Annotated in this window: 61 protein-coding genes, 1 other RNA gene and 1 riboswitch (1 of these 63 running past the window's edge); of the genes, 37 read left to right on the top strand and 25 right to left on the bottom strand. The window is 65.2% G+C overall.

What is annotated here, in order from left to right; translation table 11 throughout:
* Positions 1–394: the 3' portion of an FKBP-type peptidyl-prolyl cis-trans isomerase gene (locus C2I35_RS04170; RefSeq protein WP_103761713.1), read on the top strand. The gene continues 38 nt to the left of window position 1, outside the view; the window shows 394 of its 432 coding nt (coding positions 39–432); its start codon lies off the left edge, out of view; the stop codon is at positions 392–394.
* Between the two features lie 191 nt (positions 395–585).
* Positions 586–1245: a hypothetical protein gene (locus tag C2I35_RS04165; protein WP_146049957.1), complete on the top strand. Its 660-nt coding sequence runs from the start codon at positions 586–588 to the stop codon at positions 1243–1245.
* 46 nt (positions 1246–1291) lie between these two features.
* Here the strand turns inward: C2I35_RS04165 and C2I35_RS04160 are convergent, their stop codons facing one another.
* Complete coding sequence (locus C2I35_RS04160; RefSeq protein ID WP_103761711.1) at positions 1292–2278, bottom strand: NADPH:quinone reductase; 987 nt, start codon at positions 2276–2278, stop codon at positions 1292–1294.
* A gap of 10 nt (positions 2279–2288) precedes the next feature.
* Positions 2289–2714 (bottom strand): iron response transcriptional regulator IrrA, encoded by a 426-nt coding sequence (irrA, locus tag C2I35_RS04155; protein ID WP_057795915.1) that lies wholly within the window; start codon positions 2712–2714, stop codon positions 2289–2291.
* A 155-nt stretch (positions 2715–2869) separates the two neighbouring features.
* On the opposite strand from irrA, the gene fabA reads away from it, so the two are divergent.
* On the top strand, positions 2870–3379 hold the full coding sequence (gene fabA, locus C2I35_RS04150; protein WP_103761710.1) for a bifunctional 3-hydroxydecanoyl-ACP dehydratase/trans-2-decenoyl-ACP isomerase: 510 nt from the start codon (positions 2870–2872) through the stop codon (positions 3377–3379).
* A gap of 25 nt (positions 3380–3404) precedes the next feature.
* Here fabA and C2I35_RS04145 read toward each other — a convergent pair whose 3' ends face one another.
* Both C2I35_RS04145 and C2I35_RS04140 read right to left on the bottom strand, forming a co-directional pair.
* Positions 3405–3626: a hypothetical protein gene (locus tag C2I35_RS04145; RefSeq protein ID WP_103761709.1), complete on the bottom strand. Its 222-nt coding sequence runs from the start codon at positions 3624–3626 to the stop codon at positions 3405–3407.
* 97 nt (positions 3627–3723) lie between these two features.
* Positions 3724–4608, bottom strand: coding sequence for a sulfotransferase (locus tag C2I35_RS04140; RefSeq protein ID WP_103761708.1), 885 nt, complete (start codon positions 4606–4608; stop codon positions 3724–3726).
* Between the two features lie 293 nt (positions 4609–4901).
* Here C2I35_RS04140 and C2I35_RS04135 point away from each other — a divergent pair, with 293 nt between their 5' ends.
* From C2I35_RS04135 to C2I35_RS04105, 7 genes are all read left to right on the top strand, one after another.
* Positions 4902–6308: a PAS domain-containing HWE histidine kinase family protein gene (locus C2I35_RS04135; RefSeq protein ID WP_146049956.1), complete on the top strand. Its 1407-nt coding sequence runs from the start codon at positions 4902–4904 to the stop codon at positions 6306–6308.
* A 77-nt stretch (positions 6309–6385) separates the two neighbouring features.
* Positions 6386–7615 carry a beta-ketoacyl-ACP synthase I gene (gene fabB, locus C2I35_RS04130; protein ID WP_103761706.1) on the top strand — a complete coding sequence of 410 codons (1230 nt, stop codon included), beginning with the start codon at positions 6386–6388 and terminating at the stop codon, positions 7613–7615.
* A gap of 8 nt (positions 7616–7623) precedes the next feature.
* Positions 7624–8415, top strand: coding sequence for an enoyl-ACP reductase FabI (locus C2I35_RS04125; protein WP_103761705.1), 792 nt, complete (start codon positions 7624–7626; stop codon positions 8413–8415).
* A 101-nt stretch (positions 8416–8516) separates the two neighbouring features.
* Positions 8517–8816, top strand: a complete 300-nt coding sequence (locus tag C2I35_RS04120; RefSeq protein ID WP_146049955.1) for a hypothetical protein — start codon at positions 8517–8519, stop codon at positions 8814–8816.
* 171 nt (positions 8817–8987) lie between these two features.
* Positions 8988–9419 (top strand): PACE efflux transporter, encoded by a 432-nt coding sequence (locus tag C2I35_RS04115; RefSeq protein WP_103761913.1) that lies wholly within the window; start codon positions 8988–8990, stop codon positions 9417–9419.
* A gap of 191 nt (positions 9420–9610) precedes the next feature.
* A complete protein-coding gene (locus C2I35_RS04110; protein ID WP_103761912.1) occupies positions 9611–10114 on the top strand; it encodes a Twin-arginine translocation pathway signal in 504 nt (167 codons plus the stop codon).
* 7 nt (positions 10115–10121) lie between these two features.
* On the top strand, positions 10122–10727 hold the full coding sequence (locus tag C2I35_RS04105; protein WP_103761703.1) for a ferric reductase-like transmembrane domain-containing protein: 606 nt from the start codon (positions 10122–10124) through the stop codon (positions 10725–10727).
* Between the two features lie 7 nt (positions 10728–10734).
* Here the strand turns inward: C2I35_RS04105 and C2I35_RS04100 are convergent, their stop codons facing one another.
* Positions 10735–11604: a hypothetical protein gene (locus C2I35_RS04100; RefSeq protein ID WP_103761911.1), complete on the bottom strand. Its 870-nt coding sequence runs from the start codon at positions 11602–11604 to the stop codon at positions 10735–10737.
* A gap of 114 nt (positions 11605–11718) precedes the next feature.
* Between C2I35_RS04100 and miaB the strand changes: the two genes are divergently transcribed.
* The 10 genes from miaB to trmB all read left to right on the top strand — a co-directional run bounded on the left by miaB (position 11719) and on the right by trmB (position 21398).
* The gene (gene miaB / locus C2I35_RS04095) at positions 11719–13050 is read left to right on the top strand and encodes a tRNA (N6-isopentenyl adenosine(37)-C2)-methylthiotransferase MiaB (protein ID WP_103761910.1); all 1332 of its coding nucleotides are present in this window, start codon (positions 11719–11721) and stop codon (positions 13048–13050) included.
* A 303-nt stretch (positions 13051–13353) separates the two neighbouring features.
* Positions 13354–13857: an OmpA family protein gene (locus C2I35_RS04090; protein ID WP_245890403.1), complete on the top strand. Its 504-nt coding sequence runs from the start codon at positions 13354–13356 to the stop codon at positions 13855–13857.
* Between the two features lie 11 nt (positions 13858–13868).
* The gene (locus C2I35_RS04085; RefSeq protein WP_103761909.1) at positions 13869–14171 is read left to right on the top strand and encodes a hypothetical protein; all 303 of its coding nucleotides are present in this window, start codon (positions 13869–13871) and stop codon (positions 14169–14171) included.
* A 144-nt stretch (positions 14172–14315) separates the two neighbouring features.
* Positions 14316–15344, top strand: a complete 1029-nt coding sequence (locus tag C2I35_RS04080) for a PhoH family protein (RefSeq protein WP_103761701.1) — start codon at positions 14316–14318, stop codon at positions 15342–15344.
* A 90-nt stretch (positions 15345–15434) separates the two neighbouring features.
* Positions 15435–15929 (top strand): rRNA maturation RNase YbeY, encoded by a 495-nt coding sequence (gene ybeY / locus C2I35_RS04075; RefSeq protein WP_103761908.1) that lies wholly within the window; start codon positions 15435–15437, stop codon positions 15927–15929.
* Between the two features lie 44 nt (positions 15930–15973).
* Positions 15974–16906, top strand: a complete 933-nt coding sequence (locus C2I35_RS04070; protein ID WP_103761700.1) for a hemolysin family protein — start codon at positions 15974–15976, stop codon at positions 16904–16906.
* Positions 16907–16909: 3 nt separating this feature from the next.
* A complete protein-coding gene (gene lnt, locus C2I35_RS04065; protein ID WP_103761699.1) occupies positions 16910–18442 on the top strand; it encodes an apolipoprotein N-acyltransferase in 1533 nt (510 codons plus the stop codon).
* A 39-nt stretch (positions 18443–18481) separates the two neighbouring features.
* A riboswitch (SAM-SAH riboswitch) is annotated at positions 18482–18532 on the top strand.
* Positions 18533–18537: 5 nt separating this feature from the next.
* The gene (gene metK / locus C2I35_RS04060) at positions 18538–19716 is read left to right on the top strand and encodes a methionine adenosyltransferase (RefSeq protein ID WP_103761698.1); all 1179 of its coding nucleotides are present in this window, start codon (positions 18538–18540) and stop codon (positions 19714–19716) included.
* 103 nt (positions 19717–19819) lie between these two features.
* On the top strand, positions 19820–20683 hold the full coding sequence (locus C2I35_RS04055; protein WP_103761697.1) for a bile acid:sodium symporter family protein: 864 nt from the start codon (positions 19820–19822) through the stop codon (positions 20681–20683).
* 1 nt (position 20684) lies between these two features.
* A complete protein-coding gene (gene trmB, locus C2I35_RS04050) occupies positions 20685–21398 on the top strand; it encodes a tRNA (guanine(46)-N(7))-methyltransferase TrmB (protein WP_103761696.1) in 714 nt (237 codons plus the stop codon).
* A gap of 76 nt (positions 21399–21474) precedes the next feature.
* Here the strand turns inward: trmB and C2I35_RS04045 are convergent, their stop codons facing one another.
* The 8 genes from C2I35_RS04045 to C2I35_RS04010 all read right to left on the bottom strand — a co-directional run bounded on the left by C2I35_RS04045 (position 21475) and on the right by C2I35_RS04010 (position 28119).
* Positions 21475–21840: a hypothetical protein gene (locus C2I35_RS04045; RefSeq protein ID WP_103761695.1), complete on the bottom strand. Its 366-nt coding sequence runs from the start codon at positions 21838–21840 to the stop codon at positions 21475–21477.
* Positions 21841–21900: 60 nt separating this feature from the next.
* On the bottom strand, positions 21901–23073 hold the full coding sequence (gene argE / locus C2I35_RS04040; protein ID WP_245890384.1) for an acetylornithine deacetylase: 1173 nt from the start codon (positions 23071–23073) through the stop codon (positions 21901–21903).
* A gap of 610 nt (positions 23074–23683) precedes the next feature.
* Positions 23684–24034: RNase P RNA component class A (gene rnpB / locus C2I35_RS04035), an RNA gene on the bottom strand.
* Between the two features lie 12 nt (positions 24035–24046).
* Complete coding sequence (locus tag C2I35_RS04030; RefSeq protein ID WP_245890383.1) at positions 24047–24733, bottom strand: N-acetylmuramoyl-L-alanine amidase; 687 nt, start codon at positions 24731–24733, stop codon at positions 24047–24049.
* Between the two features lie 16 nt (positions 24734–24749).
* Positions 24750–25619: a hypothetical protein gene (locus tag C2I35_RS04025; RefSeq protein WP_103761693.1), complete on the bottom strand. Its 870-nt coding sequence runs from the start codon at positions 25617–25619 to the stop codon at positions 24750–24752.
* Between the two features lie 34 nt (positions 25620–25653).
* Positions 25654–27138, bottom strand: coding sequence for an Asp-tRNA(Asn)/Glu-tRNA(Gln) amidotransferase subunit GatA (gene gatA, locus C2I35_RS04020; protein WP_103761692.1), 1485 nt, complete (start codon positions 27136–27138; stop codon positions 25654–25656).
* Entirely contained in the window at positions 27138–27425 is a 288-nt protein-coding gene (gatC, locus tag C2I35_RS04015) for an Asp-tRNA(Asn)/Glu-tRNA(Gln) amidotransferase subunit GatC (protein WP_103761691.1), read from the bottom strand. The genes gatA and gatC overlap by 1 nt, the downstream gene beginning before the upstream one ends.
* Before the next feature lie 34 nt (positions 27426–27459).
* Positions 27460–28119, bottom strand: coding sequence for a ceramidase domain-containing protein (locus C2I35_RS04010; protein WP_103761690.1), 660 nt, complete (start codon positions 28117–28119; stop codon positions 27460–27462).
* Positions 28120–28177: 58 nt separating this feature from the next.
* On the opposite strand from C2I35_RS04010, the gene C2I35_RS04005 reads away from it, so the two are divergent.
* On the top strand, positions 28178–28870 hold the full coding sequence (locus tag C2I35_RS04005; protein ID WP_103761689.1) for a metal-dependent hydrolase: 693 nt from the start codon (positions 28178–28180) through the stop codon (positions 28868–28870).
* A gap of 133 nt (positions 28871–29003) precedes the next feature.
* On the opposite strand, the gene C2I35_RS04000 is transcribed toward C2I35_RS04005, so the two are convergent.
* A complete protein-coding gene (locus tag C2I35_RS04000; RefSeq protein WP_103761688.1) occupies positions 29004–29459 on the bottom strand; it encodes a nucleoside deaminase in 456 nt (151 codons plus the stop codon).
* A 61-nt stretch (positions 29460–29520) separates the two neighbouring features.
* Between C2I35_RS04000 and C2I35_RS03995 the strand changes: the two genes are divergently transcribed.
* On the top strand, positions 29521–30324 hold the full coding sequence (locus tag C2I35_RS03995) for a pseudouridine synthase (protein ID WP_103761687.1): 804 nt from the start codon (positions 29521–29523) through the stop codon (positions 30322–30324).
* A 38-nt stretch (positions 30325–30362) separates the two neighbouring features.
* On the opposite strand, the gene C2I35_RS03990 is transcribed toward C2I35_RS03995, so the two are convergent.
* Positions 30363–31373, bottom strand: a complete 1011-nt coding sequence (locus C2I35_RS03990; RefSeq protein ID WP_103761686.1) for a GlxA family transcriptional regulator — start codon at positions 31371–31373, stop codon at positions 30363–30365.
* Positions 31374–31421: 48 nt separating this feature from the next.
* On the opposite strand from C2I35_RS03990, the gene dtd reads away from it, so the two are divergent.
* The 4 genes from dtd to C2I35_RS03970 all read left to right on the top strand — a co-directional run bounded on the left by dtd (position 31422) and on the right by C2I35_RS03970 (position 34423).
* A complete protein-coding gene (gene dtd / locus C2I35_RS03985) occupies positions 31422–31859 on the top strand; it encodes a D-aminoacyl-tRNA deacylase (protein ID WP_103761906.1) in 438 nt (145 codons plus the stop codon).
* A 59-nt stretch (positions 31860–31918) separates the two neighbouring features.
* On the top strand, positions 31919–32437 hold the full coding sequence (locus tag C2I35_RS03980) for a DUF2244 domain-containing protein (protein ID WP_103761685.1): 519 nt from the start codon (positions 31919–31921) through the stop codon (positions 32435–32437).
* 150 nt (positions 32438–32587) lie between these two features.
* Entirely contained in the window at positions 32588–33127 is a 540-nt protein-coding gene (locus C2I35_RS03975) for a cytochrome b (protein WP_245890382.1), read from the top strand.
* 105 nt (positions 33128–33232) lie between these two features.
* Positions 33233–34423, top strand: coding sequence for a sensor histidine kinase (locus C2I35_RS03970; protein WP_103761683.1), 1191 nt, complete (start codon positions 33233–33235; stop codon positions 34421–34423).
* Positions 34424–34445: 22 nt separating this feature from the next.
* Here the strand turns inward: C2I35_RS03970 and C2I35_RS03965 are convergent, their stop codons facing one another.
* The gene (locus tag C2I35_RS03965; RefSeq protein ID WP_103761682.1) at positions 34446–34907 is read right to left on the bottom strand and encodes a GatB/YqeY domain-containing protein; all 462 of its coding nucleotides are present in this window, start codon (positions 34905–34907) and stop codon (positions 34446–34448) included.
* Positions 34908–35102: 195 nt separating this feature from the next.
* Here C2I35_RS03965 and carA point away from each other — a divergent pair, with 195 nt between their 5' ends.
* Positions 35103–36251: a glutamine-hydrolyzing carbamoyl-phosphate synthase small subunit gene (gene carA, locus C2I35_RS03960; protein WP_103761681.1), complete on the top strand. Its 1149-nt coding sequence runs from the start codon at positions 35103–35105 to the stop codon at positions 36249–36251.
* Between the two features lie 88 nt (positions 36252–36339).
* Positions 36340–38256, top strand: a complete 1917-nt coding sequence (locus C2I35_RS03955; protein ID WP_103761680.1) for a glycosyltransferase — start codon at positions 36340–36342, stop codon at positions 38254–38256.
* On the opposite strand, the gene C2I35_RS03950 is transcribed toward C2I35_RS03955, so the two are convergent.
* The gene (locus C2I35_RS03950; RefSeq protein WP_103761679.1) at positions 38230–38880 is read right to left on the bottom strand and encodes a GntR family transcriptional regulator; all 651 of its coding nucleotides are present in this window, start codon (positions 38878–38880) and stop codon (positions 38230–38232) included. The genes C2I35_RS03955 and C2I35_RS03950 overlap by 27 nt on opposite strands.
* 105 nt (positions 38881–38985) lie before the next feature.
* Between C2I35_RS03950 and C2I35_RS03945 the strand changes: the two genes are divergently transcribed.
* The 3 genes from C2I35_RS03945 (at position 38986) to C2I35_RS03935 (ending at position 41653) form a co-directional block, all read left to right on the top strand.
* Positions 38986–39630 (top strand): pyrimidine 5'-nucleotidase, encoded by a 645-nt coding sequence (locus C2I35_RS03945; RefSeq protein ID WP_103761905.1) that lies wholly within the window; start codon positions 38986–38988, stop codon positions 39628–39630.
* Between the two features lie 143 nt (positions 39631–39773).
* Positions 39774–40976: a UbiH/UbiF family hydroxylase gene (locus C2I35_RS03940; RefSeq protein WP_103761904.1), complete on the top strand. Its 1203-nt coding sequence runs from the start codon at positions 39774–39776 to the stop codon at positions 40974–40976.
* A 2-nt stretch (positions 40977–40978) separates the two neighbouring features.
* Positions 40979–41653, top strand: a complete 675-nt coding sequence (locus C2I35_RS03935) for a M50 family metallopeptidase (RefSeq protein ID WP_103761678.1) — start codon at positions 40979–40981, stop codon at positions 41651–41653.
* A gap of 413 nt (positions 41654–42066) precedes the next feature.
* Here the strand turns inward: C2I35_RS03935 and C2I35_RS03930 are convergent, their stop codons facing one another.
* From C2I35_RS03930 to C2I35_RS03915, 4 genes are all read right to left on the bottom strand, one after another.
* A complete protein-coding gene (locus C2I35_RS03930) occupies positions 42067–43194 on the bottom strand; it encodes an aminotransferase class V-fold PLP-dependent enzyme (RefSeq protein ID WP_103761677.1) in 1128 nt (375 codons plus the stop codon).
* A 161-nt stretch (positions 43195–43355) separates the two neighbouring features.
* Positions 43356–43700, bottom strand: a complete 345-nt coding sequence (locus C2I35_RS03925; protein WP_103761676.1) for a hypothetical protein — start codon at positions 43698–43700, stop codon at positions 43356–43358.
* Between the two features lie 205 nt (positions 43701–43905).
* The gene (locus C2I35_RS03920; RefSeq protein WP_103761675.1) at positions 43906–44364 is read right to left on the bottom strand and encodes an Lrp/AsnC family transcriptional regulator; all 459 of its coding nucleotides are present in this window, start codon (positions 44362–44364) and stop codon (positions 43906–43908) included.
* On the bottom strand, positions 44361–44819 hold the full coding sequence (locus C2I35_RS03915; protein ID WP_103761674.1) for an Lrp/AsnC family transcriptional regulator: 459 nt from the start codon (positions 44817–44819) through the stop codon (positions 44361–44363). Before C2I35_RS03915 ends, C2I35_RS03920 begins: the two co-directional genes overlap by 4 nt.
* Positions 44820–44973: 154 nt before the next feature.
* On the opposite strand from C2I35_RS03915, the gene ilvC reads away from it, so the two are divergent.
* Positions 44974–45996: a ketol-acid reductoisomerase gene (gene ilvC / locus C2I35_RS03910; protein ID WP_103761673.1), complete on the top strand. Its 1023-nt coding sequence runs from the start codon at positions 44974–44976 to the stop codon at positions 45994–45996.
* A 60-nt stretch (positions 45997–46056) separates the two neighbouring features.
* On the opposite strand, the gene C2I35_RS22070 is transcribed toward ilvC, so the two are convergent.
* The gene (locus C2I35_RS22070; protein WP_170067107.1) at positions 46057–46221 is read right to left on the bottom strand and encodes a hypothetical protein; all 165 of its coding nucleotides are present in this window, start codon (positions 46219–46221) and stop codon (positions 46057–46059) included.
* A gap of 102 nt (positions 46222–46323) precedes the next feature.
* Between C2I35_RS22070 and C2I35_RS03905 the strand changes: the two genes are divergently transcribed.
* Entirely contained in the window at positions 46324–47247 is a 924-nt protein-coding gene (locus C2I35_RS03905) for a DMT family transporter (protein ID WP_103761672.1), read from the top strand.
* A gap of 36 nt (positions 47248–47283) precedes the next feature.
* On the opposite strand, the gene folP is transcribed toward C2I35_RS03905, so the two are convergent.
* Positions 47284–48294, bottom strand: a complete 1011-nt coding sequence (gene folP / locus C2I35_RS03900; protein ID WP_103761671.1) for a dihydropteroate synthase — start codon at positions 48292–48294, stop codon at positions 47284–47286.
* Positions 48295–48445: 151 nt separating this feature from the next.
* The gene (locus C2I35_RS03895) at positions 48446–49375 is read right to left on the bottom strand and encodes a dihydroneopterin aldolase (protein ID WP_103761670.1); all 930 of its coding nucleotides are present in this window, start codon (positions 49373–49375) and stop codon (positions 48446–48448) included.
* Between the two features lie 212 nt (positions 49376–49587).
* Here C2I35_RS03895 and C2I35_RS03890 point away from each other — a divergent pair, with 212 nt between their 5' ends.
* Complete coding sequence (locus tag C2I35_RS03890; RefSeq protein ID WP_245890381.1) at positions 49588–50898, top strand: glycine cleavage T C-terminal barrel domain-containing protein; 1311 nt, start codon at positions 49588–49590, stop codon at positions 50896–50898.
* A 280-nt stretch (positions 50899–51178) separates the two neighbouring features.
* Here C2I35_RS03890 and C2I35_RS03885 read toward each other — a convergent pair whose 3' ends face one another.
* The gene (locus C2I35_RS03885; protein WP_103761669.1) at positions 51179–51430 is read right to left on the bottom strand and encodes an HP1242/YdcH family protein; all 252 of its coding nucleotides are present in this window, start codon (positions 51428–51430) and stop codon (positions 51179–51181) included.
* A 134-nt stretch (positions 51431–51564) separates the two neighbouring features.
* Here C2I35_RS03885 and C2I35_RS03880 point away from each other — a divergent pair, with 134 nt between their 5' ends.
* From C2I35_RS03880 to C2I35_RS03870, 3 genes are all read left to right on the top strand, one after another.
* Positions 51565–52497 (top strand): hydrogen peroxide-inducible genes activator, encoded by a 933-nt coding sequence (locus tag C2I35_RS03880; protein WP_103761668.1) that lies wholly within the window; start codon positions 51565–51567, stop codon positions 52495–52497.
* Positions 52498–52869, top strand: a complete 372-nt coding sequence (locus C2I35_RS03875; protein WP_103761667.1) for a cupin domain-containing protein — start codon at positions 52498–52500, stop codon at positions 52867–52869. It begins immediately after the preceding gene.
* Positions 52870–52999: 130 nt separating this feature from the next.
* Entirely contained in the window at positions 53000–53782 is a 783-nt protein-coding gene (locus C2I35_RS03870; RefSeq protein WP_103761666.1) for an MBL fold metallo-hydrolase, read from the top strand.
* Positions 53783–53826: the final 44 nt, after the last annotated feature.

Raw genomic sequence — 53826 nt, 5'->3', positions numbered from 1 at the left:
TTACAAGGGCACGCTGGCCGACGGCACGACCTTCGACAGCAGCGAGGGACGTGACCCGCTGGAATTCGAGGTGGGCTCGGGCCAGATCATTCCGGGGCTTGAAAAGGCCATTCCGGGCATGGAAGTGGGCGACAAGAAGACAGTGGAAGTGCCCGCCGACGAGGCCTATGGCCCGCTGGACCCCGCCGCCAAGCAGGCGGTGCCGCGCGCCGACATTCCCGACGACATTCCGCTGGATATCGGCACGCAACTGCAGGTCCAGACGCCGCAGGGCCAGACCCTTCAGGTGATGGTGGCCGAAGTGACCGACGAGCAGGTGACGCTGGACGCCAACCACCCGCTGGCGGGCAAGGACCTGACCTTCGACGTGGAACTGGTCGAGATCGCCAGCTGACCCACGCCGCGAGGGCGGCGGCCTTGCCGCGCCCTGGCGTGCGCGTCTCGGGGTAAAGCGAGGCGTCCGATATTTTGAACGCGCGTGACGCATTGGCGTTGCGCGCGTTTTTTTTCGTGTCGCCCGCGGTCGGGAACACGCGCGCGGGAATTGCGTTGGCTCTTGTGCAAACGCCGGCAAGAGCAAGAGACGTGACGACAATGTTGGACTTTCTGAAAGAGAACGTGGAGATCGTTCAGATCGCGGCCAGCCTAACGACGACGGTCGTGTGGCTGGTCTATCTGCATATCTTCCTGAGCGGGTATATCCAGCAGCGCCGGTCCAGCATCCTGATCAACCGTGGCGGCGGACAGGACATGCAGGCCCGGTGCCTGGTGTCGAACATGGGCGCGCAGCCCGCTTACCTGCTGGACGTTCTGGCGTCTCTCGACACGGGCGAGGACGTCAATGTGTCCAGCGTTGTCGACCGCGAGGAATTGCGGAAAGAGGAAATGGAGCAGCCGGCGAACGTGACCGGGCAGGGGCCGATCCCGTCAGGCGGATATGTCGATATCGGAACCTTCAAGGATGTTGCCCGCCGGGCGGGGCACAGCGGGGACGAGACGGACCTGCAGGACCGCTGTCTGAAGCTGATGGCGGTCTGCGCGACCAACCAGGCCAACCATGTCGTGGCCGCGGTGCGCGAATTCGACATGGACGCCGAGGGTGAGCGGGTGCGGCTGAAACCGCACAAGCTCGAGGCGCGGCAGATCCGCTCGCGGCGGCGGAGGAAAAAGATCACGTCGATGCTCGAACGGCTGGAGACCGGTGCCAGCACCAGGAATCTCGGCGCGGAGTTCGCGAAGCTGTAGAGCTGTCTTGAGCTGTGTGGTCTGCTGCGATGGCAGGCAGGGCTGCTTAGACGGTTTCCAGCAGGACCGCGCCGCGGCGGCCGGGGCTGAGCACCATGTTGTGCGCCGTGACGCAATCGGCGAGTGGCAGGCAGGCGTGAATAGCGGGCTTCAGCGCGCCTTCGGTGAGGGCGGCGTGCAGGCGGGCGATTGCCGCGGCGCGTTCCGCCGGGGGCAGGATGTAGATCAGGGAAATGTCGATCTTGAGCGCCTTGAACAGCATCGCGCCGAAGGGCAGTTCCGGCGTCATGTCCTTGGCCGAGCCGTAGGTGGCGATTGTGCCCAGAGGCTTCATCACCTCGGCCAGCAGAACGGCGTTGGTGCCGAACTCGACCTCGACCGCGCGGTCGATGCCACCGGGGGCGATGTCCTTGATTTTCGCGGTCAGATCGTCGTCGCGGTAGTCGAGCACGTGATCGGCGCCGGTGTCGGCCACGTAATCGGCAGCGTCGGCGGAGGCAGTGGTGATGACGGTGGCACCGCCCCATTTGGCCAGCTGCACCGCCATGTGGCCGACGGCCCCCGCGCCGCCGGAGATGAGCAAAGTCTGCCCCGCCACTTCGCCGCCGCCAAAGACGGTCTGGCACGCGGTCAGGCCCGGGATGCCGAGCGTGGCACCGATCTCGTGGCTGACGCCCTCGGGCAGGGGCACGGCTTGATCTGCGGGCAGGGCGATCATCTCGGCCGCGGTGCCGTGGGCGCGTTGCCACTGGGCATTCCAGATCCAGACATGCTGATCCATGCGCGCGGGGTCGACGCCTTCGCCCACGGCGAAGATCGTGCCGGCGCCGTCGGAATGGGGGATGATGCGCGGGAAATCGGGCTTGGTCACGCCGGGGCGGGTGCCCGCACGGGACTTGGCGTCGGACGGGTTCACGCCAGAATGGGTCAACCGGACCAGAACCTCGCCCGGACCGGGCGTGGGGGTGTCGACCTCACCAATGATCAGGACGTCTTCGGGGGCTCCGAATGTTTCGTAATAAGCGGCGCGCATCCCGGGCGGTTCAGCCGGACTTGCGGCGCAGGCGGATCACCACGTCGACGCTTGCGATTTCGGCACCTTCGGGGGCGCCGGGCAGGCGGGCGATCTCAAGCTCATCGGCGGGCGCGTCGGAGAGGCGCTGTTCGTCCTCCCAGAAGAAATGCGGGTGATCGTGGGTGTTGGTGTCGAAATAGCTTTTGGACCCGTCGACGGTGACCTCTTGCAGCAGGCCCACGTCGCAGAAGGCGCGGAGCGTGTTGTAAACGGTGGCGAGCGACACGCTGTCACCGTTTTCGCAGACCGCGGCAAAGAGGCTTTCGGCGGTGACGTGGCGGTGCTGTCCGTCGCCCACGAGCAGCGTGGCCAGCGCAACGCGCTGACGGGTCGGGCGCAGGCCTGCGCCTGCGAGCCATTCGGTGCCTCGGGTTGTTGCCTCGGTGTCGGTCATGAACGCTCCTGTCTCAGGATCAATATAGGGGGCGTGGCGGGGGAATTTCAAACAAAATTCTGCACCATAGCGCATTGCGGCAGGGCTTGCGCGGGGGTTTTGCGGGGTGTTACAGGATCAGGTAACGGAACCAATAGAGAAAAGGGTGCGACCCTATGGCCGACTTCCCGAGCAGCTTCGACCGCGAAGACCTGCTGAAATGCGCACGTGGCGAGCTTTTCGGCCCCGGCAATGCGCAGCTGCCCGAGCCGCCGATGCTGATGATGGACCGGATCACCGATATTTCGGGCGATGGCGGGCCGCATGGCAAAGGGCATGTGGTGGCCGAGTTCGACATCAAGCCGGACCTGTGGTTCTTCGAGTGTCATTTTCCGGGCAACCCGATCATGCCGGGGTGCCTTGGCCTTGACGGGCTGTGGCAGCTGACGGGTTTCAACCTGGGCTGGCGCGGCTGGCAGGGGCGCGGCTATGCGCTGGGCGTGGGCGAGGTGAAGCTGACCGGCATGGTCCGCCCGGACCGCAAGATGCTGACCTATTACGTGGATTTCACCAAGGCCGTGCAGACGCGGCGCCTGACCATGGGCGTGGCCGATGGCCGGGTCGAGGCCGATGGCGAGGTGATCTACCAGGTCAAGGACATGAAGGTCGCGCTTAGCGAGACCTGAAGCGCGACCCATTGATCGCATCGCCCTAGAGCAGGAAGTCGAAACTGTCCGAGATGTCGGGCGGCACGAGGCTGTCCCATTCGGGTTCGGAGAAATCCTTCATCGGAACGGTTTCCTGATCCTTGGGTTCGAATGACTGCATGACGCTGCGGGCGATGATGTCGTCGGCCATGCGCTCGGCCAGTGACCGGGTGGCGGGGTCGAGCAGGGTGTCGTCGGTGAAGCTGGGTGCGAGATCTTCGGGCATTCTGGTATCCTCCGTTGGTGCGCCACGGATGATCGGCGCGTGTTGTACGGGGATGGGTCGGCGCGCGGCGCGCGATGGTTCAAAGTTTTTCCGGCCGTCAGTCTTGCCAGCCGGTGGGCACCTCTGCGCCGAAGCGGTCGCGGCAGAAGGCGTAGTGCGGCGCAAGCTGGGCCGCGAGCGCGTCACGGGCGGCGCGGGGCAGCGGGGCCTTGAGCGTGGTCTCGTTGCGGACCGTGCCGGCGTCCGCCGGGGCATGGGGCAGGCCGATGAATTCGCAGAGGCGGCGCTGGGCGGCCTCGGTGAAGAGGGTTTCGTAGAAGAGATAGAGCACGTCGCCTGCCGGGAAGGTGGCGTCGAGGGCGGTGACGATTCCGGTGTAGTCGGCCCGCGCGACAAGGGCGGGCATGTGGCGGACCCTGTCCCAGTCCTGCGTGGCGCGGGTGTCGGGCGCGATCTGTTCCAGGTGGCGCAGCTGCGACCAGAAGCGGGTGACCGGATCGCGCATGATGAAGAGCAGGCGCAGGCGGCAGGTCTGATGGGCGAAGACATCGCGGATATCGGCAAGGCCCGCCGGGCCGATGGCGGAATAGCCCGGCGTGATGTCGGCGACGCAACGGGTATCCGGGCCGCGCAGACCGGCGAAGTGGCGGAAATAGGCGCTGTCGTCGTGAACCATTTGCACCCGGTCGAGGCTGGCGCGGAACGCGGGGCTGCGTTTCAGGGTATCGGGTGTCGCGCCCGGCTGGTCGAGATGGAATTTCAGCCGTGCCAGCGCCAGCGCGTCGGGATCGCCCAGGGCGTGTTCGGGGTGGCGGGCGTCGAAGAAATGCACCTCTTTGAGCGGCGAGGGAGCGCAGCCGGGCAGGTCGCAAAGGTAGGCGTGCAGCCAGCTGGTGGCGCATTTCGCCGCCCCGATGCAGACCAGGAAGGTGGTGTCGTCGAGGCCCGGCTGGCGGGGCGGAGGCGCATTACGCAACGTCATTTCCAAATGTCCACCGCGCCGATGGGCGCGATCTGGCCGAAATGCTGCCACAACGGGCAGAATCGCTCAAGTTTTCGCGGCATAGGGGTGCGGCGCCGGGTTAAGTGACTGATTTGGCGGCATTTCGGCGATTTTTCGCTTACGTCACGTAAAGTTAACTACAATTAAACGAGTTTATTGCAGCGGGGCGAACGGGCTGGGATAAGGTCGCTTCGATTATACCAAGGTTGTGCCTGTGGGACATCGTCCCCACGTAGGGTCGCAACCGCAATAGAGTAACGAGGCAAGAGCGCGTGCAGACCAACAGTGATGCTTTCGGGCCGGTCGGCCGGATGGGCGTGACGGAATTCATAGACGCGCTGCCGGACGAGTTCGTGATCGTGGATGCCGACGGCGTGGTCATCGCGGCCAATTCCGCCTGGAAGCAGTTCGGTGCAGAGAATGACGGGGCGCCCTCGGGCTATGTCGGCAGCAACTATTTCGACATCTGTCGGGCGGCGGACGGCGAGTCGAGCATGGAAGCCCGGCTGATTGCGGACTCTTTGGAGATGACGCTGCGCTCGGGCGATCCGTTCGTGTGCGAATACCCCTGTGACAGCCCCACCGTGAAACGCTGGTTCGAGCTGACCGCAACGCGGCTTGTTTTCGAAGGGCAGCCCTTTCTGACGATCCAGCACCGCAACGTGACGCAGCGCCACCAGGAACGGGACGCGCTGAAACGCACGGCGGTGGACAGCAACGCGCTGGCCGCGCTGGTGGCGGGGACGTCGGACGCGATCCTGACCTATGACCTGGAGGGCAAGATCACGTCGTGGAACCCGGCGGCGGAGCGGCTTTACGGGTATTCGAGCGACGAGATCATCGGGAGATCGCTGGCGACCATGTACCCCGAGGACGAGAAAATGCCCGTCGCATGGTATCGTGACGAGATCATCGCGGGGCGACTGAGCCAGTTCGAGGCGGCGCGCATAGCCCGCGACGGCACGGCACGCGAGGTCTGGATCAGTTGTGCGCCCATCCGGGGCGTGGATGGCGACGTGGTGGCGATTTCCAACATCCACCGTGACATCAGCGAGTTGCGCAAAGCCGAGAAAGCCCGCGAGCTGATGTCGCGCGAGGTCATCCACCGGGCCAAGAACATGCTGACCATCGTGTCGGCGGTGCAGCGCCAGACAGCCCGGGGCGCGACGTCGGTCGAGGAATTCAACTCGAAGTTCGGAGACCGGATCACGGCGCTGTCGAAATCGACCGATCTGCTGGTCGGCGGGCAGTGGGACGATGCGGACCTGCGCGACCTGGTGATGGGTCATCTGCGTCCGTTCACCGTTGAAAACGATGCGCGTGTCCGCCTGTCGGGCCCGGAGGTGCGGTTGCTGCCGCAGGCGGTCCAGACGTTGGGGATCGCCCTGCACGAGCTGGCCACCAACGCGATGAAATACGGCGCGCTGGCGCATGACGCCGGTGAGGTGCAGTTGAACTGGAAGCTGGGGCAGGGGGCCGGTGGCCGCGTTCTGGACCTGAGCTGGCAGGAACGCAGCCTGGCGCATCCGCCCGAGGAAGACGCGCCGGGATTCGGCAGCACGGTGCTGACCTCGCTGGCGCCGTCGATGCTGGGCACGCAAGCGCTGTACCACCTGGACGCAGAGGGCGTTCACTGGACGATCTCGATCGATCCGGAGCATTTTTCCCTGGTGGGATAGCCTCCCGGACGCGGCATTGATCTTGCACCCGCCGCCTTGCATGCCCTACAACGCGAACAATCAGGTAGGGAGGCAACATGCGTCGTGTCGTCGTCACCGGGCTGGGGATCGTCTCCAGCATCGGCAACAATGCCGAGGAAGTCCTTTCCTCCTTGAAGGAGGGACGTTCGGGCATCACCGCCAACGAGCAGATGGCGGAACACGGGTTCCGCAGCCAGATCGCCGGGGACGTCAAGCTGGACGTCACCGAGCATGTGGACAAGCGCACCCTGCGCTTCATGGGGCCGGGTGCGGCCTATGCGCATATCGCCATGCAACAGGCCATCGCCGATGCCGGGCTGGACGAGGGCGAAATCGTCAACCCGCGCACCGGGCTGGTGGCAGGGTCCGGCGGGCCGTCCACCTCGGCCATGCTGGCGGCGCACCAGACGGTACTGGAAAAGGGCAGCCCCAAGCGGATCGGGCCATTCGCGGTGCCGAAATGCATGTCCTCGACGATCAGCGCCAACCTGTCGACGGCGTTCCGGATCAAGGGCATCAACTATTCCATCACCTCGGCCTGTTCCACGAGCTTGCACTGCATCGGCAATGCGGCGGAACAGATCATGATGGGCAAGCAGGACGTGATGTTCGCAGGCGGCGGCGAGGAACTGGACTGGACGCTGAGCTGCCTGTTCGACGCGATGGGCGCGATGTCGTCGAAGTATAACGACACCCCCGAAAAGGCGAGCCGGGCGTTCGACGCGGGCCGCGACGGATTCGTGATTTCCGGCGGCGGCGGGATCGTCGTGCTGGAGGACCTGGAGCATGCGAAGGCGCGGGGCGCCAAGATCTATGCCGAGGTGACGGGCTATGCCGCCACCAGCGACGGGCATGACATGGTTGCCCCCAGCGGCGAAGGCGGCGAACGGGCGATGCGCCTGGCGCTGCAGACGCTGCCCGAGGATCGCAAGGTTGGCTATATCAACGCGCATGGCACCTCGACCCCGGTCGGTGACGCGGGTGAGGTGGAGGCCGTGCGCCGGATATTCGGCGAGGGCAAGGTGCCTCCCATCAGCTCCACCAAGTCGATGACCGGGCACAGCCAGGGGGCCACGGGCGCGCAGGAGGCGATCTATTGCCTGCTGGCGCTGCACCACGATTTCATCATCCCGTCGATCAATGTCGAGACGCTGGACCCCGCGATCCTTGAGGGCGAGATCGCGACGGCCCGCGTGGACGATGCCGGGCTTGATACGGTGATGACCAACTCTTTCGGTTTCGGCGGCACGAATGGCTCGATGCTGCTGAGCCGGTTCGACGGATAGGACGCCGGATGACAAATTCTATGCAAGGACTGCGCGGCCTGATCATGGGGGTGGCGAATGACCGGTCCATCGCGTGGGGGATCGCCAAGGCGATGCACGAGGCGGGCGCGGAGCTGGCCTTTTCCTACCAGGGCGAGGCGTTTGCCAAGCGGGTCGAGCCGCTGGCCAACTCGGTGGGGTCCAACATCCTGATGGATGTGGATGTCACCAAGGACGAGTCGCTGGACGCGGCCTTTGCCAAGCTGGCCGAAACCTGGCCGACGATTGACTTCGTGGTGCATGCCATCGCCTATTCCGACAAGTCCGAGCTGTCTGGACGGTTCCTGAACACCAGCCGGACGAATTTCAAGCATTCGATGGATATCTCGGTCTATTCCTTCATCGAGATCGCCCGGCGCGCCTATCCGATGATGAAGGAGAACGGCGGCACGATGCTGACCCTGACCTACCAGGGGTCGAACAGGGTGGTGCCGAACTATAACGTGATGGGCGTGGCCAAGGCGGCGCTGGAGGCGACGACGCGCTACCTGGCCAACGATCTTGGCCCCGACAAGATCCGCGTCAACGCGATCAGCCCCGGGCCGATGAAGACGCTGGCGGGCGCGGCCATCGGCGGGGCGCGGCGGACCTTTCGGCACACCGAGGAAAATTCGCCGATGCGGGCCAATGCCACGCTGGAGGCGATCGGGGGCACGGCAGTGTACCTGGCCAGCCCGGCGGGCGCCTGCACCACCGGCGAGGTGATCAAGGTCGATGGCGGCTATCACGTGCTGGGGATGCCGCAGCCGGAGAACCTTTAGGGTAAAGCGCGAAACTGACTAAACCTTGAGATGTCCCGGTTTGGTCCGAGTATCGCCACAATATTGCCACGGGATTCGGGGACTTTGTACGCATGACTTTCATGCGCTCTCCCCAAGAGGTACGCCTCGAAAAACGCCAGGCCAAGGGCAAGACCGCCCGCAAGTGGGCGCGTGGCGTTCAGGTTTGTCTGATGGGGCTGTGCATGACGGCGATCTGGCAGGAGCGGGCGCTATACCCGGTGATGCATGACCGGATGCAGGGTGTCTATGCTTACGGTGTCGACTGGCTGGAAAGCACCGAGACCGGCAGCGGCTATCTGACGGCGATGAGCGACCTGGGTAGCGGCAACGCGAGCGAGCATAGCGCGATCACGCGGGCGTTGATGAACCTGCGGCAGTAACCGGGACCGCGATACGACGCGCGGGTGGTGCCTTTTCTGCCACATCTTCCACGATCCGAGCGGTGTCGCTTGAAAGCGGCGCGATGAAGCCGCATCTGACTGTGCAGAGGACGACCTCCCCAAACGGGTAGTTTGCATCCGGGACGGCCCGGTTAGATGTGGGAGGGTTCCATGAGATCCCCGTTTGACCGTCTGCGCCATGCGCTGAGCTTTGAAATCATCGCCCTGATCCTGATCGTTCCGCTGGGAGCTGTGGCCTTTGGCATGCCGATGCATGATATCGGGGTGGTCGGCCTTGTCAGCGCGACCATCGCCACGCTTTGGAACATGGTGTTCAATTTCGGCTTCGACCTGGTCTTGCGGCGCCGGACAGGCTCGACTCGCAAGACCGCGATGGTGCGCGTTGTCCATGCGGGCCTGTTCGAGCTTGGGCTCCTGGTGGTGCTGATGCCGTTCATCGCGTGGTATTTGCAGGTCTCGCTGTGGCACGCGCTGGTGATGGATCTGTCGTTCGCCCTGTTTTACATGGTCTATGCGCTGGGCTTTAACTGGCTGTACGACATGGTGTTTCCGCTGCCGGAATGGACCGGGCAGGCGGTATGACGCTGAGCGGCGATGCCGCGTCATCGATGGCGGCTGGGCCGAACGCCGCCGATCGGGACGAATTCGCGCGGTCACGGTGGCGTGAGGGCGGTTTGCCTGCGGCGGATCGGCGTTATCTTGAATAGGGTATGATGGCGCAGGTTGTGCCCGGTATGGCAGCCTGCGCCCCCGACCTGACAGGAGAGACCGATATGAGACCCCGACTGATCAATCGACGCAAGCTGATGGCGACCGGCAGCGCGGCCGCCGCCGTGGCTCTGGGATCGGGCCTGATCGTGCCGGCGCGAGCGGCGGGCGTGCAGCCGACGCCGACGATGCCGGGCGGCGCCAACAATTATCGCCCCGGTGCGCAGATCGTGGAGCGCATTGGCAATGGCGGCTTTTCCATGACCGGCACGGTGCGTCGTGCGGGGGATGGTGCGCCGCTTGAAGGCCGCCGCATCCAGATGTGGGCGCACACCACCGAGGGGCACGAGCGCGACCCGGAAAGCCATGGTGCGACCCTGACCGACCGGAACGGGCGGTTCGTCATGGACATGCCGCAGATCGTGCCTGCCTTTGGTCAGCCGCACGGCCATCTGGCCTATGATGCCGAGTATGACGATGGCGGCTTCGAGACGGTGTTCCTGCGCCCGGTGATGACGAGCCCGGGGCAGACTTCACTTGACGTGGAGTTCGTACTGGTCCCGGCGTAAAGTCCTGATGTTTCGCAAGCTTTCGATATGGGCGGCGGTCTGCGCCGCCCTTCTTGTGCCCGTCGTGGCGGCGGGGTTCAGCCCGCTGCTGCAATGGCGCCAACCGATCTACATCCTGGCCGGCTTTGCCGGGATCGTGGGCTTTGCCCTGATGCTGTTGCAACCCTTGCTGGCGGGCGGATACCTGCCCGGTGTGCCTGCGCTGAAGGGGCGGCGGGTGCATCGCTGGGTCGGCGCGGGGATCGTGGCGCTGGTGGTGCTGCATGTGGGCGGGCTGTGGCTGACCAGCCCGCCGGACGTGGTGGATGCGTTGCTGCTGCGCTCGCCCACGCCGTTCTCGGTCTGGGGCGTGCTGGTGATGTGGCTGATCTTTGCCACCGCCGCGCTGGCGGTGATGCGCAAGCGGCTGGGGGTGCGGCCGATGACATGGCGGCGGGCGCATACGGCGCTGGCGGTGCTGATCGTTGCGGGCACGGGCCTGCACGCGGTTCTTATTCAAGGCACGATGGAAACGGTGAGCAAGTACGCGCTATTTGCGCTGGCGCTGGGCGCCACGGTGAAAGTGATCCTGGATTTGCGGATCTGGGCGGCGCGGCGTCGGTCCACGCGCTAGGGTCACTTCAGAACCACTGGCCGGGTTCCATCAGGCCAAGATCCAGCAATTGCCGCGAATGCCATTCGAAGGGCGCGGAATTGTGCCACTTGAAGGTGTGGATGTCGAAGGTCGAGCCCGGGTTGCGTTTCAGCGCCTTGGCGGTGCGGAACGAGGCCACCGCCGCCGTCAGATTGTGGTGCCACGGGCAGGCATAGGTGTTGTATTCTTCGTCGTTGAAGGTGTGATCGGGACGCAGTTCCAGCCCCGGCTTGGCGCGGAACAGTGCGATGCGGTCGATCTTGCGACGTTCGGGGGGAATGTGCTCCTCGTAGCGCCAGCGCAGGCCGCCGAAGAAATCCAGTTGCCGTTCGCGCGGGTGGTTGTGGTTGTCGGGGTCGTTACGCGCCAGCGCGTAATAGCCCGAGCGGTCGAGATGGGCATCCTCCAGCGACACCGCCCCGGGGTGGCGGTCGAGATCGCCGGCATAGAGGTCCACCACGTAGTTCAACATCGCGTCGCGACGTTCCTCTGTGTGAAAGGCCAGCATTTCGCCCACGGTGCGCGTCTCGCAGAACGGGAAGAACAGGTATTCGGCGTTGAAGCAATAATAGAGCCAGAGGCCCGGTGCGGCCTCGATCACGCGGTTCACCGCCTCGACGAAGCTGTCGCCCGCCGCGATGTCATGGCCGATCCGCTCGACCCGGTCGGCCACGTCGGGGGCCAGGTCAAAGGCGTGGGGCATGAAAACCAGCACCGACGCAAACCCGGTGTCGAGGTGGTGGCGGATGGCGCTGTCGACCTCGACCTCGTCCTCGACGAAGATCATGGCGACGGGGCCCTTGGCGAGCGCGGTGCCGGGGCTGTCGAAAAAGGCGGAGAGGGTGGGGTACTGCATCGTCATCCTCTGGGGCTGCGCCGGTAAAATTCCGCAATTCGCGGCGCATTGCAAGTCGGGCGGCAGGTGGTGTAGGCAGGCGCCTTGAAACCGCTTGAGATGCAGGGTGTGGCCATGTCCGAAGCGAAGAAGCTATACATCAAGACCTACGGGTGCCAGATGAACGTCTATGACAGCGAGCGCATGGCCGAGGCCATGGGCGGCGCGGGGTATGTCGAGACGGACACGCCCGACGACGCGGACATGATTCTGCTCAACACCTGTCACATTCGCGAAAAGGCCGCGGAAAAGGTTTATTCGGAGCTGGGCCGGTTCAAGGGGCTGAAGGACGCCAAGCCGGACCTCAAGATCGGCGTGGCGGGCTGTGTCGCACAGGCCGAAGGCGAGGAAATCATGCGCCGTCAGCCGATGGTGGACCTGGTGGTGGGGCCGCAAAGCTATCACAACCTGCCAGCGCTGGAGGCCAAGGCACGGGGTGGGGACAAGGCGCTGGATACGCAGTTTCCGCTGGATGACAAGTTCGAGACGCTGCGCAAGCGCGGTGGCAAGGCCAAGCGGGGCCCGACCGCGTTCCTGACCGTGCAGGAGGGCTGCGACAAGTTCTGCGCCTTCTGCGTGGTGCCTTATACCCGTGGGGCCGAGGTAAGCCGCCCGGTCAGCCGCATCGTGGATGAGGCGAAGGAGCTGGTGGAACGCGGTGTGCGCGAGCTTACCTTGCTGGGTCAGAACGTGAATGCGTACCATGGCGAGGGGCCGGACGGGAATGACTGGTCGCTGGCGCAGCTGATCTGGGAGTTGGACAAGGTGGACGGGCTGGAGCGCATCCGGTTCACCACCAGCCATCCCAACGACATGAGCGACGACCTGATCGCGGCGCATGGGGAGTGCGCCAAGCTGATGCCGTACCTGCACTTGCCGGTGCAGTCCGGCAGCGACCGGATTCTGAAGCGGATGAACCGCAGCCATACCGCGGAAAGTTATATCCGGCTGATCGAGCGGATCCGCGCGGCACGGCCCGATATCCTGTTGTCGGGGGATTTCATCGTGGGCTTCCCCGAAGAGACAGAGGCGGATTTCGCGGACACGATGGCGTTGATCGAAGAGGTCCGCTATGGCTATGCCTATTCCTTCAAGTATTCCACACGGCCCGGCACGCCCGCGGCGGAGCGTGCGCAGCTGGACGAGGAGGTGAAGACCGAGCGTCTGCACCGCCTTCAGGCGCTGATCACCGAGCAGCAGCGCGCGATCCAGGACGCGATGGTGGGCCGCGAGGTGGGCGTGCTGTTCGAGAAGGCCGGGCGGCGCGACGGACAGATGGTGGGCAAGTCGGATTACCTGCACGCGGTGCATGTGAGCGACTCCACCGTGCAGTCGGGCGACTTGCGCCGGGTGGAAATCATCGAGAGCGGCGCCAATTCTCTGGGCGGGCGGGTGCTGCCTGCCTGAATTTCCGGCGGTCTGGCCGTAACGCCCTCTGGTGGCGGGGTAATTTGGCCTGTCGGGGTGTGGATAACCCATAGGTGGCCATTGTTTCCCGCAGTGCCACAATATCTGGCTATTTATACTTCACAACGCGCCGGAACTTGCTAAAGTCAAACAATAATTTGTTTTTTGTCGCGGAATCGCTGCCTGGTACCGTGACAAGCGGGGGAAATAATAAAAAGGACAGTGGCTGTGACGAACACGTTTTCGAAAACAGTGCGCACCCTGATGAGCGGCCTTGCTGCCGTGGCTCTGGGTGTCGTGGCGATGACCGAGCCCGGTCAGGCGCAAAGTGGCCAGCGGGTCGTGAAAGGTGAGCGTTACGTGCCGACGATCTGGGTCGATCCGGACGGGTGCGAACACTGGGTGATGGATGACGGCTGGGAAGGGTACATGACCCCGCACGTGAACCGCCAGGGCATCCCGGTCTGCCGCCGCGGCAACGTGTGCGGTGTGGTCAACACCGACCAGCTCTTTGCGACTGACAGCGCGAATATCAATTCGGCCGGTCGTGCGCGTCTGCAGGAGTTCTTCCGCAGCACGGGGGCGATTTCCTACATCATCACCGGGCATACCGACAGCCGTGCGTCGGACCAGTACAATATCGACCTGTCCTATCGCCGGGCCAACTCGGTGGCGCGAATCGCTGCCGGCACCGGCGCGCGGATCGCGGATGTACGCGGCTATGGCGAGCGTCTGCCCAAGGCATCGAACAACACCGCCGCCGGCATGCAGCAAAATCGCCGCGTCGAAATCATCTGCATTCGCTGAAGGGGACCATGATGAAACTTCTTAAACTGATCGCCGTCGTTCCCCTTGCGGGCCTCGTCAGCGCCTGCGACGTGCCGAAGACTGACAAGACCGTCGACCGTGGCTTTGATTCCAAGCACCTGAGCCAGCTTCAGGCCGGGATCTGGGTCGATCCGAACGGCTGTGATCACTGGATCATCGACGACGGAACCGAGGGCTACCTGTCGCAGCGGCTGGACAAGTACGGCAAGCCGGTCTGTTCGGGCACCGCACCGCCGACCGTGGCGACCGGGGGGTACAAGTCGGGTTCGCCCGTGCCGGACCCAAGCACCTGACATGCCGCTTTCGCCGAAATTCGTGCCGCAGCGATACCCGCTGCGGCATTTTTCGTTTCAAAGCCGTGACAATTGCGCCGTGGGCCTTGCCCTTGGGGGCGCATCTTGGCAGCATTGGCACAGGCCTTTGACAGGGAGATTTGATTGGTCACGAACGTGCTGACGTCGCAATCCGAAAGCAGCGACATTCTGGAAACGGTTGTCGAGTTCCCCGACAATTTCCTGTTGATCGACCTGTGCGGCGAATACGACCGCAACCTTGCCGAAATCGAGAAGAAGCTGGGCGTGCAGATCCTGCGCCGGGGCAACCAGCTTGCCGTGATTGGCGATCCGGAGCAGGCCAAGGAGGCGCGCGACGTGCTGCTGGCGCTGTACCAGCGGCTGGAAGAGGGCCGCACGGTCGAGCATGGCGACGTGGACCGAGAGCTGCGCATGGGGGCGGGCGGCAGTGCCGACCGCGGCGCGGGCGACGACGCGGCGGCGGATGGGGGTGACCAGCTTGAGATGTTCAAGGGCGGGCGGGTCGAGATCAAGACCCGCAAGAAGCCCGTCGAGCCGCGCACGGACGCGCAGAAGGCTTATGTGCAGGCGCTCTTTGCCAACGAGCTGGCCTTCGGCATCGGGCCGGCGGGCACCGGCAAGACGTACCTTGCCGTGGCTGTGGGCGTCAGCATGTTCATCGAGGGGCATGTCGACCGCATCATCCTAAGCCGGCCGGCGGTGGAGGCTGGCGAGAAGCTGGGTTATCTGCCGGGCGACATGAAGGACAAGGTCGACCCCTACATGCAGCCGCTCTACGACGCGCTGAACGATTTCTTCCCGGCCAAGCAGGTGGCCAAGCTGATCGAGGAGAAGCGGATCGAGATAGCTCCGCTGGCCTTCATGCGGGGGCGCACGCTGGCCAATGCGTTCGTGGTGCTGGACGAGGCGCAGAACGCCACCTCGATGCAGATGAAGATGTTCCTGACCCGGCTGGGCGAGGGCAGCCGCATGGTGATCACCGGCGACCGCAGCCAGATCGACCTGCCGCGCGGGGTGACGAGCGGGCTGCACGATGCCGAGCGGCTGTTGAAGGATATCCCGAAGATCGCCTTCAACTACTTCACTTCCAAAGACGTGGTGCGCCATCCGCTGGTGGCGGCGATCATCGAGGCCTACGACGCGGATGTCTGAGGCCGGGCACAATTTTCTTTGGAAGAAAATTGCCCGGAAAATTGCAATTTTCCGATCCGGAATTTTGCAAAATTCCGGCCTGCGCCCGGTGTGAGCGTTTCTGTCGATACGGTCATCGAGGATGACCGCTGGCTGGACGCGGGGCTGGAGCGGCTGGCCGTGCGGGCGGCGGAGGCGACGCTGGCGCACCTGGGGCTGGACCCCGCGGAGTGGGAAATCGCGGTGCTGGGCTGCGACGATGCGCGGATTGCCGCCTTGAACGAAGATTTCCGGGACAAGGCGGCGCCGACCAATGTATTGAGCTGGCCGAGCGAGGAGCGGGGCGCAGGCGCCGAAGGTGACGTGCCGGACCTGCCCGATGCGGGCCTCGACCCCGAGCTGGGCGATATCGCGATCGCCTTCGACACTTGCGCGAAAGAGGCCCGCGCGGCGGGCAAGCCGATGCAGGACCACGTGACGCATCTTATCGTTCACGGAATCTTGCATTTGCTGGGCTACGATCACGTTCGTGACAAGGATGCCACCTTGATGGAACGAACCGAGGTGGAGATACTTGGCAAACTGGGTCTGCCTGACCCATATTGAGTTACCCGTTGTCCGCGAACGCGGGCACGATTCGGAAAGGTAAGATGAACGACAGCAACGACGCCTCTTCTATGGCAGCGCATGGCGCGCGGTCCGAGGCATACAAGGGCGACGATCCGGCAGAGGATCAGAACGACACGCAGGGCGGGTTCTTCCGTCGCTTCTTTGGCGCGCTGGGCGTGGACGAAGAGTATGGCGGCGAGGAAGACGACCTGCAGGGTGATGGGGATGACACGACAGGCAACGGCCTCGCGCCCAACCTGGGGCTGGGCAACCTGCGGCGGCTTTCCGTCGAGGACGTGATGATCCCCAAGGCGGACGTTGTTTCCGTACCCGCAACAGTCACCAAGGATGAACTGGTCCAGACGTTCCGCGAAAGCGGGCTGACGCGTCTGCCCGTGTACGAGGGCACGCTGGACACGCCAACGGGCTTTGTCCACCTCAAGGATTTCGCGCTGAAGCACGGATTCAACGGGCAGGGCGCGGATTATTCGCTGGAAGAGCTGTTGCGTCCGCTGATGTACGTGCCGCCATCGATGACGATCGGCGTGCTGTTGCAGAAGATGCAGGCCGAGCGCCGGCACATGGCGCTGGTGATCGACGAATATGGCGGGGTCGACGGCCTGGTGACCATCGAGGACCTGATCGAACAGGTCGTGGGCGAGATCGCCGATGAGCACGACCAGGACGAGGGCGCCTATTGGTCCGAGGAAAAGCCCGGCTCTTATGTGGTGCAGGCCAAGGCCCCTCTGGAGGAGTTCGAGGCCGAGATCGGGCTGTCGCTGACCGACTCGGAAGAGATCGACGAGGAAGAGATCGACACGCTGGGCGGGCTGGTCTTCATGCTGCTGGGCCGCGTTCCGGCGCGGGGCGAGCTGGTCGAGCATCCCACGGGCATAGAAATCCAGGTGCTGGATTCCGATCCGCGGCGGATCAAGCGGCTGCGGGTGCGCCTGCCCGAGGCGATCGAGGGGTAATTCATGGTCCGTCTTGACGCGCTGACGCGGCAGATCGGTGAGGGCCGCGTGTGGACGCGCTATGCCTTTGCCGCCGGCCTGGGCGCCGCGGCGGCGCTGGGGCAGGCGCCGTGGGGACTGTGGCCGCTGACGATTATCGCACTGGCGGTGATTTTCGGCCTTTGGCGCGAAACCCGCGGGTGGCTGTCGGCCACGATCCTCGGGCTGGTGGCGGGCACCGGCCATTTCGTCATCGCGCTCAGCTGGATTTTCGAGCCGTTCCTGGTGGATGCCGCGCGGCATGGCTGGATGGCGCCCTTCGCGGTGCTTGGGTTGTCGGTGTTCATGGCATCCTACTGGGCCGCGGCCTTTGCCGCCGCACGGTCAATCGCCCCCCGCAGCGGCGTGGCGCTGGTCGGGGCCTTCGTCATCGGAGAGGTGCTGCGCGGATGGTTTTTCACCGGGTTCGCCTGGGCGCAGGTGGGGCATGTGCTGATCGACACGCCCTTGCTGTATTGGGCGTCCGTGGGCGGGGCCCTGGGCCTGTGTGCGCTGGTCATGGGGGCGGCGGTGGCGCTGTGGCACCTGGGCGCGGGCCGGCGCATGGCCGGGGCCGCAGGACTCGCGGGCATCGCGTTGCTTTATGGCGCGGGCGCGGCAATGACGCCGACGGACGCCGCCGCACCGGGACCGGAGGCGCAGACGGTGCGGCTGGTGCAGCCCAACGCGGCGCAGCACGAGAAATGGCGGCCCGAGAACCTGCAGATGTTCTACGACCGCCAGCGGCAGTTCACCGCCGCTCCGGGCGAGGATGGACGACCCGACCTGGTGGTCTGGCCGGAAACGGCGATCCCCACCTTCCTGCACGAGTCCGACGACCTTTTGGGCGGCATCGCGGCCTCGGCGCAGGGGGCACCGGTGGTGCTGGGCCTGCGGCGGCTGGACGGGCAGCGGTTCTACAACTCGCTTCTGCGGCTCGACGAGACCGGCACGGTCAGCCAGGTCTATGACAAGCATCACCTTGTCCCGTTCGGGGAGTTCATGCCGCTGGGCGACCTGATGGCGCGGTTCGGCATCCATGGCCTTGCCGCCGAGGAGGGCGGGGGATATTCCGCCGGGCCGGGGGTGGAGCTTGTGGATATGGGCCGCTTGGGCACGGCGGTGCCGCTGATCTGCTACGAAGGGGTGTTTGCCCGCAACATCCTGTCGGCCCCCGAGCGGCCGGACATGATCCTGATGATCACCAACGACGCGTGGTTCGGAAAGATCTCGGGACCCTACCAGCACCTTGCGCAGGGCCGGCTGCGCAGCGCCGAGCAGGGCCTGCCCATGGTGCGCGTGGCCAATACCGGCGTCTCGGCCATGGTCGACGGCACGGGCCGGATTCTGGCGCATATCCCCCTGGGCGAGGCGGGCTGGATCGACACGCCCCTGCCGCCGCCCTTGCCGCCGACGCTTTACAGCCGGACGGGCGAGGCGCCGGTGCTGGTGCTGGCGGTGCTGCTGATGCTGGCGGGCGGGGTCCTGTCACGCAGGCAGCGCGAGGCGCGGACTTAGCGATTGACCTTCGGGTACGGCCCGCCTAAGGAAGCGAGGTACCTGCCACAACGGCTTCCTGGCGTGGCGGGAATTGACCCTAATGGAGCACTTTCATGTCCCGAGATAATTATGTTTTCACCTCCGAATCCGTTTCGGAGGGGCACCCCGACAAGGTGTGCGACCGCATTTCCGATGCGATCCTCGACGCGTTCCTGTCCGAGGACCCGCTGGCGCGGGTGGCCTGCGAGACCTTTGCCACGACGAACCGTGTCGTGATCGGCGGGGAAGTCGGCCTGACCGACCAGAACAAGTTGCGTCAATACATGGAAAGCGTGGAGGATATCACGCGGGCCTGTATCAAGGATATCGGATACGAGCAGGACAAGTTCCACTGGAACACCTGCGAGATCACCAACCTGCTGCACGAGCAATCGGCGCATATCGCGCAAGGTGTCACCGGCGAGCGCGGCGACGAGGGCGCGGGCGATCAGGGCATCATGTTCGGCTATGCCACGAACGAGACCGACGCGATGATGCCCGCCCCGATCCAGTTCAGCCACGCGATCCTGCGGCGGCTGGCCGAGGTCCGCAAATCGGGGGCCGAGCCGACGCTGGGCCCGGATGCCAAGTCGCAGTTGACGGTGCGCTACGAGGGCGGCAAGCCGGTGGGCGTCACCTCGATCGTGCTGTCGACGCAGCATTTCGACGAGGACATGAGCAGCGAGGACGTGCGCGCGGTGGTAGAGCCCTATATCCGCGAAGTCCTGCCCGAGGGCTGGATCGGCGACGACACGTCCTGGCACGTGAACCCCACGGGCAAGTTCGTGATCGGCGGACCCGACGGCGATGCGGGCCTGACGGGCCGCAAGATCATCGTGGACACGTACGGCGGCGCGGCCCCGCATGGCGGCGGCGCGTTTTCAGGCAAGGACCCGACCAAGGTGGACCGCTCGGCGGCCTATGCCGCGCGCTACCTGGCCAAGAACGTGATCGCCGCGGGCATGGCGGAACGCTGCACCATCCAGTTGAGCTATGCGATCGGGGTGGCGCAGCCGCTGTCGGTCTATGCCGACACGTTCGGCACCGGCGCGGTCGAGCCCGCGGAGATCGAAAAGGCGATCCGCAAGGTCATGGACCTGACGCCGCGCGGCATTCGCGAACAGCTGGAGCTGAACAAGCCGATCTACCAGCGCACCGCGGCCTACGGCCATTTCGGACGTGAGCCCGACGCCGATGGCGGTTTCAGCTGGGAGCGCACGGACCTGGTGGATGCGTTGAAGAAAGCGGTCTGAGCCAGACAGCACGGCATCGAAACGCGGGGGATTTCCTCCGCGTTTTTCATGCGCGACATGGCCCGCTGCGGCCCTTAGACTGCGCCAAAAGGGAGGGACCGGGATGATCCTTGATATCGGCCTGCCGCTGGCGCTGGCCTTCATCATGTTCTCATTGGGGCTGGGGCTGCATTTCGCCGATTTCGGCCGGGTGCTGCGCCTGCCCAAGCCTGCGCTGACCGGCATCGTGGCGCAGATCGTGCTGTTGCCGCTGGTGGCCTATGCGCTGATCGCGGCCTGGGGCTTTGGCGGGGGCATGGCGTTCGGCATCATGCTGCTGGCCTTCAGCCCCGGGGGCGTCACGTCGAACATGCTGACCAAGCTGGCCGGGGGCACCGTGGCGCTGTCGATCACGCTGACGGCGGTCGTGAGCCTGTTGTCGGTGCTGACGCTGCCGGTGCTGGTGGCCTGGGCTGCGACGCATTTCATGGGCGAGGCCGCGCCCGAGATCAGCGTCGTGAAGGTGGGCGTGGCGATGTTCCTGATCACGGCGCTGCCGGTGTTCATCGGGCTGCTGCTGCGCCGTTTCGCGGCAGGGTTCGCGCTGCGGATCGAGCGGGTCTGCGAGATCGTGGCGCTGATCCTGTTCGTGCTGATCGTGGCGGCGGCGATTGCCAGCAACTGGGCGCTCTTGACAGAAAGCTTCGCGCGGCTGGGGCCGTTCCTGATCGTGCTGAACCTGGTGTTGCTGGCTGTGGGGATCGGCTTGGCACGGCTGATGGGGATCGCCGGGCGCGACGGTCTGGCCATCGCGGTGGAGATGGGCGTGCAGAACGCCACGGTGGGGATCACCATCGCCAATATCGTCGCGGCCAGCACGGGACTGTCGGAATTCGCCGTGCCGTCGGCGGTCTATGGTATCTGCATGTACCTGGTGAACATTCCCGCGCTGCTGGTGCTGCGCCGGGTTTTCGCGGCGGAGGCGTGAGATGAGCGAAGGCAAGCATTCCTCGGGCGCCCCGTGGCGCAATTTCTACGGCCGGTTCAAGGGCAAGCACCTGAAGAAATCGCAGGAAGCCTACCTGGACGAGGACCTGGCCGCGTGGTCGCCGGGGGCCGTGGACTGGGAGGTGAACCCCGAGCGAAAACCCATAGACCTCAGGGCCTTGTTCGGCGAACGTGATGTATGGCTTGAAGTGGGTTTCGGCGGTGGCGAGCACATGATCCACCAGGCGGCGGAGAACCCGGACGTGGGGATCGTCGGCTGCGAGCCCTACATCAACGGGGTCGCGAAACTGCTTGGGCAGCTGCGTGACAGCCATGTCGAGAACGTGGCGATCCATCCCGGCGACGTGCGTGACATGTTCGACGTCCTGCCCGAGGCCAGCATCGCGCGGGCGTTCCTGCTCTATCCCGACCCGTGGCCCAAGAAACGCCACCACCGGCGGCGGTTCGTGACGCCCGAGCACCTGGAGCCGCTGGCGCGGGTGATGAAGCCGGGGGCGATTTTCAGAGTCGCCACGGACATTCCCGATTACGTGCGCCAGACGATGGAACAGGTGCCGCGCCACGGCTTTACCTGGTTGGCCGAGGGGCCGCGCGACTGGCGGGAGCCGTGGGGTGACTGGATTTCCACCCGCTATGAGCAGAAGGCCCTGCGCGAGGGGCGGGTGCCGCATTACATGACCTTCCGGCGCGATTGACCGCGACCGGCTGGTCTTGAGTATTTGAAGCAAGAAAAAGCCGTGACGCGGCGGGTCATCCCGCCGAGCGCATGGCTTACATGTCGAAGCCGTCCGGGCAGGCGACTTCGAACGAAAAGACCGTGCCGTCGACCTCGCCCTCGATCACCAGCGGAAAGCCAGCGGCGTCGGTGGAGGTGCCGAACTGGCGGGTCTCGGTGTCGGTGCGGACCTCGATGCTGGTGACGCCGTTGGACACGAAGGCGGCCTCGAAGGCCGGGGCGCCGTCGCCGTCATGGGTGCGGGCGATGACGAAAGGGTCGCGTTCGCACAGCAGCGGGTGATCAAACTCGGTTTCCCCGAAATGGCCGGTCACGGTGCCGTTGGGCGTCTCGACCGGTGCGGCAAGGCCCGGTTGGGCCACGGCGAGCATCACGGCGAAACAGGCGGATTTTTCAAGCATGCGCACCTTCTTTGTGTTGGGGCAGTGTCGGGGCTGCGGTGTCAGATCCGTGCCTCCTGGTTATGCAACCAGCTTGTCCTGCAATCGTTCCAGCATGTCGAGGCATTGCGACAGCTGGTCGAGCGCCACGAACTCGTCGGCCTTGTGGGCCTGCTCGATCGAGCCAGGGCCGCAGATCACGGCCGACATGCCCAGGGATTGAAAGATGCCGGCCTCGGTGCCGAAGGCCACGCATTCGGCGTGGTTGGCGCCGGTGAGTTCCGACACGATGGTGCGGGCCTCGTTGTCGGTGGTGGGGATGAGACCCTCGACCTCGCCGATGACCTCGGTCACGATGTCTGACTCCGGGTCGACGGCGCGCATGGCGGGCAGAAGCTCCTGCTCGATATAGGTCTTAAGCGAGTCCTTGACGAAATCGGCGTCCGAGGTCTGCACCGGGCGCATTTCCCAGTCCACGACCGCCTCGCTGGGAATGACGTTGTGGGCCACGCCGCCCGACAGCCGCCCGGTGTTGATGGTGGTCCAGGGCGGCTCGAACAGGCTGTCGGCGGGGGCGCGGTCGCGCAGCCTGTGCTTGAGGTCCAGAAGGCGCGCGATGTAGCGCACGGCGTATTCCACCGCGTTGACGCCGCGATCGGGGGCCGAGCCGTGGCCCGCCAGCCCGGAAAAGCGGGTGGTGTATTCATAGCAGCCCTTGTGCCCTTCGATGACGCGCATCATCGTCGGCTCGCCCACGATGGCGACCCCTGGCGTCAGCCCCTTGGCGCGCAGGGTCTGGGCCAGCGCACGGGCGCCGAAACAGCCCGTCTCTTCGTCATGGGTGAAGGCGAAATGCAGCGGGCGGTCGGGGTTAAGCGCGGCGTATTGCGGGGCCATGGCCAGCGTGGCGGCGATAAACCCCTTCATGTCGCAGGTGCCGCGGCCATAGAGCCGCCCGTCATGTTCCAGCATGTCAAAGGGGTTCGACGCCCAGTCCTGATCGGCCACGGGAACAACGTCGCTATGGCCGGACAGCACGATGCCGCCATCGCGTTCGGGGCCGATCGTGGCGAAGAGGTTGGCCTTCTGCCCGGACGGGTCGGGAAAGATCTCGACCCGCGCGCCGACCATGTCGAGACGGTTGGCGATGGAGTTGATCAGGTCGATGTTGGGGTCTGTCGATATCGTGGGAAAGCCGATCAGATCGCCCAGAATGCGCGAGGTGCTATCAAGCAAATCGGTTCGAGCCGCCACGTTTGTCCCTTTCTTTCGACGATTTCTCTGACGTTGGTCCCGCTTGCAGGAAGGGTCAAGGGGGTAGGGCCCGTTGTGCGCGGAAACTGGGCGTAACCCAAAGATGTTTGTTGCCAACATGTCGCCACGCATGGCTCATGTCGGTGTTCGTGGCGAGAAAAATTCCAGGCATGGATGTGGTTTGCCGACATATGCGCGTCACGATAACAAAGTCTGCACCGTGAAGACATGGCCGGTATTGAGGAAGAGCGGTGATACGATGACGGCGATCAATTTTGTCGCCCGCAGTGGCGCGTTCCAAGTGAATCGTGGCGGGGTCCAGACGATCAGGGCGCAACGCCGATCCGGGCCGATGGCGGTCAGGAAACCTCTCTAAACTTTCGGCAAATCGACATTTGTGGATACGAGCGCGTCGGCCAGAACCTCTAGGTGCGGCTGACAGATGGTCGCGTCGTCGTTGCCTCTGCCTCGAGCGAATGGATGCCTGACCAGTTGCGCCAGGGGTGCTTGCCTTGGCAGGCCTCTTCATTCTGGCCGGAAATATCCCGGGGTTTGGGGCTGACCCCAATCAAACAATAAAGCGCGGCGCAGCCGCACGATTTGATTGGAATTGCGCGGAGGGCCTGTAAGCCGGATTCTGTCGTAGGACGACCATTCATCTGGTCCTGCGGTTGCCCGCAGGCTTTAGCTGCCAACCCGGATCGCGGGGCCAAGGCGGCCCGAATGCGATCCCTATTCGGCATTGCTCCCGGTGGGGCTTGCCATGCCGGTCCGGTTGCCCGTCCCGCGGTGGGCTCTTACCCCACCGTTTCACCCTTATCCCGGATCAAGTCCGGGACGGTCTGTTTTCTGTGGCGCTTTCCCTCGGGTTGCCCCGGCCGGGCGTTACCCGGCACCGTTGCCTTGTGGAGTCCGGACTTTCCTCGCGGGCGTTCACCCACGCGGCCGTCCGGCCCTCCGCGCGAGGGGTGATCTATGCGTTTCCGCGCGATTGCGCAACGGGCCATTGCGCGGCAAGGCAGGCCATGAGCGCCCGGTCAGTGGCGTCTTCGGGGCCGGTGGTGCCGGGGCGAAAGCGGTCGCGGAAGGCTTGCAGGCGTTTTCCCGGGTCGCAGGAAGGCGGGTAGCCGAAGCGCGTGGCGGCGGTGTCGAAATCGCTTTCTGGCGCATCCTCAGGCTCACCCGGCCAGATCGCGAGGCCCTTGCGGGCGAGTCTTTGCCAGTCGAAATGGGGGCCGGGGTCGGCCTTGCGCTCGGGCGCCATGTCGGAATGGCCGATCACCCGCTCGGGCGGGATGGACCAGCGGCGCAGGATGCCGGGCAGCAACGCCTCGAGCGTGGTCATCAGCGGCTCGGGAAAGGGGCGTTCGCCGGGATTGTCGAGCTCGATCCCCACGGAGCGGGAGTTGATGTCGGTCACATCCCCCCAGGACCCGGACCCGGCGTGCCAGGCGCGGGCGACCTCGGCCACCATCTGCCAGGCGCGGCCGTCGGCGGCGATGAGGTAATGCGCCGACACTTCGGCCTGCGGATCGCAGAGACGCTCAAGCGCGGCCTCGGCGCTGGGCATGGCGGTGTAGTGGATCACCACGATGTCGGGCTGCGCGCCAAGGCGGCGCGGCCCGAAGTTGGGCGAGGGGTGCCAGAGCGGCGCTGTCACGCGGCCTGTCCGAAGATCAGTTCTGCACCGCCGCGCGGAACGGGCGGGGATCCCAAGCGCAGGCATATCCATCGCCATCGGGGTCGAGCCCCATGCGGTCGCGGCGCGGTCCGCCCTGGGCCAGGAAATCGGTCTGCGCCTGGTCGGGCGAGTTGTACTTGGCGCAGTTGCGCTGGAACTTGGCCTGCTTGTTGATACCGACGCGGGTATAGAGCTGTTGACCCTTGGGGTGGCTGGTCTCCAGCGCGTATTGAACGATGTTGGGGCCGGTATTGCCGCTGCGTTCGGGCAGGGCGCCGGGCTGGACCACCTGGTACTGCGCCCGGTTCTGGGCGATCAGTTCTGCGTCATCCTGGATCGAGCGGGCGTTGCCCACGGCATCGAAATTGTTCTCGTTCGAGATGCCGCCCTCGCTGGTCACGGTCTGGGGCGCGGGGTTCGAGGGGCTGGCATGAACGATCTGCTGGCCCGAGTTCTGCGAGGTTTCGGCCAGCCGCGCCGCGGTTTCGCGGGCGATCTCGTCGCTGGTGGAGGCCGAATTGAGACCGCCGGTGGGCGTGTAGGCGCCCGAGCCGGGTTGGCGCGTGGCGTTCGTGGACGACGTGACCGTGCCGCCGGTGGCAGGCGCGTTCGCGCCTTGCGTCGCGCTGAGCGGTGCGCCCGGATTGGCCTGGTTGCGGGTCTCGGGCGAGATCGCGCCGGCACGTGGCACGGCCGAGTTGCCTTGAAGCTCCGCATCGCGCGCTCGCTGCTGGGCGATATAATCGTCCGAGGTGCCGAAGCCAACGCCACTGCCGCTGTCAGGAAAGCCCGCGCCGCTGTCCGGGACACTGGGCGCACAGGCGGTCAGCCCGACAAGGGCCGTTACACAAAGAGAAAATCGCATCTGGTTAGGTCCTGCCGATTTGTTTTGCGACAACTTACCACCATTTGCCGGGTTTGGCCACAAAGCCCGCCGCCGCCTCGAGCGCATAGGCGGTGTTGAGCAGATCGCCCTCTTCCCAGGGCCGCCCGATCAATTGCAGGCCCAAGGGAAGGCCGTTGCGGTTGAGGCCCGTGGGCACCGCGATGCCGGGCAGGCCGGCGAGGTTCACGGTGACGGTGAAGACGTCGTTGAGATACATCTCGACCGGGTCGTCGGACTTGCGGCCCAGCTCGAACGCCGCCGAGGGCGTTGCCGGGGTCAGGATGGCGTCGATGCCTTGGTCGAAGACATCCTCGAAATCCTTCTTGATGAGGGCACGTACCTTGCGGGCACGGTTGTAATAGGCGTCGTAAAAGCCCGCCGACAGCACGTAGGTGCCGACCATGACCCGGCGTTTCACCTCGTCACCGAAGCCTTCGGCGCGAGTTTTCTCGTACATCTCGGTGATGCCGTCGCCCTGCGCCAGCTTGGCGCGGTGGCCGTAGCGCACGCCGTCATAGCGGGCGAGGTTCGAGGAGGCCTCGGCGGGCGCGATGACGTAATAGGTGGGCAGGGCGTACTTGGTGTGGGGCAGCGAGATATCGACGATCTCGGCTCCGGCATCGGCCAGCATTTCCTTGCCTTGGGTCCAGTGCGTCTCGATCTCCTCGGGCATGCCGTCCATGTGGTATTCCTTGGGGATACCGATCTTCTTGCCGCGGACGTCGCCGGTCAGCATGGCCTCGAAATCCGGCACGGGGATGTCGGCGCTGGTGCTGTCCTTGGGGTCGTGGCTGCACATGGCTTCCAGCATGATCGCCGCGTCGCGCACGGACTTGGTCATCGGGCCGGCCTGGTCGAGCGACGAGGCGAAGGCGACGATGCCCCAGCGCGAGCAGCGCCCGTAGGTGGGCTTGATGCCAGTGATGCCGGTGAAGGCCGCCGGTTGCCGGATCGAGCCGCCGGTGTCGGTGCCGGTGGCGCCAAGGCAGAGGTCCGCGGAGACGGCGGAGGCCGAGCCGCCCGAGGAGCCGCCGGGCGTCAGCGCCATTTCGTCATTGCCGCGCCGCCACGGGTTGATGGCGTTGCCGTAAACGCTGGTCTCGTTCGACGAGCCCATGGCGAACTCGTCCATGTTGAGCTTGCCCAGCATGACCGCGCCCGCGTCGAAGAGATTCTGGCTGACTGTGGATTCGTATTCCGGCTTGAACCCGTTGAGGATGCCGCTGGCGGCCTGGCTCGGCACGCCCTTTGTGCAGAAGAGATCCTTGATGCCCAGCGGGATGCCGCACATTGAGGGCGCGTCGCCGGCTTGCAGGCGCGTGTCGGCGGCCTTGGCCTGTTCGCGCGCGATCTCGGGCGTGTGATGCACGAAGGCGCCAAGCGCGCCCGCGCCTTCGATGGCCGTCAGGCAGGCCTCGGTCAGTTCCTCGGAGGTGATCTCGCCCGCGCGGAGGTTATTGCGGGCGTCGGCGATGGTCATTGCATTGAGATCGGTCATTATTCCACCACTTTCGGCACGGCGAAAAAGCCCTCGCGGGCGTCGGGGGCGTTGGACAGCACCTTGTCCTGCTGGCCGCCGTCGGTCACAACGTCCTCGCGGCGCTTGAGGCGCATGGGCGTGACCGAGACCATGGGCTCGACGCCCTCGACATCGACCTCGTTCAGCTGGTCGATGAAGCCGAGGATCGTGTTGAACTCGTTGGCCAGCGCGGGGAGGTCGTCTTCCTCGACCCGGATGCGGGCCAGCTTGGCCACCTTGGCGGCGGTCGCGGTGTCGATGGACATGGGGGCATCTCCGTGTGCGTTATCGCATCCGCGTTTAGCGCCCGTGCGGGTGGGGTGCAAGGGCGTGGCGGCGGTAGAGCTCGATCATCCAGCCCAGCATGAGCGCGTTGAGGATGTGCCAGCCGAAATGGGTGCCGAGGGTGAGGCTGTTGCACAAGGGCGCGTCGAGGCTGCGGAAGGTGAGCGACAGCAGCAACAGGCCTGCGCCGAGGGCGAGGCCCCGCGACAGGGCGGCGTCGGCGCGCAGGAGCCAGGCGTAGAGGAGTATGACCAGAGGCAGGGTGAGGTAGGACGCCGAGGGGCCATAGAGCGGAAGCTGCGACAGGAGCGGCATGGCCAGCGCCGTGACCCCGAGAAAGGCCGGGATGGTGGTGGCGGAGGCCAGAACGGAGAGGCCGAGATAATACCGGGTCGCGGCATAGAGATAGGTCAGTGCGAAGACCATGATCGGCAGGACGTCGAGCATCGCGGCCCAGGACTGGGCATAGGTGTGAAAGAGGAACGAGCCGATGCCGATAAGTGCCAGGAGGATGGTGAGCAGGCGGGCCAGCGCAAGCTCGGTGCCGCGCAGGCGGTGGGCCATGACCAGCGCCGCGACCAGGAAGGCGGCATTGGTGAGCGCGTTCACCGGCTCGGCCCAGAAACCGGGGTCGGTGCGTTCGCAATAGGCGTCGATGGCGCGGGTCCAGTCCATGTGGAAATCGGTGGCCTCTCTGCTAACTTCCTCGTTGGAATGACATAAGGAGAGCGTCATGAAAATCATCTGGCTTGGACATGCAAGTTTCCGCATCGAGATCGCCGATCAGGTGCTGCTGATCGACCCGTGGCTGACGGGCAACCCGATGCTGGACGAGGCGCACCATGACGCCGCCACCAAGGGGGCGACGCATATCCTGCTGACCCACGCGCATTTCGACCATGCCGCTGACCTGCCGGACCTGGCGAAGCAATTGTCGGTGCCGGTGGTGGGGCAGTTCGACCTGATGGGCTGGTGGGAAGAAAGCGCAGGGCTGGACGTGGTCGGCTTCAACAAGGGCGGCACGGTGCATCTTGGCGACGTGGCCGTGACGATGGTGCACGCGACGCATTCCTCGAGCTTTGGCGGCGAGAACGGTCCGCATGTGCCCGGCACCGAATGCGGGTTCATGATCGAGGGCGAGGGGCATGTGATCTATGTCTCGGGCGATACGGACGTGATGGCCGATATGGGCGTGTTCAACGACCTGCATCACCCCGATATCGGCATCCTGTGCGCCGGCGGTCATTTCACCATGGACATGAAGCGGGCGGCCTATGCGGCGAAGACGTTCTTCGATTTCAAGACGGTGATCCCGTGTCACTACAAGACTTTCCCGCTTCTGGAGCAGTCGGCGGAGTCGTTGAAAGACGGCCTGCCCGGGGTCGACGTGATCGAGCCGGAGGTGATGACGGCGATCGAGATCTGAGCGGGGCAAAACTTTTTTGAAAAGTTTTGCCAAAAGCTTTGAGAAAGCTTTTGGTGCCCGGGCCTTCAAGCGGGGTTCGGGCGTCGGCGTTGTTATGTGAGTATTTCTGGAAAGAAAAAGAGTGCGTTGCGCTTTAAACTTCACGCAGGGATTTGAAGAAGTCCTTCAGCAGGGCTTCCGCCTCGGTGGCGTTGATCCCGTCGTAGATATCCGGCGCGTGGTGCGTTTGCGCATGGGTGAAAATCCGGGCGCCGTGGGCCACGCCACCGGACTTGGGGTCGGCGGCGCCGTAGTAGAGCCGCGCGATGCGGGCATTCGCGATGGCGGTGGCGCACATCGCGCAGGGCTCCAGCGTGACAGTCAGGCTGTGACCGGGCAGGCGTTCGCTGCCGACGGCGGCACAGGCGGTGCGCAGGGCGAGGATCTCGGCGTGCGCGGTGGGGTCGCTCAGTTCGCGCGTTCGGTTGCCGGCCTGCGCCACGATCCGTCCTGCCGGGTCGGACACAACCGCGCCCACGGGCACCTCGCCGCGGTCCCGGGCGGCGCGGGCCTCGGCGAGGGCCGTGTCCATATGGCTTTTGAACGTCATGCCCCTGATTGCCGTGCGGGCGGTGCTTTCGCAAGGGGCAAGGATGGGGTAAGGCCGTGCCATGACTCGCAAACCCACCCAGAACACGCCCCCGGGCGACAGGATCGCCAAGGTGATCGCCCGCGCCGGTGTGGCCAGCCGTCGTGAAGCGGAGCGCATGATCGAGGCGGGCCGGGTGCGCGTGAACGGTGACGTGATCGACCGCGCGGCGCTGAACGTGACAGGCGCCGACCGGATCGAGGTGGACGGGCGCGCGCTGGGTGCGCCCGAACCGCCGCGGCTATGGCTGTATCACAAGCCCGCGGGGCTGGTAACGACGACCAAGGATGAACAGGGTCGAGAGACGATTTTCGACAAGCTTCCTGAGGACTTGCCGCGCGTTCTTAGTGTGGGCCGGCTTGACCTGAACTCGGAAGGGTTGTTGCTCTTGACCAATGACGGCGGCGTCAAGCGCAAGCTGGAGCTGCCCTCGACCGGGTGGGTGCGCAAGTACCGTGTGCGCGTGAAAGGGCGGCCCGAAGACGCCACGTTCGAGCCGTTGCGCAAGGGGCTGACGCTGGATGGCGAGGTGTTTCAGCCGATGTCGGTTGTGCTGGATCGGCAGAAGGGGGCCAATGCCTGGGCCACGGTGGGAATCCGCGAAGGCAAGAACCGCGAGATTCGCCGTGCGATGGAGGCGGTGGGCTGCCAGGTGAACCGGCTGATCCGGGTCTCTTATGGCCCGTTCCAATTGGGACAGTTGAAGGCGGGCGAGGTCGAGGAGATTCGTCCGCGGGTGCTGCGCGACCAGTTGGGTATGGACGAGACACCGGGCAAGGAAAAGCCAGCGAAGGGACGGCCGAAGGTTCAGCGGAAGCGTCGGTGAGGTAGCAATTTATATTTGAAAAACAGAGTGTTGTGCGGTCAATTTGATGTGGCTCCGCGACGATAGGCCTGTGGCGTGGTGCCATAGCGTTTGCGGAAGCGACCGGCCAGTTGCGAGGCGCTGGCGAATCCGGTCGCGGCGGCGATCTGGCCGATGCTGAGCCGGGTTTCGTTCAATAGCGCGTGGGCGCGGGCGATGCGCAGGTCGAGGTAATATTGCGCCGGTGTGGCGGCGAGGTAGCGGGTGAAATGCCGCTCAAGCTGGCGACGGGAGAGGCCCACTTCGGCGGCGACCTCGGAGATGTCCAGCGGGTCCTCGATATGGGCGGCCATCAGGTCGGTCGCCGCAATGAGCTGTGGGTTGTGACTGCCGAGCGCGGCGGCATAGGCAGGGCGCTGGGGCGCGCTGCGATTGCCGGCGCGGCGGTGCAGGCACATGTCGGCGACGATGGCGGCCAAGGCCGGTCCGTGATCGCGCTCGATGATTTCCAGCATCATGTCGGTCGCGGCAGAGCCGCCGCCGCATGTGAAAAGCCCGGCATCCTCCTCGTAAAGATGGCCGGTGGGCTCCAGGCCCGGAAACGTCTCGCGGAAGGCTGGCTGGTTTTCCCAGTGCAGGGTAAAGCGGCGGTCCTTGAGCCGCCCGGCGCGGGCCAGTGCGAAGGCGCCGGTGCAGATGCCGCCCACCTGGATACCGTGCGCCCATTGCCGGTTGACCCATGTGACGGCCCGCGGCAGTGCCGTTTCCAGCGGGGAGATCCCGGCGCAGACGAAGGCCTTGTCGCTGCGCGACAGGTCTTGGGACTGGCTGTCGGGGGTGATGGTCACGCCGCAGGAACACGATACAGCTTCGCCATCTACCGTGCTGATATACCAACGATAAAGCTCCTGTCCCGCCACCTGGTTGGTGACGCGCAGTGGCTCGATCGCCGAGGTGAAGGCCAAGAGCGTCAGCCGGGGCAGCAACAGGAAATGATAGTCCTGCGGCGGGCCGTCATACTCGACCCGCAAACTGGCCGCGCCGCGCGGGACGAAGGATTTGCGTTCCATGGCGAATTGGTAGCATGTGCCGTGAAACTGGCAAGCAAGGACACTGACATGCGGGCATTGATACAGCGGGTGAGCGAGGCCGAGGTGCGGGTGGAGGGCGCGGTGATCGGGGCCATCGGGCCCGGTCTGCTGATTCTGGTCTGCGCGATGCAGGGCGATGGCGACGCGCAGGCCGATGCGCTGGCGGCCAAGGTGGCCAAGCTGCGGATCTTCAAGGACGAGGCGGGCAAGATGAACCGCTCGGTGCGTGATATGGGCGGCGGCGCGCTGGTGGTCAGCCAGTTCACGCTCGCCGCCGACACGTCGCGCGGGACCCGGCCGGGTTTTTCCCAGGCGGCGGCACCCGAGGAGGGGCGGCGCCTTTACGAACGCTTTGCCGAAGCGCTGGCGGGTCAAGGCGTGCCGGTCGAGACGGGGCGGTTCGGTGCCGACATGCAGGTGGGCCTGGTCAACGATGGGCCAGTGACGATCTGGCTGGAGGTCTGAGGTCTTACGCGCAGAAATGTCGCGCTTCCTTCGCGCGCGGGGTGCGCTAAGATCCGGTCATGCCCTATCAGTGGAACCAGACGCGGAACGGTGAAGACGAGGTGTGCGAGCTGCGGCTCTGGCCGCATCGGTCGCTGCCGCGCCGGGGCTTCGTGCTGTTCATCGTGATCACCTGCGGGATGCTGACCCTGCCGCTTTATCCGCTGATCGGGACGGTCACGCTGTGGGGGTTGCTGCCCTTCCTGTTGCTGGCGGTCTGGGGCGTCTGGGCGGCGCTGGAGCGGTCCTACAAGGACGCGCAGATGAACGAGGAACTGACGATCGACCGCGAGGCCGTGCACTTGGTGCGCACAAACGCCCGCGGTCCGGTGCAGGAATGGGATTGCGAAAGCTACTGGGCGAAGGTCGAGATGCACCCCACCGGCGGGCCGGTGCCGCATTACGTGACCCTGAAGGGCAAGGGGCGGCAGGTGGAAATCGGCGCGTTCCTGAGCGAGGACGAGCGCAAGGTGCTGTATGGCGAGATCGCCGATGCGCTGAAGCGTATTGCTCTGCCAGACCCGGTGGGCGCAGGCTGACGGGCGCGGCGGGTCCGGTCCGCCGAGGCCAGATCGCACGGTGGCGCGGCTTTGACCTCCCTTGACGCGCAGAAAAGTTGACGGTGCGCGACGGAGATGCGCGCATGTCACGTAAGACACGCGAGTCCCTGCCAAAAAGGAGAATGAATCGTGCCCCTGAGAGATACTCCCGGCCACTACGGCACCGTCAGCCGCATTTTGCACTGGGGCATGGCGGCGCTTTTCGCGGCGCAGTTCCTGTCGGCGGCGGCGCATTGGGCGTTGCCAAAGGAGAACGCCGTGCGTGACGTCCTTTGGAGCTATCACGGGACGCTGGGCGCGACGCTGTTCCTGCTGGTGCTGCTGCGCGGGGCCTGGGGCCTGGCGAATATTCCGCGCCGACCGCCTGCGCATGACGGGGTCGTCGGCCGCGCGGCGGTGGCGGGGCACCTGGCGATCTATGCGCTGATGGTGATCGTGCCGGCGGTCCGCCTTCTGGCGGCGGCGGGCAGCGACCGCGGGCTGAGCTATCTGGGGATCACGTTCGTGGCGCCGCGCGAGGTAGAGGTCGCATGGATGCAGGCGCCCGCCGAATGGCACGGCGAGATGGGCTGGATCCTGGCGCTGCTGGTGGTCGGTCACATTGCAATGGCCGTTGTCTGGCACCGGATGATCCGGCGCGACGACACGTTGCAGCGCATGGCCGGGTAGGGCGCGCGGTTCTTCTGCAACGGTCCGCACAAAGTGCGGCATCCTGCCTTTACGCGGGACGACAAACGCGGCATCGATGCGGCCTTGTAATTAGAAATTGGACCGATGACACGTAACGATTATGAAACTGACGGCCGGTCGCGGCCAGGGTCCTTTCCCGAGGCCGCGCCCGAGCATCACTCCGGCGTTCTGCGACACCCGGAACGTTTGCGGGCCTTGCAAGAAACCGCGTTGCTGGACAGCCCCGAAGAAGAGGCGTTCGACCGTGCCGTCCGGCTGGCGCGCAGCCTGACCGGGGCGCCGACGGCGCTGTTCTCTCTGGTCGACGACACGCGACAGTTCTTCAAGGCGCTGAGCGGCTTCGCGCCCGACACAGGACCGATGCGAGAGACGCCGCTGTCGCATTCCTTTTGCCAGTACGTGGTGACCGGCAACGCGGCGATGAGCGTAGTGGATGCCCGCGAGCACGACCTGTTGTCCCGGAACCTTGCGGTGCCGGACCTGAACGTGGTCGCCTATCTGGGCGTGCCGGTGCAGGGGCGGCGAGGGCAGGTGATCGGCTCGCTCTGCGCCATCGACTCGTCGCCGCATGAGTGGTCAGAGCAGGATGAGCGCGCCCTGAAGGACATTGCCGCGTTCCTCGAGACCGAAATCGCGCTGCGCAAGCACATGTCCGAACGGGAATTGTTGATCGACGAGTTGAATCACCGCATCCGCAACATCTATTCGGTGGTCAACGCGCTGGTCCGGATGACGCGGGCCGAGGACCTGACGACCGAGGAGTTCGCGGCGCAACTGAATGGCCGGGTGCAGGCGCTGGCCGCGACCCATGGCCTGATCCAGCCGCTGGCGACCGTGACCGAGGATGCGGGCAACGACACCAGCCTGCATGCCCATATATCGACCCTGATGACGCCCTACACCGGGGCGGGCGGTCATGAGATCCGGATCGAGGGACCGGACCTGCCGGTGGGCTCGACCGCGTCGATCTACCTGGCGCTGGCGATCCACGAGCTGTCGACCAACGCGGTCAAATACGGGGCGCTGAGCGGGCCGGGCCGCGAGCTGGAGATCACCTGGACCGACGGCGACGACACGGTTGAGCTGACGTGGCGCGAGGCGGGGCCGGGCCACGTGGCGCGCACCGCTTCGGGCACCGGGTTCGGCTCGAAACTGGTGAAACTGTGCATCGAGGGGCAATTGCGCGGCGAGATTGCCACGGCGACCGACAGCACGGGCCTGACCTACACGTTTCGCATCCCGCGCGATAGGCTGACCGGCGCGCCGGCGGACTAGAACCGCCGGCGCGCGCCGCGTCTCAGGCGCAGAGCCGGTCCTTGACCCGCGGGCCCACCGCGCCGAAATCCATCTGGCCGGTATAGTTTTCCTTGAGGTGGCCCATCACCTTGCCCATGTCTCGGATCGAGCTGGCGCCGGTCTTGTCGATGGCGGAGTCGATGGCCTTGGTGACTTCCGCCTCGTCCAGTTGGCGGGGAAGGAATTCCTCGATCACCTCGATCTCGCGCTGCTCTTCCTGCGCGAGGTCGAGACGTCCGCCTTCCTCGTAGGCGCGGACGCTTTCCTGCCGCTGCTTGGTCATCTTGCCCAGGATGGCGAGGATATCGCCATCGGAACAGCCGGTGTCATTGTCGGTGCCACGGCGGGCGATGTCCTGATCCTTGATCGCGGCATTGATCAGCCGCAGCGTGCCGAGCCGCGTGCTGTCCTTGTCTTTCATGGCCTGTTTCAGGGCGTCGTTCACGCGCTCGCGCAATCCCATGTCAGGGTATCCTCTTGTCATCCCGTAAGCGTGCCACACTACTGGAAAGCGAAACGCCGTGCAATAAGCTGTGACACCCAGCCCGGCCCTTGTTTTGTTGACCTGCGCGAATGACGTTGCGGCGCGAAACGCGGCCTTGACCGCGCGCGCGGGTGACCATAGGTTCCGCGCAATTTGCCCGATGGAGAATCCCCGATGACGCACGCGCCCGATGCCCGTCCGACCGCCTGTCTTGCCCTGGCCGATGGATCGCTGTTCTACGGGCGCGGGTTCGGGGCCGAAGGCGAGGTCGCGGCCGAGCTGTGCTTCAATACCGCGATGACCGGCTATCAGGAGATCATGACCGACCCCAGCTATGCCGGGCAGGTGGTGACCTTCACCTTTCCGCATATCGGCAACGTGGGCGTGAACCCCGACGATGACGAGACCGCCGATCCAGTGGCCGAGGGCATGGTCGTGAAATGGGACCCGACGGAGCCCTCGAACTGGCGCTCGACCGAGCGCTTGGGCGAGTGGCTGGCGCGGCGGGGCCGGGTGGCCATCGGCGGCGTCGATACCCGCCGTCTGACGCGGGCCATCCGCCAGCAGGGCGCGCCGCACGTGGCGCTCGCACACCGCGCGGACGGCCAGTTCGACACCGAAGCGCTGGTCGCCAAGGCGCGGGCCTTTGCCGGGCTCGAAGGCATGGACCTGGCCCGGCAGGTGACCTGTGCGCAAAGCTATCGCTGGGATGAGATGCGCTGGGCCTGGCCCGACGGTTTCCCGCGCCAGACGCAAGCCCGGCACAAGGTCGTGGCGATTGATTACGGCGCCAAGCGCAACATCCTGCGCTGCCTGGCCAGCGCGGGCTGCGAGGTGACGGTGATGCCCGCGACGGCCACCGCCGAGGACGTGCTGGCGCAAAGCCCCGATGGCGTGTTCCTGTCGAACGGCCCCGGCGACCCGGCGGCAACGGGCGAATATGCCGTGCCGATGATCCGCGGCGTTCTGGAAAAGAACCTGCCCATGTTCGGTATCTGCCTCGGTCACCAGATGCTGGGCCTCGCGCTGGGCGCGCGGACGATCAAGATGAACCACGGCCATCACGGCGCGAACCATCCCGTCAAGGACCTTACGACCGGCAAGGTCGAAATCACGTCGATGAACCACGGGTTCGCCGTGGACAGCCAGACCCTGCCAGAGGGCGTGGTGCAATCGCATGTATCGCTGTTCGACGGATCGAACTGCGGCATCCGCATGGCCGACCGCCCGGTTTTCTCGGTGCAGCATCACCCCGAGGCCAGCCCCGGCCCGCAGGACAGCTTTTACCTGTTCGAGCGGTTCGCGGCGTCGATGGACCGCTAGGGCGCGTCCGCCGCGTTAACCCCTTTTTTACGTTGTGTTAACCTTCTGTTGGTAGCCCTTTTTCCGTCACGCAGAAGGGCAGACGGATATGGGGATTTCGGAACTGCGCCAGCTCGGCTTGTCCGAGGACACAGCCGATATGGAGGCCGGGGCGGTGGAAACCGACCTGGTGCGCCGCGGAACGCTTGCCGCGCGGGACGCGATGCTTGCACGCCAGGTACGCCGGCATTGCGATGCGGATATGGGGCGGATCCTTGTCGCCGAGGGGCTGGTGACGAAAGGCGATCTTCTGGATGCGCATGTCCGCCGCTTCCGCTCGCGCCAGGTCGCCGCGGATGAACTCGCGGCACTGCCGCCCATTGCTGTGGACGCCGCCCCCCAGGTCCTTTTGCGTCATGCAGTCTTCCCGGTGACAGACCGCGATGGCCAGCCCGCCATCGTGACCGGCGAGCCCGAGGCGTTGGCCCTTGCGCGCGCGCACCTTCCGGAAGACCTGCGGCAGGCCCGCGTTCTGATCGCCCCGCGCGAGGTGGTTCAGTCCCACGTGGCGGATCATTTCGACGACATCCTGACACGGGCGGCCCAGGCCCGCGTGCCGGTCATCGAAAGCTGTCGCAGCTGGGCGCAGGGCCATGCGCGGCGACTGGCGCTGGTGACGATGGCGGTGATCGGACTGGTCGCGCTGACACTGGTTTTCCCGAGGGCGATGCTGGCGCTGATGATGGGCTGGGCGGTCGTCACGCTGGCCGTGTCCGGGGTGTTCAAGCTGCTGGCCTTCGTGGCGCGTATGTCCGAGGGGCCGGTCGCGCCGGTTGTGCCGCCGGCCGACGACAAGACGCCGTTGCCAAGGGTATCGGTCCTGGTGCCGCTGTTCCGCGAAACCGAGGTGGCGCATGCGCTGGTGGCGCGGCTGACGCAGCTGACCTATCCAAAGTGCCTGCTCGACGTGGTGCTGGTTCTGGAAGAGGAAGACGCCATGACCCGCGCGACGCTGGCGCAGATCGACCTGCCCAGCTGGATCCGCGTGGTGGTGGTGCCCGACGGACAGCCGCGCACCAAGCCGCGGGCGATGAACTATGCGCTGGATTTCTGCGAGGGTGACATCATCGGGATTTTCGACGCCGAGGATGCGCCCGAAGCCGACCAGATCACCCGTGTGGCGCGGCACTTCCAGCAGGCCCCGCCCGAGGTGGCGTGCCTGCAGGGGGTCCTGGACTACTACAATCCGCGTCAGAACTGGCTGGCGCGGTGTTTCACCATCGAATACGCCACCTGGTTCCGCACGATCCTGCCCGGCATGGCGCGGCTGGGCTTTGCCATCCCGCTGGGCGGCACGACGCTTTATTTCCGGCGCGACGCGCTGGAGGCGCTGGGCGGCTGGGACGCGCATAACGTGACCGAGGATGCCGACCTTGGCTTTCGTCTGGCCCGCCACGGGTTCCGGACCGAGATGGTCGCCACCGTCACCGAGGAAGAGGCGAATTGCCGGCCCTGGGCCTGGGTCAAGCAACGCTCGCGCTGGCTGAAGGGCTACATGACGACCTACCTGGTGCACATGCGGCGCCCCGGGCTGCTCTATCGGCAGTTGGGGGCATGGAAATTCTGGGGCTTTCAAGCGCATTTCGTGACCGCGGTCAGCCAGGTGATGCTGGCGCCGCTGCTGTGGTCCTGCTGGCTCGTGTTCTTCGGCCTTCCGCACCCGTTGGACCCGGTGCTGCCGCGTGCCGTGATGGCCGTTTGCGCCGGGCTTTTCGTTGTGATCGAGGCGTTGAACCTGACGATCTATCTCAGCTCGGTCATGGGCCTAAAGCATCGTCACCTGATGGTCTGGGTGCCGACGATGCATTTCTATCAGCCGCTGGGGGCGATCGCTGCTTACAAGGCGCTTTACGAGTTGGTTCTGAAGCCGTTCTTCTGGGACAAGACCACGCATGGCCTGTCGCTGGACGTGGCGCCGCCGCCGGCCGTGAAATCGCCCCTAGATCAGCGTGCCCAGTTCCCCTGAATCCAGTTTCAACCGGGTCACGAACGCCTTGGAAATATGGGCGCGCAATGCCTCGCCCGCGGCCTCGGCGTCGCCGTTCTCGATAGCGGTGACGATGGCGTCATGCTCGGCCAGCGCATCCTCGGGGCGGCCAAGGGCGGCCAGAGACGTGGTCGCCATCAGTGCCATGGAGCGATGTACCAGGTCCAGCTGCTGCACCAGGAAGCGGTTGTGCGAGGACAGGTGGATCTGCTTGTGAAAGCGCCGGTTGGCGCGGGCCATCGCCTTGGGATCGTCAATCAGGGCGTGATCGTCAGTGACCATGTCGCGCAGCACGCGCACTTCTTCCGGCGCGGCATGACGGGCGGCAAGGTTGGCGGCCAGCCCCTCCAACTCGGCGCGCACGACATAAAGCTCTGCCAGCTGGTTGTGATCCAGTGACGACACGATCAGGCTGCGGCCGTCGCGGGTCAGCAGGCTCTGGGTTTCCAGCCGTTGCAGCGCCTCGCGGATCGGCGTGCGCGACACCCCGAACCGCTCTGCCAGGTCGCTTTCCACCAGGCGGTCGCCGGGCTTGTAATCACCGGTGTCGATCGCCTCGAGGATCAGGTGGTAGGCATCTTTCTGCGGCGCGGCTATGGTCATCGCACTCTCTTTTGTTATCTGGTTTCGATGGATGAGAGTATGCGGGGCAGGGCGCGGGGTGCAAGCCTTGCAGGGCCCTGCGACAATAAAGAGCGGATGGAAACGATGGCGAAAGAATTCTTCGCGCATGTGGAGACCTGGGTCTTTGACCTCGACAACACGCTGTATCCGCCCGAGATGCGCCTGTTCGACCAGATCGAAGTGCGGATGACGCAGTTCGTGATGGACGCGCTGGGTGTGGACCGGGCCGAGGCCGACCGGCTGCGGCTGGACTACTGGCGGCGGCACGGCACGACGCTGGCCGGGCTGATGCGAGAGCATGACGTGGACCCGGGGCCGTACCTGACGGACGTGCACGACATTTCCTTCGACGTACTGGAAGCGGACGTGGAGCTGGCCGCGCATATCCGTGCACTGCCGGGGCGCAAGATCGTCTATACGAACGGCTCGGCCCCTTATGCGCAGCGCGTGGTCGAGGCGCGGGGGCTGGAGGGTCTTTTCGACGCGATCTACGGCGTGGAACATGCCGGGTTCCATCCCAAGCCGGACCGGGCGGCGTTCGACCGGGTCTTTGCCACCGATGGCGTCGTCACGGCACGGGCGGCGATGTTCGAGGATGACGTGCGCAACCTTGCGGCGCCACATGCGATGGGGATGCGGACCGTGCTGGTAGGCCCCGAGGTGGTCGAAGCCGATCACGTGCATCACCATACCGACGATCTGTCAGGATTTCTGTCGCGGCTGGTCTAGGCGGAGGACTTCATGTGTCGAGTCGGGTACGCCATGCAAGGCACTGACCGTGATCGATTAATCATTTATCTGGCGCTGCGTTCCGATGCCGCTGGTGACCGCGTCACGCGCGGCCTATGTTGAACGCGAAGGAGGCAGGAAACATGCGCCCATTCGATTTCGACATCATCGTATCCGGCGGCGGCGTGGCCGGGCTGTCGGCGGCGGCCCTGTTCGGGGGCGCCGGGTTCCGCGTGCTGTGCGTTGATCCGGCCCCGCCGGTGACCGAGCGCGATGCCGAAGGATCGGACCTGCGCACCACCGCGATTCTGCAACCGGCGCAAGCGCTTCTGGCGGAGGCGGGGATATGGGACCGGCTGGACGCCGAGGCGGCGCCTTTGCAGGTGATGCGCATCGTTGACGCGGGCGGCGACGTGGCGGAGCCGCGCGTCGTCAAGGATTTCGATGCGGGCGACATTTCGGAAAAGCCCTTTGGCTGGAACCTGCCCAACTGGCTCTTGCGGCGCGAGATGGTGGCGCAGTTGGACAGCCTCGACACCGTGGAGTTTCGTTCCGGCGTGGCGGCGGAAACCCTCTTTACCCGCGAGGCCGAGGCGCGGGTGGGCCTGAGTGACGGCACCAGGGCGCGTGCCCGGCTGGTCCTGGCCGCCGACGGGCGCGGCTCGCCCATGCGGGAGGCTGCCGGTATTCCCGTGAAAACAACGCGCTACGGCCAAAAGGCGCTGGCCTTCGCGGTGACCCATCCGATCCCGCATGACAACGTCTCGACAGAGATCCACCGCAGCGGCGGCCCCTTCACGCTGGTCCCGCTGCCGGATTACGAGGGGCGGCCCTCGTCCGCCGTGGTGTGGATGGAGGAAGGTCCCGAGGCGCAGCGGCTGGCCGGCCTGGACGTGGCGCAATTCGAGGTGGAGATGAGCACGCGGTCCTGCCACCTTTTCGGGCCGCTGACGCTGGCCTCGCGCCGGACGGTCTGGCCGATCATATCCCAGGTGGCCGAGCGCATGGCTGGCGAACGCATTGCGCTGGTGGCCGAGGCCGCGCATGTGGTGCCACCTATAGGGGCGCAGGGTCTGAACATGTCGCTTGGTGACCTGCACGTGCTGCTGGATCTGGCCACCGCACATCCCGAGCAACTGGGCGACCGCGAGATGCTGGAAACTTATCACAAGCGCCGCCATCTGGAAGTGATGGCGCGGGTGACGGGCATCGACATGCTGAACCGCGCGTCCATGGTCAGCGCGCCGGTGCTGCGCGACGCGCGGATGCAGGCGTTGAACGCGCTTTACGGGCTGGCCCCGGTGCGCAAGACGCTGATGCAGCTTGGTCTCGGCGCAAGGGGCTGAGAATGCAGGCGTTTCTGCGCGGCCATTGGCAATTGCTGCTGCTCGTTGCTGCGATTGCCCTATTGTGGCGGACCCCCGTGGTGATCCCGCTGAAACTGCTGGTGGTGTTTCTGCATGAGCTGGGCCACGTGCTGGCCGTGCTTCTGACCGGCGGCGAAGTTCTGGACCTGACGCTCGACCCGATGCAGGGCGGGTCGGTGACCTCGCGCGGGGGCAGCCGGTTTTGGAGTCTGAGCGCGGGGTACCTCGGATCGCTCATAATCGGGGTCGGACTGTTCATGGTCGCTGTGCGAACAAAGGCGGACCGGACTGTGCTGGGCCTGCTTGGCATGACGCTGCTGGCTGTGACAATTCTGTATGTGCGCGCGCCCTTCGCCCTGGTCTTTGGCGTGATGACGGGAATCGTGCTGCTGCTGGTGGCGAAATACCTGCCCCGAGACGTGAACGATCTGATCCTGCGGGTGATCGGGCTGGCCTCCATGATCTATGTGCCGTTGGACATCTACATCGATACCATCGCGCGCGGCTGGCTGCATTCCGACGCGCGGATGCTGGCCGAGGAGTTCGGCGGCACCACGTGGATGTGGGGCGGGCTGTGGCTGTTGGCCAGCGGCTGGGTGATCTGGATGTGCCTGCGCCGGGGGCTCGGCGCGGTTAGCAATGTACGGCTGCGGTAGAAGTACGTGGTGCTAAAGGACGAACCCACGCCGCAAATTTCGGAATATTCAACGGTTGACAAAGTATGGATCGTTCCTCACCTTAACTTTGCAGGTGGAGGTGTCTGTTGACTGCGGTCCAAGACACTTTGAACGAACATTGGCGACAACTATCGAGGCGGGAAAACTCCCGTAGTGTGCCAATCGTTCTCTCACGATAACCGGACAGTTCTTTCTGCCTCTACAAAAGTGAGGTGAAGAAAGCATGGGTGCAGAGGTTATCGAACTGATTTCATTGTTAATAGGCGCAGTCACGCTGTGGTTGGCTTGGCTGCACTACAACAAAGACTAAAACAACGCAGCGTCCACTCGGAGTGGGCGCTGCAATTCTTACATCTCGCCTCTATACTTGGCTTGTCTATCACAAAAAAAGCTTACAGCACCCTATCGAACACCTCTTTCAGCCGGGCCTTCGCGGCCGCGATATCATACAGCTTGTCCAGACCGAAAAGCCCCAGCCGGAAGGTCATGAACCCGTCGGGCTCGCCCACTTGCAGGGGCACGCCGGCGGCGATCTGCATGCCCTCGGCGGCGAATTTCTTGCCGTTTTGCACCTCGGGGTCGGTGGTGTAGCTGACCACCACGCCCGGCGCGCCGTAGCCCTCGGCCGCCACGGATGTCACGCCGTTGTCGGCCAGCATGGCACGTACCGAATTGCCCAGGTCCCATTGCGCCTGCCGCAGTTTTTCAAAGCCGAAGTCCTTCGTCTCCTGCATGGTATCGCGAAACCCGCGCAGCGCGTCGGTGGGCATGGTGGCGTGATAGGCATGACCGCCGTTCTCATACGCCTGCATGATCGCGTGCCATTTCTTGAGGTCGATGGCGAAGCTGTTGGAGGTGGTCTTGTCCAGCCGCTCCAGTGCCCGGTCGGACATCATCACCAGACCAGCGGAGGGCGAGGCCGACCAGCCCTTTTGCGGGGCGGAGATCAGCACGTCGACGCCGGTCTGTTTCATATCGACCCAGGCGCAGCCCGAGGCGATGCAGTCGAGCACCATCAGGGCGCCCACCTCATGCGCGGCCTCGGCCAACGCGGTGATGTAGTCATCGGGCAGGATGATGCCGGCGCTGGTTTCCACGTGCGGCGCGAAGACGGCGTCGGGCTTGGCTTCGCGGATCTTCGCCGTCACTTCCTCGATCGGGGCGGGGGCAAAGGGGGCCTGTGCCCCGTTGCCGGTCTGGCGGGCCATGCAGACGGTCGTGTCCGAGGTGAACTGTCCGGCCTCGAAAATCTGGCTCCAGCGATAGGAGAACCAGCCGTTGCGCACGATCAGCGCATGGGCGTCATGGCCGAACTGGCGCGCGACGGCCTCCATCGCGACGGTACCACCACCGGGCACGATGGCCACGGCAGAGGCGTTGTAGACCTCTTTCAGCATGGCCGAGATGTCGGTCATGACCCCTTGGAACGCCTTGCTCATGTGGTTGAGCGAGCGGTCGGTGAAGACGACGGAATATTCCAGCAGGCCGTCGGGGTCGATATCGGGGCGAAGAGCGGTCATGAGCGTCCTGTCCTGGTTTGGAAAACTGGCGGCAGTATGCCTCGACGCGCGGCGGGATGACAGGGCGTCATGCCGTCACGCCGAAGTGTTTTTCAGCACGCCGCACATGAGAACGCCGCGACGCACGGGGCGCCGCGGCGGAGCACGACCGAAGGCCGGACTTACTTGCTGGCGTAATCGACGCTGACGCGGGCCGACCGGACCGAGACGGTTTCGCCGTCGCGGGCGAAGGTGAACACGCGGTCCTGCACGCCGGGCAGACCGAAGGTCACCGTGTCGCCATCCGACAGGTGCATCCGCAGGCGTGCGGGATCGGCGGGCGCCTCGCCGGTGACATATGTGGCGGTCAGTGCGTAGGCGTCGCCATCCTCGATCCAGTAGACGCTCATGTCGGCATCGGTTTCATGCAGGGTTACGCCTGCATTCGCCCGTGTCAGCGTGACGGTATCGGCAATGGCCGTGGTTGCTGTCAGGGCAAGGGCGGCGGCGGTCAGGATCGTTTTCATGGGGTACCTCGTTCGGTTGCAGGTGGTTACCGACCTCGTGGAATGCCGGGTCGGCACGCTAATTCTGCAACGCAGCATAGATGTGTTGCAGGGGGCGCGGCTAGCCGCCGATTCTGCATACCCGTCATGCGGAGGGCGAATAAGTCTATGTAATTAAAGAATACTTTGGCATGCAGGCATGCCGCAGTATACAGCCGTGGTGATATCAGCCGATCGGGCCGGGGCGACGTTCCTCGCTCAGGAGCACGTTCGCCTCGACGTCTCCGACGCCCGGAAGGGTCATGATGCGGCGGCGCAGCACGCGCTCGAAATCCGAGATGTCGCGGGCCACGACGCGCAGGCGATAGTCGTAGAGGCCAAGAATATGCTCGACCGTCTGTACCTCGGGGATGGCAGACACCGCGCGTTCGAAATCGGCAAGGCTGACGCGGCCCTTGGTGGCCAGTTTCAGGCCCAGAAAGACAGTGACGCCGAACCCCAGCGCCTCCTTGTCGAGGTCGAGCCGCTGGGTTTTCAGAATGCCCGCGTCGCGCAGTCGCTTGATGCGGCGCCACGCGGCGGGCTGGCTGAGGCCCAGGGCACGGCCGATGGCGCCCGCCGATTGCGTGGCGTCCTTCACCAGCGCGCGCAGGATCTGGCGGTCGGTCGTGTCCAGTTCGATCATAGGGGAAGCACCTCGTCGGTCTTGATCTGCGCGACGTGCATCAATGCCTCGATATCGGTGATGTGGGGCAGGGTGAGGATCGCGGTGCGATAGATCTCCTGGTAATGGGCCATGTCGCGGGCGATGACCGACAGGCGGGTGTCCACCCGGCCCAGGAAGGACTGGATTTCCAGAACCTCGGGGATGGCGCGCGCGGCCTCGGTGAATTCGTCGAACGCGGTGGGCACGGTCTTGTCGAGCGTGATGCGCAAGGAGACCTCGACGCTGTAGCCAAGCGTGGCCCAGTCGATCACCGCGTGATTGCCGCGCAGAAGCCCCGCCTGCGCCATCCGGTCCAGCCGTCGCGCACAGGTGGCGGGCGTCACGCCTGCGAGCCCCGCCAGCTCGGCGGGGCCGAGCGTCGGGTCATGCTGGTACTGGCGCAGGATGCGGCGGTCTGTGTCGTCGAGTTGCATGTGTTTGCCAAGGTGTCCGGAGCATGGAATTTTTGAGTATTTGAAGAACAGTGAATGATTATCGCATCAATCTGGAAAATCATACCCAGAAAGTCGGGATCTCTTGCGAAACATTCGTCATCTTCCACGTCATCTGACGACAAAGGAGAGAACCATGCGCGTCTATTACGATCGCGATTGCGATATCAACCTGATCAAGGACAAGAAAGTTGCCATCCTGGGTTATGGCAGCCAAGGCCACGCCCATGCGCTGAACCTGCGCGACTCGGGTGCCAAGAACCTCGTGGTGGCGCTGCGCGAGGGCAGCCCCTCGGCCAAGAAAGCCGAAGGCGAAGGGCTCAAGGTCATGGGCATTGCCGAGGCGGCGGCCTGGTGCGACCTGATGATGTTCACCATGCCCGACGAATTGCAGGCCGAGACCTACAAGAAATACGTGCATGACAACCTCAAAGAGGGGTCGGCGATTGCCTTTGCCCACGGTCTGAACGTGCATTTCGGCCTGATCGAGCCCAAGGAAGGCGTCGACGTCATCATGATGGCGCCCAAGGGCCCCGGCCACACCGTGCGCGGTGAATACACCAAGGGCGGCGGCGTGCCCTGCCTCGTGGCGGTCCACAACGACGCATCCGGCAAGGCGCTGGAACTGGGCCTTTCCTATTGCTCGGCCATCGGCGGCGGGCGCTCGGGCATCATCGAGACCAACTTCCGCGAGGAATGCGAAACCGACCTCTTCGGCGAGCAGGCGGTTCTCTGCGGTGGCCTGGTGGAGCTCATCCGCATGGGCTTCGAGACGCTGGTCGAGGCGGGCTATGCGCCCGAGATGGCCTATTTCGAATGCCTGCACGAAGTGAAGCTGATCGTCGACCTGATCTACGAAGGCGGCATCGCCAACATGAACTACTCGATCTCGAACACGGCCGAGTATGGCGAATATGTCAGCGGCCCGCGGGTTCTGCCTTATGAGCAGACCAAGAAGGAGATGAAGGCGATCCTGCACGACATCCAGACCGGTGCCTTCGTGCGCGACTTCATGACCGAGAACAAGGTCGGCCAGCCGTTCTTCAAGGGCACCCGCCGCATGAACGACGCGCACCAGATCGAGGAAGTGGGCGAGAAGCTGCGCGGCATGATGCCGTGGATTTCCGCGGGCAAGATGGTCGACAAAGAGAAAAACTGAGGCCATCCGCACCCAAAAAAGGAAAGAGCCGGTCAATTGCGCCGGCTCTTTTCGTTCGTGTCAGTCGACCGGCTTGTGCGCCTCGCCGTTCCTGGCAAGCGAACTTGGAGGGATGTCGGGATCTTTCTTTCGCTCTTCGGTCTTTTGCTTGTTGCGCGCGGCCAAGATGAGCACGATCACCAAGGTGATGATCGACAGGGCCGCGGCGCCGACGGCTATATCCATGATGCGCCTCCTTTCGGTCTCAAGAGGTGGCTGGGCCGCGACGAACGACAATGCGCTCGGGACGCTTTGACACGCACCCACATGACCGGAGAGTTGATCTGAATGGAAAAGACGATTGCCGTCGCGCCGGTGAACTGGCTCAGGCTCTGCGCGCTGGGCATGATCTGGGGCGCGTCCTTCATGGCGGTCAGCGTGGCTTTGCAAGGCGTCGGGCCGCTGACGGTGGTGGCGGTGCGGTTGACCCTTGGGGCGGTGTTCCTGCTGGTGCTCTGCCGCGCGACGGGCCGGGGCTTGCCGCGCCGTCGCGGGCCTCAGGCCGGGCGGCTTTGGGCGTTCATCGTGGCGATGGGGCTTTTCTCCAACGCCTTGCCGTTCTTCCTGCTCAGTTGGGGGCAGCAGGTCGTCGCCTCGGGTTTTGCGGGTGTCTGCATGGCGGCAGTGCCGCTTTTGGTGCTGCCGCTGGCGCATTTCCTGGTGCCGGGCGAGCGGATGCATCTGCGCCGCGCGGTGGGCTTCGTGATGGGCACATTGGGTGTGGCGGTGCTGATCGGGCCAGAGGCGTTGCGGTCCACAGGCGCGGAGTTCGAGATGCTGGCGCGGTTGGCCTGCGTCGCGGCGGCGGGGTGTTATGCCGTCGGGTCGATCTTCACGCGGCTCGCGCCGGAGGTGGACCGGCTGTCGCTGGCCGCTGCCGTGCTGACGGTCGCGGCGGTGGTGTTCATGCCTTATGCGCTGGCGGTCGAGGGCCTGCCAGAGATGCCGCAGGGCCGGGTGCTGTGGGCGCTCATATACCTTGGCTTGTTGCCGACGGGCGTGGCTCAGATCCTGCTGGTGCAGGTGATCCGTGACGCCGGGCCGGTGTTTCTGAGCCTCGTGAACTACCAGGTGCCGATCTGGTCGATCATCTTCGGCGCGGTGGTGCTGTTCGAGGCATTGCCGCCCAGCCTCTACCTTGGCCTCGCGCTGATCCTCGGGGGCGTGGCGCTCAGCCAATTGGGGGCGCTGCGGCGGCTGTTCGGCGCCTGATAAAATTCGTACGAATTTTATCAGGCCGTAAAATTTCTAATTTTCCGGCGCGACGGTGGCGGCCATCCACAGCTTGAGCGCCTCCGACGTTTCGGCCACGTCATGCACGCGGTGGATCTGGATGCCCTGCGCCACCCCGGCCAGTGTCACGGCGATGGAGCCGGGGGCGCGGTGGCGGGCCTCTTCGGTGCCGCCGATCGTCCCGATGAAGCGCTTGCGGGAGGCCCCCAGCAGCACCGCGCAGCCCAGCCCGTGAAACAGCGCCAGGTTGTGCAGCAGCGTCAGGTTGTGCTCCAGTGTCTTGCCGAAGCCGATGCCGGGGTCGGCGATGATCCGGTCGCGGGGAATGCCTGCGTGTTCCAGCGCGGTGATGCGTTCCTCCAGCCAGTCAAATACGTCAAGCGCGACGTTGTCATAGCGCGGATCCTTTTGCATCACGTCGGGCGTGCCCTGCGCGTGCATCACGCAGACCGGCAGGCCGGCCTCGGCGCAGAAGGGCGCCAGGGCAGGGTCGAAGGTGAAGCCCGCCACGTCGTTGACGAGGCTTGCGCCGGCCTGATGCGCGGCGCGGGCGACGGGGGCCTTGCGGGTGTCGATGGAGATGGGCACGCCGGAGCGCTGGCGCAGGGACGCGATGACCGGGGCGGTGCGGTCGATCTCTTCGTCCATGGGCACTTCGGCGGCGCCGGGGCGGGTGGATTCGCCGCCGATGTCGATGATCTCGGCCCCCGCGGCGGTCATCGCCTCGGCCCGGACCAGCGCCGCGTCGGGCGCGTTGTGCTGGCCGCCGTCGGAAAAGCTGTCGGGCGTGACATTGAGGATGCCCATCAGGGCGGGGCGCGCCATGTCCAGCCCGGTGACGGGCGCCCGGGGGCCGGTCAAGCGGGACAGTACCTCGGGCGGGGCGTCCTGCGCCGGGATCAGGCGGGGAGGCGCGTCGCGGTGCAGTTCCTCGACCGTGTCGAACCAGCACCAGCCCCCCGCCAGGGTCCGGGCCGTGTCGGGGCGGGCGTGGTCGGTGCGGGGGATGGGGCGGTAGTAGGGCATGTCGGGTGTTCTTCGGGTCAGCGAGGTCCCGGGTCAAGCCCGGGACGGGGTGTCAGGCGGCTGGGAGGTCCCGGATCAGGTCCGGGACGGGATGGCGCAAAGAGGCCAAGAGGTCCCGGATCGGGTCCGGGACGGCTTGTGAGACGGGGTCTCACAAGCCGCTTTGGGCGATATCCTGCACCAGCGTCGGAACGGGTGGGTCGTTGGGCGGCACCTCGCCGATCAGGAGCAGGTCGGAGGCGTCCATGTGCCCGGCGAACCACGCCGCCAGCCCCACCGGATCATCCGGCCCGGTGCGCGGGCCGTCCACGGCATCGAGCACGATCTTCGACGGGGCCCAGACGCTGATCTGGCCGTTCTTCATCGCCCAATCCAGTTCCGTCCGTGTGCCCACCACCACGCAACGGTCATCGCGCCCGGCCAGAACCCAGGCGTTCTGTTCCAGCGCCAGCAGATCGACACGGCGCTGCGACATGCGGTGCCCGGTCTTGGGGCTGTCGACGCGGTTGTGGCCGACGCAAAGGATCACCGGCTCGGCCCGCGCCTGAAGCTGGTCGAGCCAGCGCGACAGGTTGGGCGAGCCGATCGCGGTGTTCGACAGGTACACCACATGCGGATGCGGTGTGATGTCGGCGTGATGGCCCACGGGCTTGGTCTTGAGGTCCTCGACCGAGCGGACGATCTCGACCCCGAGCGCGCCCGGCCCACGGTCCAGTTTTTCCACCCGCACGAAGGTGCGCACCGCCTGCGGTTCTAGCAGGATGCGCTCTGCAATGCGTTCGGACAGGGTTTCCAGCAGGTTCAGTCGCTCCTCGGCCAGTTCGGCCGCGATGGCCTCGGTCACCTTGTCATAACTGAGGATGCGGTCCACGTCGTCGTCTATCGAGGCGGTCATCGGGCGCACCTCGACCACCACGTTGAACGCGACGCGCTGGGTCGTGCCGCGTTCGGCCTGGAACGCGCCGATCTCGACCTCGACCACGTGATCGCGCACCGAGATCCGGTCGAGCGGGCCGTCGGGGGCAGTGGCGTCGGCACGCTCGGACGGATGCGCGAAGGCGAGACGGATTTCCTTGGACATTTGGGCCTCCCCCCAATTTTCATCCAGCCGGGCATATCATGGTGCGGGGCGGGGGTGGAACCCGTAAATGCGACGGGCTGCGCCTCGGCTCCGGCAGATGCGGCGGGTGACGGGGCAATCGGCGGAATATCCCCGATCCTGCCGCACGATCCATCTGAACGGAACGTGGCCCGGAAGCGCTGCGTTGACCTAGAAACAGGAGGAGCGCGCCCATGACTGCCGATACAGCGCAGAACCGAACCTTCACCCATCCCAACGTTGCAGAGGTCGACCAGACCGACCGGCTCGTGCCGGTCAACCTGCGCCAGTCCGGCGGGACGCCGGTGGAGATGCTGGTCTCGACCCGGGTCCGCAAATCGCCCTTCTGGCATCTGTCGGTCGAGGCGGGCGCATGGCGGGCAACGGTCTATAACCGGATGTACCACCCCCGCGGCTACGTGCGCGAAGAGGACGGCGGCACGATGGCCGAATACCGCAGCCTGGTGCATCGGGTCACGCTTTGGGATGTCGCCGTCGAGCGGCAGATCAGGGTGCGCGGGCCGGATGCCGAGGCCTTCGTGAATTTCGTGATTACCCGCGATGCCACGAAAATCAAGTCGATGCATGGCAAGTATTGCATTCTTTGCGACGCAAAAGGCGGCATCCTGAACGATCCGGTCCTTCTGCGGCTGTCAGAGGACGAGTTCTGGTTCTCGATCTCTGATTCGGACCTGCTGCTTTGGCTGCGCGGGGTCAACGTGCACGGCCACTGGGATGTCGAGATCGACGAAATCGACGTCGCTCCGTTGCAGGTGCAGGGGCCTTTATCCGAGGATCTCATGGTCGACCTTGTGGACGAGGCGCTGCGGGACGTGCCCTATTACGGCATGATGGAAGCCACGATCGGTGGGGCACCCGTTGTCATCAGCCAGACCGGGTTTTCCGGCGAGAAAGGCTATGAAGTCTACGTGCGCGACGCCTCGGAGAACGCCGAGAAAGTGTGGTACGCCATTCGCGGCACCGGCGCGCGCTACGGCCTGCGGGTGATCGCGCCCGGACACCACCGCCGGATCGCGGCCGGCATCCTGTCCTGGGGGCAGGACATGGATCACGAAACCTCGCCCTTCCAGGTGAACCTCGCGTACCAGGTGCCGAAGGAGAAGCAGGCGGATTACATCGGCAAGGCCACACTCGAGCGGCAGCGTGACGCGATCGAGGCAGGAAACTATCCATTCAACCTCAAGATGGTCGGGATCAAAATGGGCGGCTTGCCCGTCACCGACTACCCCTCCGATTTCTGGCTGGTGCAGGATGAGGACGGCAATCGCGTCGGCTATGTCACGTCCGCCTGGTGGTCGCCGGAGCTGGAGGTGAACATCGCGCTGGCTTTCGTGCCGTGGACACTTTCGGATATCGGATCGCGGCTGCAGGTGGAATTGCCCGAGGCCTATGCAGAGCATTCCGGGCAGGCGGCGTCGGCAGACGTCTGCGAGGTGCCTTTCCGCCCCTCCGAACACCCCAATGTGCGCGAGGCGCGCGGCTGAGCGCCGCTGCGCCTAAGACCCCCAGTCGGGGCAGGTCCGGCAGCGACGCCCCTGTTCGCCGCCCCGGACCTGCCCCGGATTGACGACAAGCCCCCGGAATGGACCGCTTACGTAGTCGGCTCGCGCGATCCAGGCATGTCGCCACGCGCGTCGGGCCGGGATGAGGGTACGGCCCCCGCGCGGAACTCAGTCGTCCAACAGCACCTCTTCGAGCTCGTCGAGGTCCTGGCTGCGCAAGAAGCGCGGCGCCATCAGCGCGATGTAGAAATCGATCACCGCGTTACCCGGAATGGAATTGCTGTTGCCAACCGAGGCGGGCCGGACGCGGGTCCAGCCGCTTCAGCAGGGTCTGGGTCAGGCGGATCGCATCACGCAGGCCCAGCCGCTCCTGTTTCAGCTGCTTGAGGCGCAGCGCATCGGCGGCGGGCTGGCTTTGCTCGCGGGTGATCCGCAGGTCGATCTCGCGGTGGCGGCGGGTCAGCGTGTCGATCCGGGCCTTCAGGCTCTTGGGCGAAAGTGTGCGGCGTTTCATGTGGGTCCTCCCGATGATGTGTGTTGAACTGTGGCAAAGAGATGGGGAGGGGTGTGCGAAGATTAAATCCTATCGAAGCTGAAAATCCGATAGGAAAAACCTATCTTGAAAAAGACCCCGCGAAGGACCATGCGATGGACGATATCACCTTGCGCCAGTTGCGCTATTTCCTGGCGCTCAGCGAGGCGGGCCATTACCGCAAGGCCGCCGAACGCGCCGGAATCAGCCAGCCCTCGCTCAGCCAACAGATCGTTCGGCTGGAATCCGCGCTTGGTGTCGAGTTGGTCGAGCGGGGCCGGCGCGGGGCCGTTCTGACGCCTGCCGGGCGCGAGGTGTTGGCGCAGGCCCGCAAGGTGATCGACGAGGTCGAGACGCTGGCGACGCGGGCGCGCGAAGCGAAGGACGGCGTTGGTGGCACGCTGCGGCTGGGCACGACGCCGACACTGGGGCCGTATCTTCTGCCTTATGTCACGCGGCGGCTGCACCGCGCTTACCCCGCGCTGAAGCTGGTGATCCGCGATGCCGCCCCGCGCGTGCTGCAGGATGAACTGGACGAGGGTCGGCACGACATGATCCTGACGCAACTGCCGGTGCAATCCGCCGATGTGGACGTGATGCGGCTGTTCCGCGAGCCGTTGAAGCTGGCCATGATGCAAGACCATCCGCTGGCGGCGGCGGCACGGGTCGACGAAGCTGACCTGCAAGGGCAGGACGTGCTGTCGCTGTCTGATGCCTACTTGCTGCACGGCCAGATCCTGCGTCTGTGCGAGGATGTGGGCGCGCGTCTGCGCCAGGATTACGAGGGCACCAGCCTGGATGCGCTGCGCCAGATGACGGCGCTGGGCATGGGTGTCAGTTTCCTGCCCGCGCTCTATGTCCGGTCCGAGGTGGATGGAAAAGACGGCGACGTGGCGATCCGGCCTTTCAACGGCGACCGGCTGACCCGCTCGATCGGGCTGGTTTGGCGCCGACGGGCGGCCCATGCCGCGCTGGCCCGGCGGATCGGCGGGATCGTCCAGGCGGTGGTACAGGAGCATTTCGCCGACCTTGTGACATTGGAGGCCTAGATGCTGAAATACACCCCCGGGGAAGATGTCGGCCGGCTGGAGCACTGGCCCTTCGATGCCCCGGAAAGCGATTACCGCATGCTGCGCGGCGATCCGGTCTGTCACGGGCGGCTGGATGCAGGTGGGCCGGGGCACGCCACGCGCACCGGCATCTGGCGCTGTTCCGAAGGGGCATTTGCCTGCACCGAGCAGGGCGACGAGATGATGGTGATCCTGCAGGGGCGCTGCCGCATCACCGATCACGCCACCGGCGCTGTACTGGATCTCGGCCCCGGCGACACCGCTTTCGTCCGGGACGGCATGCGGGTGACATGGGATGTCTCCGAGGCGGTGACAAAGGCCTTCATGGGCTGGAAGCCCGGCGGATATTGAACGCGGGTCGATTTCCGCGGTCCGTTTCCAAACGCCCCTCGCCACAGGTCGGGATCGCACTACCTGCCTGCTCGAACGGTGGCCGGCCCCGGGCCGGAAACCACAAATTGGAACAGACAGGGAGACCCCCATGACCACCAGACGCAATTTCCTGATCGGCACCGCCGCCGCCGGCACCGTGACCGTTCTGCCGTCGCTGGCCTTCGCCGCCGAGGAAGGCGCCAGCATGAGCTTTCTTGACGGGGCCGTCAGCATTCATCCCATTTCGCACGCCTCCTTCGTGATGGAGACGCCCGCGGGCGTGGTCTATGTCGACCCGGTGGGCGAGGCGTCGGAGTACGAGGGTCTGCCCGATCCCGAACTGATCCTTGTCACCCACCGGCACGGCGACCACTACAACGCCGACCTCTTGGGGGCGCTGCCCGAGGTGCCGATCCTGACCAATGCCGACGTCATGGGCATGATGCCCGAGGACATGCAGGGCCGCACCCAGGCCATCGCCGCCGGCGAGACGACCGAGATGATGGGGCTGGGGATCGAGGCCGTACCGGCCTACAACATCACCGAGGGCCGCATGGATTTCCATCCGCAGGACCGGGGCGATATCGGCTTTGTCGTGACCATGGATGCGGGCCGGGTCTATATCTCGGGTGATACCGAGGGCACGGACGAGATGCGCGGCCTGGAAGACATCGACGTGGCGTTGGTCTGCATGAACCTGCCCTTCACCATGACCGCCGAACAGGCCGCAGACGCGGTGGCCGAATTCGCGCCTGCCGTGGTGATCCCGTATCACTATCGCGGCCGCGACGGCGGCACGCAGGACCCCGAGGCCTTTGCCCAAATGCTGAGCGATGCGGGGGCCGAGACCGAGGTGTCTCTGCATGACTGGTACAACGGCAGCCTGAGCTGATCTTACCCGTGTCGCCGCGCCATGGCGCGCGCGGTGGCACGCCG

The sequence above is a fragment of the Roseovarius confluentis genome (assembly GCF_002917925.1).
In the GTDB taxonomy this organism is placed as follows: Bacteria; Pseudomonadota; Alphaproteobacteria; order Rhodobacterales; family Rhodobacteraceae; genus Roseovarius; species Roseovarius confluentis.
The sequence above is the reverse complement of the archived record's forward strand: the minus strand, read 5'-3'. Positions and strand labels throughout refer to the sequence as shown.

Coding starts and splice junctions, on each gene's coding strand:
- lnt (WP_103761699.1), top strand. CDS start 16,910: ATGGTCCGTCTTGACGCGCTGACGCGGCAGATCGGTGAGGGCCGCGTG.
- folP (WP_103761671.1), bottom strand. CDS start 48,294: ATGCCCTACTACCGCCCCATCCCCCGCACCGACCACGCCCGCCCCGAC.
- C2I35_RS03880 (WP_103761668.1), top strand. CDS start 51,565: ATGGACGATATCACCTTGCGCCAGTTGCGCTATTTCCTGGCGCTCAGC.
- C2I35_RS04140 (WP_103761708.1), bottom strand. CDS start 4,608: ATGACGTTGCGTAATGCGCCTCCGCCCCGCCAGCCGGGCCTCGACGAC.
- C2I35_RS03935 (WP_103761678.1), top strand. CDS start 40,979: ATGCAGGCGTTTCTGCGCGGCCATTGGCAATTGCTGCTGCTCGTTGCT.
- C2I35_RS03895 (WP_103761670.1), bottom strand. CDS start 49,375: ATGTCCAAGGAAATCCGTCTCGCCTTCGCGCATCCGTCCGAGCGTGCC.
- C2I35_RS03995 (WP_103761687.1), top strand. CDS start 29,521: ATGACTCGCAAACCCACCCAGAACACGCCCCCGGGCGACAGGATCGCC.
- C2I35_RS03945 (WP_103761905.1), top strand. CDS start 38,986: ATGGCGAAAGAATTCTTCGCGCATGTGGAGACCTGGGTCTTTGACCTC.
- C2I35_RS04115 (WP_103761913.1), top strand. CDS start 8,988: ATGAGATCCCCGTTTGACCGTCTGCGCCATGCGCTGAGCTTTGAAATC.
- C2I35_RS04100 (WP_103761911.1), bottom strand. CDS start 11,604: ATGCAGTACCCCACCCTCTCCGCCTTTTTCGACAGCCCCGGCACCGCG.
- C2I35_RS03890 (WP_245890381.1), top strand. CDS start 49,588: ATGACTGCCGATACAGCGCAGAACCGAACCTTCACCCATCCCAACGTT.
- C2I35_RS04005 (WP_103761689.1), top strand. CDS start 28,178: ATGAAAATCATCTGGCTTGGACATGCAAGTTTCCGCATCGAGATCGCC.
- C2I35_RS03930 (WP_103761677.1), bottom strand. CDS start 43,194: ATGACCGCTCTTCGCCCCGATATCGACCCCGACGGCCTGCTGGAATAT.
- C2I35_RS04105 (WP_103761703.1), top strand. CDS start 10,122: ATGTTTCGCAAGCTTTCGATATGGGCGGCGGTCTGCGCCGCCCTTCTT.
- gatA (WP_103761692.1), bottom strand. CDS start 27,138: ATGACCGATCTCAATGCAATGACCATCGCCGACGCCCGCAATAACCTC.
- C2I35_RS04010 (WP_103761690.1), bottom strand. CDS start 28,119: ATGGACTGGACCCGCGCCATCGACGCCTATTGCGAACGCACCGACCCC.
- C2I35_RS03920 (WP_103761675.1), bottom strand. CDS start 44,364: ATGATCGAACTGGACACGACCGACCGCCAGATCCTGCGCGCGCTGGTG.
- C2I35_RS03950 (WP_103761679.1), bottom strand. CDS start 38,880: ATGACCATAGCCGCGCCGCAGAAAGATGCCTACCACCTGATCCTCGAG.
- C2I35_RS04085 (WP_103761909.1), top strand. CDS start 13,869: ATGAAACTTCTTAAACTGATCGCCGTCGTTCCCCTTGCGGGCCTCGTC.
- dtd (WP_103761906.1), top strand. CDS start 31,422: ATGCGGGCATTGATACAGCGGGTGAGCGAGGCCGAGGTGCGGGTGGAG.
- C2I35_RS04090 (WP_245890403.1), top strand. CDS start 13,354: ATGACCGAGCCCGGTCAGGCGCAAAGTGGCCAGCGGGTCGTGAAAGGT.
- C2I35_RS04120 (WP_146049955.1), top strand. CDS start 8,517: ATGCGCTCTCCCCAAGAGGTACGCCTCGAAAAACGCCAGGCCAAGGGC.
- trmB (WP_103761696.1), top strand. CDS start 20,685: ATGAGCGAAGGCAAGCATTCCTCGGGCGCCCCGTGGCGCAATTTCTAC.
- carA (WP_103761681.1), top strand. CDS start 35,103: ATGACGCACGCGCCCGATGCCCGTCCGACCGCCTGTCTTGCCCTGGCC.
- C2I35_RS03925 (WP_103761676.1), bottom strand. CDS start 43,700: ATGAAAACGATCCTGACCGCCGCCGCCCTTGCCCTGACAGCAACCACG.
- C2I35_RS03990 (WP_103761686.1), bottom strand. CDS start 31,373: ATGGAACGCAAATCCTTCGTCCCGCGCGGCGCGGCCAGTTTGCGGGTC.
- metK (WP_103761698.1), top strand. CDS start 18,538: ATGTCCCGAGATAATTATGTTTTCACCTCCGAATCCGTTTCGGAGGGG.
- C2I35_RS04070 (WP_103761700.1), top strand. CDS start 15,974: ATGAACGACAGCAACGACGCCTCTTCTATGGCAGCGCATGGCGCGCGG.
- C2I35_RS03940 (WP_103761904.1), top strand. CDS start 39,774: ATGCGCCCATTCGATTTCGACATCATCGTATCCGGCGGCGGCGTGGCC.
- C2I35_RS03875 (WP_103761667.1), top strand. CDS start 52,498: ATGCTGAAATACACCCCCGGGGAAGATGTCGGCCGGCTGGAGCACTGG.
- gatC (WP_103761691.1), bottom strand. CDS start 27,425: ATGTCCATCGACACCGCGACCGCCGCCAAGGTGGCCAAGCTGGCCCGC.
- C2I35_RS04000 (WP_103761688.1), bottom strand. CDS start 29,459: ATGACGTTCAAAAGCCATATGGACACGGCCCTCGCCGAGGCCCGCGCC.
- C2I35_RS04025 (WP_103761693.1), bottom strand. CDS start 25,619: ATGCGATTTTCTCTTTGTGTAACGGCCCTTGTCGGGCTGACCGCCTGT.
- C2I35_RS03915 (WP_103761674.1), bottom strand. CDS start 44,819: ATGCAACTCGACGACACAGACCGCCGCATCCTGCGCCAGTACCAGCAT.
- ilvC (WP_103761673.1), top strand. CDS start 44,974: ATGCGCGTCTATTACGATCGCGATTGCGATATCAACCTGATCAAGGAC.
- C2I35_RS03885 (WP_103761669.1), bottom strand. CDS start 51,430: ATGAAACGCCGCACACTTTCGCCCAAGAGCCTGAAGGCCCGGATCGAC.
- C2I35_RS04145 (WP_103761709.1), bottom strand. CDS start 3,626: ATGCCCGAAGATCTCGCACCCAGCTTCACCGACGACACCCTGCTCGAC.
- C2I35_RS03870 (WP_103761666.1), top strand. CDS start 53,000: ATGACCACCAGACGCAATTTCCTGATCGGCACCGCCGCCGCCGGCACC.
- C2I35_RS03905 (WP_103761672.1), top strand. CDS start 46,324: ATGGAAAAGACGATTGCCGTCGCGCCGGTGAACTGGCTCAGGCTCTGC.
- C2I35_RS04055 (WP_103761697.1), top strand. CDS start 19,820: ATGATCCTTGATATCGGCCTGCCGCTGGCGCTGGCCTTCATCATGTTC.
- C2I35_RS22070 (WP_170067107.1), bottom strand. CDS start 46,221: ATGGATATAGCCGTCGGCGCCGCGGCCCTGTCGATCATCACCTTGGTG.
- fabB (WP_103761706.1), top strand. CDS start 6,386: ATGCGTCGTGTCGTCGTCACCGGGCTGGGGATCGTCTCCAGCATCGGC.
- miaB (WP_103761910.1), top strand. CDS start 11,719: ATGTCCGAAGCGAAGAAGCTATACATCAAGACCTACGGGTGCCAGATG.
- C2I35_RS03965 (WP_103761682.1), bottom strand. CDS start 34,907: ATGGGATTGCGCGAGCGCGTGAACGACGCCCTGAAACAGGCCATGAAA.
- fabA (WP_103761710.1), top strand. CDS start 2,870: ATGGCCGACTTCCCGAGCAGCTTCGACCGCGAAGACCTGCTGAAATGC.
- C2I35_RS04110 (WP_103761912.1), top strand. CDS start 9,611: ATGAGACCCCGACTGATCAATCGACGCAAGCTGATGGCGACCGGCAGC.
- irrA (WP_057795915.1), bottom strand. CDS start 2,714: ATGACCGACACCGAGGCAACAACCCGAGGCACCGAATGGCTCGCAGGC.
- C2I35_RS04160 (WP_103761711.1), bottom strand. CDS start 2,278: ATGCGCGCCGCTTATTACGAAACATTCGGAGCCCCCGAAGACGTCCTG.
- C2I35_RS03970 (WP_103761683.1), top strand. CDS start 33,233: ATGACACGTAACGATTATGAAACTGACGGCCGGTCGCGGCCAGGGTCC.
- C2I35_RS03955 (WP_103761680.1), top strand. CDS start 36,340: ATGGGGATTTCGGAACTGCGCCAGCTCGGCTTGTCCGAGGACACAGCC.
- C2I35_RS03980 (WP_103761685.1), top strand. CDS start 31,919: ATGCCCTATCAGTGGAACCAGACGCGGAACGGTGAAGACGAGGTGTGC.
- C2I35_RS04125 (WP_103761705.1), top strand. CDS start 7,624: ATGACAAATTCTATGCAAGGACTGCGCGGCCTGATCATGGGGGTGGCG.
- C2I35_RS04045 (WP_103761695.1), bottom strand. CDS start 21,840: ATGCTTGAAAAATCCGCCTGTTTCGCCGTGATGCTCGCCGTGGCCCAA.